The sequence below is a fragment of the Bacteroidota bacterium genome, assembly GCA_018831055.1.
Classification (GTDB): domain Bacteria; phylum Bacteroidota; class Bacteroidia; order Bacteroidales; family B18-G4; genus M55B132.
This window is the reverse complement of the sequence record JAHJRE010000193.1, coordinates 1-57,671: the sequence shown is the minus strand read 5'-3', so window position 1 is coordinate 57,671 and position 57,671 is coordinate 1. Positions and strand designations below refer to the sequence as shown.

Genomic DNA, 57,671 nt, shown 5'->3' with positions numbered 1-57,671 from the left:
GCTTCTCCATTCCCATGTTTTTGTATGTCTGATAAAGCAATTCATTTTCCTGATCCAGGAAATGACCAATCTTTTCAAGCATGGTAATGGTATCCGATGTATCAACCGGATATTGCCCGAGATCAATTAACTTGTCAAACAACTCATCAACATTGGTAAGATTAAAATTACCGGCCAGGACAAGTGTTTTTGTCATCCAATTGTTGAAACGGATAAAAGGATGAAGGTTCTCAGGATTATTCTTGCCAAAGGTTCCATAGCGCAGGTGCCCCAGCAACAATTCCCCTGTAAATTCCATGTTATATTTCAACCAGTTAACATCCTGTAATAATTTAGTATTACGGTCGGCCAGATCAGATATCTTATCATATACCGCGGTAAAAACCTCTCTCAATGGCGCCGGGGCATTTGATCTTTCCCTGTCGATATATTTATGTCCCGGTTCAAGATCCAACTTGATACAAGCTATGCCCGCACCGTCCTGACCACGGTTATGTTGCTTCTGCAACATCAGGTGCAGCTTGTTCAGACCGTAAAACGCAGTTCCGTATTTGGCAACATAGAACTCAAGTGGCTTCAACAATCGGATCAGGGCAATTCCGCACTCGTGCTTGATGGGTTCGCTCATTTATGTATATGATGATGATACAGGTTGGCAAAAATAAGCATTAATTCCATTTCGTAATCAAAAACAATCTGTTGCAGAGATGGCCTGTTTGGCAAAAATGAGTATTTTAGAAATTCTAAATCATATCAAAATATTACTCTATGAAATCACACCTGGTTATAGTTTTGCTTGTTTGTTTTCAGGCACTTATGGTCATTCCTGCTTTATCCCAGGATGAATGGATCGATGAATGTACCACGATCACGGCAGGGAAAAAAGCTACCATCGATGGATCTGTTATTACCTCCCACACCGACGACAGCCACCGGACTCGTTCCTGGATGAATATCGTCGGTCCAGCTATCCACCCGGAAGGCGCCATGCAAACCATGTACAAAAGAACCAATTGCGATACCACAGCTATGCCTTCCTATTCACATGTCCCCATAGGGGAAATACCACAGCCGTTGCAAACTTATGGGTATATCAATACAGCTTATCCCTGTATGAATGAATATCAACTTGCCATAGGCGAATCGACCTTCGGAGGCAGGGAATGTCTTCAATCAAATCAGGGATTGATCGATTGCCAGCGACTTTGCCAGCTTATGCTGGAAAGATGCAAAACCGCCCGGGAGGCAATAACCCTTGCAGGTGAACTTACCCGTCGATATGGTTGGAACGATGCCGGTGAATGCCTCACCATTGCCGACAAAGAAGAAGTCTGGCACTTTGAAATCGTTGGTCCCGGAAAAGGGAAAACTGGATCAATCTGGGTTGCTCAAAGAGTACCCGATGAACATATTTCTGTAAATGCAAACGCTTCCACCATTAAACATATTGATATTAAAGATTCCGATAACTTTCTTGCATCGGACAATATTTTCAGGATGGCACTGGATTCTGGATGGTGTGAATCAAAAGAAGATTTTCAGTTTTGCTACGCATATGCACCCGAAAGCCGCACTTCCCTGGCTGCCAGACGCCGTGAATGGAGGGTTTTCGATCTCCTGGCCCCTTCAATGAAACTGGACCCTAACGCTGAAAACTACCCATTTAGCGTTAAACCCGATAAACCGGTCTCTTTAGACGATCTTGTCAGAGTGTTTAAAGACTACTATGAAGGCACACCCTTTAATTTTGTTAAAGACATATCTGTTACCGATAATGAAGGTAAAACCATTATTAGTCCTTTGGCAAATCCCTTCATGCCCTATGATATGAATAAGGTTTTCAGGATTAATGGCGGATGGGGCTGGCGAGGAGAAAGAACCATCGCCCGCTGGTATACCATGTATGCAACAATCATCCAGTGTCGCAATTGGTTGCCGGATCCCATTGGAGGTGTAGTCTGGCTGGCTATGGACAATGTGGCAACTTCTGTTTATATCCCTGTATATTGTGGTGTGACCGACCTTCCTAAACCATACAAAACACCTGGACGTACCCACGGTTTCAACAAGGAATCTGCATGGTGGGCTTTTAACCGTCTTGGAACCCTCACAGCTCAACGATGGGGAGATATGCGAAAGGATGTTGAACCTGTCTGGAACGCTTTTCAACAGGAACTATTTGAAAACCAGGAAGGATTTGAAAACTTTGTTTTGAAAACCTATCGGGATGACCCTGCTAAAGCCAGGGCCATTCTTACAGAATACACTTCTTTCTGGGGAAACAAGGCCGTAGGTAAAGCCTGGGATCTGGGAGATCTCCTGTGGACAAAATACGATGAACTTTTCTGATAATTTATCCTGAAATTTTAACCAATATGCTGAAAACTAAGAAAATCCCGCATACATATGTGATAATATTCTATATCATTATTGTTGCTGCTATTATGACCTGGTTTATACCGGGCGGGAAATACGTTGAAGAAACCACCCTCAGGGGTGGAGTGGAACAAAAAGAAATGGTTTTCCATTACACTGATAATCATCCGCAAACCTGGGAAATCTTTGCGGCTCTGTTTAAAGGTTTTGTGAGACAATCGGGCATAATTGTTTTTATCCTGATGATCGGAGGTGCTTTTTGGATAATGAATGCAAGCAAAGCCATCGACGTTGGTATTTTTTCATTTCTCAAGTTTACAGGTAAACTCGAAAAAAATCGTTTCCTGAAAAAGATCGGTGTTAACAATATTGTAATGACCCTGATTATGCTCATGTTCAGTGCTTTTGGAGCTATATTCGGCATGAGTGAGGAAACCATAGCCTTTATCATCATATTGGTGCCTTTGGCTATTTCCATGGGATATGATTCTATAACCGGTGTAGGATTAGTGTTCGTTGCGGCCGGCCTGGGTTTTGCCGGAGCCATACTGAATCCCTTTACCATTGGAATCGCCCAGGGTATTGCTGAACTGCCTTTGTTTTCAGGAATTGAATATCGCTTTGTTTGTTGGGTCGTTATCAACATCATAGGGATAACCTTTATCCTGCGGTATGCAGCGAAAGTGAAAAAACACCCGGAATCTTCTCCTGTTTATGAAGAAGACAGCTACTGGAGACATAAGGACAATGAAGGCAATTCTGAAATTAAATACCATACACCTCTTTCCGGATGGATAATTTTTATCCTGATCGAAATTGTACTGATCATATTCTCCATTATATACCCAATAACGGAAATGAAGGTGGGTAATTCTTCTGCACATTTCCCTATGATCCCATTGTCAGCTGTGCTTTTCGCAATTACCGGATTTTTAACTCTCAGGAAATCTGTCCATTTTTTTGTCCTTTCATTGCTGTTGTATACAATATACTTCCTGATTGTAGGGGTAATGGGATATGGTTGGTACATTATGGAAATCGCCACCTTATTTTTTGCGATGGGAATATTATCGGGAATTGCAATGAACTATAATCCCGATAAGATTACAGTCTTATTTATGGAAGGTGTAAAGGATATTCTTTCAGCGGCTGTTATCGTTGGACTGGCGGGTGGTATTATCGTCATCCTGGAAGATGGCCAGGTTATTGACACGATTCTTTATGGCTTGTCGAAATCAATGAACAATCTGGGGAGTGTAGCTTCGGTTGGAATCATGTATGTGATTCAAACCCTGATAAACATCATCATTCCATCAGGCTCAGCTAAGGCCGCACTTACCATGCCAATCATGGCACCGTTTTCCGACCTGATCGGAATATCAAGACAGGCCACCGTAATGGCCTTCCAGTTCGGTGATGGTTTTACAAATCTCATTACACCAACCTCCGGTGTATTGATGGGGGTACTCGGAGTTGCAAAGATACCCTATGAGAAGTGGGTAAAATGGATTACTCCTCTGATAATCGTATTAATTCTATTGGGATTCATACTGTTACTCCCAACAGTATTAATGAACTTAAATGGATTTTAAATATCCGGGTTAGCAAAATCACAATTTTTGCCTATCTCCAAAACAGACATCCATGAAGCGGGCTTTCTTTACCAGAGGATGATCCTGTGGAACTAAACTTAAACGATCGCGAACTTCTGACAATGGGACAGGCTCAATGGAATTATACCTTTTTGCCACCATTACCCCAAACTGCCCATTGGCAATCAATTCCACAGCTTTGGCTCCATAGCGGGTGGCCAGCACCCTGTCCATGGGTGATGGGCTTCCACCTCGCTGTATGTAACCCAGAATGGTCTGCCTGGTTTCTAAACCTGTCTTCTCTTTGATCATCCCGGAAATATAGGAAGCTGCCGATTCACCCTTTTTGGTTTTAATACCCTCGGCTACAACAACAATTGAATATGGTTTCTTATTTCTTACTCTTCGTTTCAAATAAGACGATATAATATCTTCCTCATATTCAATCTCCGGGATAAGAATCACATCTCCCCCACCCGCTACTCCGGAATATAAAGCAAGCCACCCGGCATTATGCCCCATTACCTCTATAACCATAGTGCGTTTGTGGGAGTTGGCCGTGGTATGCAAACGGTCGATCGCATCTGTCGCAATGAGTAGGGCACTGTCAAAACCGAAGGTTACATCCGTCCCCCAAACATCATTATCGATGGTTTTAGGGATACCTATAATATTCAAACCCTCTTCTGCAAGATAAGATGCTGTCCGCATCGTACCATTACCCCCGATGCAAACAAGCGCATCCAGCTTCATTTCCTGGTAATGCTTTTTAATCAATTTAGGCTTATCCACCTTTTGATGGCCATTCTGGCCCGATTTAAAAGGCTTTTCCCTGGATGTACCCAGTATGGTCCCTCCTAAAGTGAGTATTCCGGAAAGTTCTGATTCGTTTAGCTCCCGATATTCCTGATTGATTAAACCAAGAAAACCTGAAGAGATTCCAATTACCTTCATCCCATATTCGACAATGGCTGTTTTCCCGACACCCCGGATGGATGCATTAATGCCAGGACAATCACCGCCAGCGGTAAGTATGCCTATACGCATACCTTGTGTTTTTTTTGCCATTGGATTTTTCTGATTGTTTAATACAAAATAACGACAAAACGTAAGGAAGTGATAGTTAAAATCTTATCACTTTTCAACAGGTATATGAACATTCTTATACTTTAAGGATCTCACCTTCGGATCTGGCAATCACGACTGCACCACAGGTGTCGCTCCAAACATTAGTAGTGGTTCTGAACATGTCCAGAATGCGGTCGACAGAAAGAATCAAACCCACACCTTCAAGAGGCAGGCCAACAGCAGTGAGAATAACGGTGATCATAACCAGCCCTGCCATGGGAATGCCGGCAGCCCCAATAGACGCTAACAAGGCTGTGATGACCACAATCATCTGTTCCCCAAAACTCAATTCTATCCCGTATGCCTGGGCTATAAACATCGCTGCAACGCATTCATACAATGCAGTGCCGTCCATGTTAATCGTGGCGCCCAACGGAAGTGTGAATGAAGATATCTTATTTGAAACTCCGTCGTTGTCTTCTACAGCCTGCATAGTCAGAGGTAGCGTTGCACTGGACGAGGAAGTCGAAAAGGCAGTTAATAAGGGCGTAGTTACGGCCCGGAAATGCCGGGCGGGGTTTATCCTGCCTATCAACCGGCAGATAAGAGGTAAAGTGATTCCGGAATGAATTAGTAATCCGGCAAGCACGGTAATCATGTATATTCCCATTGTTTGAGCAAGCGAAAGGATATCTTCGGTCTCAGCTACCTGTTTGGCAACAATGCCCAATACACCCAAGGGAGCAAATCGAATGATGAACATTGTAATTTTCATCATCACTTCAAAAAGACTGTTAAATAAATCGGTAAGAAACACCCTCGACTTTTCAGCGGTTTTAGTAATGAAAAACCCGAAAATTACCGCGAAAAAAATAACAGATAACATCCTGTTCTCTACGAAAGCCTGAAAAATATTACTTGGAATAATATTAATCAACGTATCACCAAACGATTCTTTAAGTACATCAAGACCATCAACCTGCTTACTAAATCCCAGATCAGCACCGATTCCTGGCTGAATGAGATTTACCAGAATCAATCCTGTCAATATAGCCACCGTGCTTGTCAGAAGATAATAACCTATGGTTTTAAATCCCAACCTTCCCAGGTTTTCCGCGCTGCCTATATTGGTAACCCCGGAGATTATTGAACTCAGGATAAGTGGAATAATGATCATTTTTAAAGCCCTGAGGAAAATATCACCCATCCATTCGACCCATATAACCCATCCTGGTAAAAACAAACCCAGAATGATTCCCAATAGGAGTGCAAGGAGTATCTGCCAGTGAAGTGGAAATTTTCGCATATCCTTAAGTTTGGCTAAAATTACAAAAAAAGGCAGACCGGGTCGGATTCATTATTTATTAGGCCGAGGATTTTCGTACCTTTGTAATAATCTAATTGTAAATACAATCCGTGAAATGAAAAAACTGACAATTCTCCTTCTGGCCCTTTTTGCATACACCCTAAATGCACAACATACAAATATTCTTATTGATGATGAGGGTAGTTTCATGCCTCCTGAAGAGCCTTCTATAATAATCAACCCTGCCAACACAAACCACATATATGCAGGAGCAAATATTGACAATGTATATCACTCGGTTGACGGAGGTATAACATGGAACAAGACAAATCCTGTTTCTTCCTACGGTGTATGGGGAGACCCTTGCCTTATTGTTGATACTGCTGGCAGCTATTATTTTCTGCATCTCTCAAATCCCGGTTCTGGAGGGAGCTGGATAGACAGAATAGTATGCCAGAAAGCAGACTCTTTAGGAGGATCATGGAATAATGGCAGCTATATGGGATTGAACGGAACTAAGGCCCAGGACAAAGAATGGGCAGTTGTGGATGTAACCAACAATAACATCTATGTCACATGGACCCAATTCGATGACTATGGAAGTAGTAATCCGGATGATAAAAGTGATATTCACTTCTCAAAGTCGATTGACGGTGGCCTTTCCTGGTCTGATGCCAAAAGGATAAACCAAGTTTCGGGTGATTGTATTGATAGTGACAATACTGTTGAAGGAGCCGTTCCGGTAGTTGGCCCGAATGGTGAAATATACGTTTCCTGGGCAGGCCCTGAAGGATTGGTTTTCGACCGTTCCCAGGATCAGGGTGAAACCTGGCTTGATGATGACATCTTTGTCAGTGATTTTCCCGGTGGATGGGATTACAGCATTCCGGGAATATACAGGGCTAACGGTCTTCCTGTTACCAAATGTGACCTTAGCGGTGGAGAACACCATGGAACCATATATATTAACTGGTCAGATCAACGCAATGGGAATGATGATACCGATGTTTGGCTCGTTAAATCAAACGATGGTGGAAATACATGGTCAGAACCAATACGTGTCAATGACGACCCGCCAGGTAAACATCAATTCTTTACCTGGATGGATGTGGACCAGACCAATGGAAATCTTTGGTTTGTATTCTATGACAGAAGAAATTATGATGATGCAAATACCGACGTTTACATGGCTGTTTCACGCGATGGAGGGGAATCATTCATTAATTTCAAAGTGAGCGAATCACCCTTTCTCCCTTTCAGCTCAATATTCTTCGGTGATTATACGAACGTTTCCGCATATGATAATGTGATCCGTCCGATCTGGGCCAGGCTGCAAAATGGTCAGCTCAGTGTGTGGACAGCCCTTGTTGATCCTCACATTGTTTCCGTAAAGGAACAATCCGCTTCGGTTGATCTTCACCTGGATCAGAATTATCCCAATCCATTCCGGGAATCCACTTTTATCTCTTATAAAATTAAATACAGGACGGAAGTTAGCCTTAGTGTTATTGATATATTCGGAAGAACGATTACCCGGCTCGTTGACAGAGAAGTCATACCTGCCGGTAAATATATCAAATCATTCAATCCCAGCGATTTCAATCTAAGCCCAGGTGTGTATTATTTCGAATTATCCGGTAATGAACGAAGCATCCAAAGAAAAATGATCCTTGTGGAATAATTACCCGATATTAATCGCTTACATTTATATGTAAGTATAAGAAATTATTTTTATACCTATCCATTTTTTTCTACTTTTGTCACCGGCTTAATCGCCTTCAAACATGAATCCTGAATTTGCCAAAATTATCGAGAAAATCAGGGCACACCCTTTTAAAGGGGGAATAGGGCATTTGACAATCACGGAACTAGCAAAGGAAATAAACGTGCCGGAAGTGGAAATCCGGAAATTTGTCAACACTGAATCCGAACTTGTAGAAAAGGTGCTTGAATTTGAACGGGATTCCTTTAAAGTGATTTTTGAAGTTCATAATTTTGAAGGCGTCAATGCCATTGATATCCTGTTGACAGTAAGTAAGGAAATTGCACTTAAATTTTTAAATATCAGCCCGGCGTTAACTTTCGACCTTAAGACATATTATCCGGATATTTATTTGGAGCATTTTAAACAAAGACAAGACTTCATATTCAATAAAATACGGATTAACCTGGAAAAGGGAATCCGACAGGGAATGTACAGGGACGACCTAAGCATTGAGCTTATTTCAAGGCTCTATCTGGCAAGGTTAATCGATTTGCACAATCCGAATTTCTTCCCACCAGAGAAGTTTTCGTTCGAAGTGTTGTTTAATGTTATGTTTGAATCATTAATCAGAAGCATAGCTAAACCCGAAGGACTGGCGTACTTTGAAATGAAACGTAAGGAATTTAAACTATAAAATATCCTTAACTGTAAACTTTTATATTTTGGTAGTTTATGACAAAACAAATGCTGATAGCAGGGATAATGACAATTTTATGCTCCCTCGCCATCAAAATAACATTCTCACAGGAAGTATTCCGCTTCAGTATCCAGGAAGCAAGGCAATATACTTTCGAAAATAATTATGACCTGATCAACGCCGGTAAAGATATCGAAGTGGCCAGGCAAACTGTTAATGAATATCTTTCCGCAGGATTCCCCCAATTGAATGCCAATATTGCATACAATCATTTCCTGGCTCGTCCTACTTTCATTATCCCTGAAGGTTCATTCGGGCCGGATTCACCGGAACAAAAGATCCAGTTTGGCACAAAATACACAGCCTATGGTGAAGTCATCCTGAACCAGCTTATTTTCGATGGCCGTTACATCCTGGGAGTCCAGGCATCGAAAAAACTGGTGGAAAAATCACAGGAAGAATACAGGAAAAAAGAAATTGACATTCATAAAGAAGTAAGTATGGCTTACATAACCGTTTTGGTTTCTGAAGCTAACAACGAAATCCTGGATACAACCCTGGTAGAAATGAGAAAAATGCTCTACGAAACCAACGAAACTTATAAAGTGGGCTTCCTGGAAGATATTGATGTTGAACAGCTTGAACTAATTGTAGCTGATTTGGAAGCTGCTGTAATCACTTCTGAAACCCAAACCGAATTAGCATACAGTTATCTGAAATTTATTTTGGGCCTTAAGCTCAGCGATTCGTTAGTTTTGACCAACAGCCTTGATGACATTCTCAGTGAAACTAATTATACTGCTCTGATTAATGAAGCTTTCAATTATAATGAAAATATTGACTACCGGATTCTAAAAACCCAGCAGGAACTTGCCATTATGAGATTAAAAGCAGTCCGGTCAGAATATTTACCGACTATGAATGCATTTTTAACATATCAATCACAGGCACAGCGTAACAAATGGGATTTTTTCGATAGCGAAGGCATATGGTTTCCGACTTCAATCCTTGGCGTTGAACTTAATATCCCTATTTGGAGCTCAGGATACCGGTCATCAAGAGTTCAGCAGGAAAAACTGAATCTCGAAAAAGTACAGACTTTGGATGATCAATTGAAAACAGGTCTTACCATTAAAGCCAGACAAGCAAAATCCGATTTTAACAATGCGTACCTGGTTTTTCAAAATAAATCCAAAAGCTTATCTATTGCAGAAAAGATCTATAAAAAGACCGTGCTGAAATATAAGGAAGGACTGGCAACAAGTCTGGATCTGTTACAAACCCATAATCAGTTCCTTACTTCAGAATCAGAGCTTATGATCAGTATTCTTGATCTATCAGAAACCAAACTGGATCTTGAGAAGTTACTTACCAGAAATTAATATAATTCAACATAGAGTACCTGAAATATTTAACAATACTGTAAATGAAAAAATTGATTTTTATACTGGTTGTCGCAATCCTTGCTTCATGTCAATCTGGGGACCAGACCGAAAAAATCCGTGGAAAAATAAAAGAAAAAAAGAACCAGGTTAGCCAAATTAATCATGAAATCGCGCTTCTGGAAAAAGAACTGATCGAATTAACCGGTTCTGATACCACCCAGAATATTCTTGTGAGAACTGATACGCTAAAACCACGGGAATTTAAACATTTCTTTGAAGCTTCAGGTAGTGTTGAATCCATCAATGAAGCTTTTATAAGTCCGGAAATCAGCGGGCAAATTAGGGAAATCTTTGTTAAGGAAGGTGACAGGGTAAGCAAAGGGCAGTATTTGGTGAAGCTGAATACCAGTGTTACGGATAATACCATTGAAGAATTTAAAACATCCCTGGAGCTTGCCGAAACAGTTTTTGAAAAACAAAAGCAACTTTGGGAAAAACAAATTGGCTCAGAAATACAGTACCTTGAGGCAAAAAACCAGAAAGAATCATTGGAAACCAGACTCAAAACCCTGGAAGCCCAATTGGAAATGGCCAGTATTAAATCTCCCATTGATGGTATCGTTGATGAAATCTTCCAGAAAGAAGGAGAACTGGCTATCCCCGGTGTACAGATTATGCAACTGGTAAACCTCTCTGAGCTTTACATCAATGCTGATATTGCCGAGAATTACCTTCCCGTCATCCGGAAAGGGGACACTGTGTCTGTTAGCTTCCCATCCTATCCAGATATTCAACTCAAAGTGCCTATTCACCGAATCGGTAATGTAATCAATCCCACAAACCGGACCTTCAACATACAATTAAAAATTAGCAATATTGACAGTCAGCTTAAACCAAACATACTTTCTATAATTAAAATTAACGATTATTCAACGGAACAAGCCATGCTTATCCCTTCTATCCTGATGAAACAGGACAGAAAAGGCTCCTACATTTACAAGGTAACTTCCGGTTCTGATAAGCTGATTGCAAAAAAAGTATATGTTGAGCCCGGCGTTTCTTATCAGGATCAAACTGAAGTTAATAATGGACTTAATACCGGTGATATCATTATCACTGAAGGATATAATTTAGTTTCTGACGGATCCGAAATCAGAATTAAATAATGGAAAAGAACGAGACAAAAAAAGTAATCCGGGAATTTGGGCTCACAACGTGGGCACTAAATAATAAAAATACGGTTTACCTGCTGATAGTTATTCTACTGGTATTTGGCCTGTATTCTTACAGGTCTCTTCCAAAGGAATTGTTTCCCGATATAGTACTGCCAACCATCATGGTGCAGACTATTTATCCGGGAAATCCACCCATAGATATTGAAAACCTCATTACCCGCCCCCTGGAAAAGGAGATTGAATCCATTAAAGGTATTAATGAACTTCGTTCTACTTCCTCCCAGGATATTTCTGCCATTTTTGTCGAATTTAACACCGATGTGGACGTCGATCAGGCTCTGCAGGATGTTAAAGATGCCGTTGATAAAGCTAAAAGTGAATTACCCAACGACCTTCTCGACGATCCAATGGTAATGGATATCGATTTTTCTGAGTTCCCTATCATAAATGTTAATCTTTCAGGAGATTTTAGTTTAAACGAACTTAAAAAATATGCAGAATATCTGGAAGATGAGATAGAAAGGATTTATGAGATCAGCAAAGTGGAAATTATCGGTCTGAACGAACGCGAAATGCAGATCAAAGTTGATCCCTATAAACTTGCCGCCGTTGAACTTAGCTTTAATGATATCGAAAACGCTATTGCCGCTGAAAATATCTCAATGTCCGGTGGTGAATTATTACTTGGCGACAATCGGCGTTCAATCAGGATTATTGGAGAATTTACCAGCCCAAATGAGATTTCGAATATCATTGTTAAAAACGAAAACAATCGCATTGTATATCTCAAGGATGTGGCTGAGATTACATTTGGATTTGAAGAAACCAAAAGCTATACGCGCCTTGACAGAAATCCGGTGGTTACCTTGCAGGTAATTAAAAAAGGAGGGGAAAATCTTTTGGCAGCCACCGACCAAGTGTTCCAGGTTCTGGCTGATGCCAGGTCAGTAAGAGCGATTCCCGAAGACCTTAATATTTCCATAACTCAGGATCAATCAGATATAGTAAGGAAGCAGCTAAGTAATCTTGAGAATAGCATGGTTATGGGGGTAATCTTTGTTATCCTTGTTTTGTATTACTTCCTGGGAACACGGAACGCACTTTTTGTAGGGTTTGCAATCCCAACGTCTATGTTCTTGTCTTTCATGGTGTTGGGCTTTATGCAAACCCGTATTAATATGATCGTTCTCTTCTCGCTTATCCTTGCTCTTGGAATGCTGGTAGATAATGCCATTGTTGTTGTTGAAAATATATACCGCTTCATTGACCGGGGATATTCAAAGATGCAGGCCGCCAGACAAGCTGTGGGAGAAATCGCAATGCCTATAATATCATCAACTGCAACCACTCTCGCCGCATTTTTCCCGCTATTATTCTGGGACAGCATGGTGGGTGAATTCATGAAGTACCTGCCTACAACCCTGATCATCGTCTTAACATCCTCGCTTTTTGTTGCCCTTGTGATAATTCCTGTCATTTCGTCCACATTTATAAAACGCAGCGAGCAGGAATCGCCCATGAATAAAAAAAGATCCCTCCTGTTTGCATTGGTTATGCTGGTAATTTCTGCACTGCTTTACCTGGGAAAGATGAATGTTGGAGGTGCATTATTCCTGATTTTTGGCATTATTGGTATCTTAAATATTTTTCTGTTTTATCCCTCTTCTCAATGGTTCCAAAGTGTTTTCCTGGTTAAGTTAGAGAACTGGTACGATAGGTTATTGCGATTTGCCATACGGAAAAACAATGCCTTTTATTTCCTTGCAGGAATAATATTGCTTTTAATAGTTACCGTTGGATTCTATTTCGGCACCAATCCCCGAATGACCTTCTTCCCTGATAGCGATCCTTCATATATTAATATCCTCGCAGAAGGCCCTATCGGGATGGATATCGAAGCCTCCAATGAATTTATGAAAGATATCGAAAATAAGGTTTTCAATGTGTTGGAACCTTATAAGCCCATTGTTAAAGATGTTCTTGTTACAGTAGGAAGTGGGGCCCGTTCGGAAGATGAAGTCTTTGATATGTCTGAAAAACTAAACAGGGGGCTGGTTACCATTAATTTCGTTGATTTTGATAAAAGGGGAAACCTGAACAGCAACGATGCATTAATTGATCTTTCAGATGCTTTGGTTGGTAAATACCCGGGTATCCAGATATCCATTGCCAAACAATCTGAAGGACCACCTGCCGGTAAAGCAGTGAACATTGAAGTAAGCGGAAGGGATTTTCAGAAATTACTGTATCTGACAGACACACTGCAATCTATCATAGAAACAGCAAAAATAGAAGGTATTGAAGGCCTCAAAATTGATCTTGATGTCGGAAAACCTGAAATCCAACTTAGTATAGACCGTGACAAAGCGAGGAGATTCGGACTTTCTACCGGGCAAATTGCTTCAACCATCCGTACTGCATTATTCGGAAAGGAAATATCAGACTATAAAATTGGCGAAGATGAATACCCAATTCAACTTCGTTTACAAGATAATTTCCGTTACGATATTCCTGCCCTTCTGAATCAAAAAATTACTTTCCGAGATCAGGCAAACGGGAAGATCGTCCAGGTCCCTGTTTCTGCAGTAGCCGATATTTCATACAGTACTACTTATGGAGAAGTGAAAAGGAAAGATATGGAAAGAGTGGTTACTATTTACTCCAATGTGATTGAAGGTTATAATGCTACGGAAATAAATAACCAGATAAAAGCCATTCTTATGGACTTCCCTATGCCTTATGGTTATCAGTATAAATTTACCGGCGAACAGGAAGAAATGGCTGAGTCTCTCGCCTTCCTTGAAAGAGCTCTGCTTATTGCCTTATCACTGATCCTGATGATCCTGGTCACACAATTCAATTCAATTGTGAAACCAATCATTATTCTTGCCAGTGTGCTTTTCAGTACTATTGGCGTTTTCGGTGGATTAGGAACATTCAGAATGGATTTTATTGTAATCATGACAGGTATCGGAATTGTTTCCCTGGCTGGTGTGGTAGTGAACAATGCCATTGTACTGATTGATTATATAGATCTTCTAAAGAAAAGGAAAAGGAAAGAACTTGGTCTGGAAGATAATGCCATATTATCAATTAAAGATTCCACTGCCTGTGTGATAGAAGCAGGAAGGACCCGTCTGAGACCTGTTTTGTTGACAGCTATTACTACTATTCTTGGACTATTACCCCTGGCTATGGGATTAAATATTGACATCATTGGCTTCCTGAAAAGTTTTGACCCGAATATTTATTTTGGAGGCGATAATGCAGCCTACTGGGGACCAATTTCCTGGACAATTATTTTTGGACTTTCTTTTGCGACCTTCCTGACACTGATCATAGTACCGTCCATGTATCATATTGTTTATCTGGGAAAAGTGAAAATTAACAGGACTCTTACTAAAAAAAGGAAACCCTGATATGTAGAATCTTTTTCTGATTCCTGAATCCCCCGATCTAAAGGGGTTGATATCCTGCAAAAGGAATTTGATGATCAATTGTTTGATGTGCAACCATTCCGGAAAAATTGTTGTCTATGGATTGTGCTGAAGTTGCCTTTCTATCAATGGTTTGAAGCACAATTCGTTACAGCTTAAATCTGGCTTTATTCCCAGAAAAAATTAGCTATTGACGTAGTTATGGTTTTTTTCTTACCTTTACTGGTTAACTTTTTAAAGGTAAACGGATATCCAGCCAAAGATACTTCGGGTATAGGGCTGGCATTTTGTATATAACATAGGAAGCCATAACTGAATGCTGAACGAGGAACAAATCATAGAAGGCTGCTTGCAAAATGACTCCCATGCACAGGAGACACTTTACAGGCGTTTTGCGCCTAAGATGTTTGGAATATGCCTTCGTTTTACAAGAAATAAAATGGAGGCGGAAGATGTTCTTCAGGATGGCTTCATTAAAGTTTTTACTTACCTGAAGGATTTTAAAAACGAAGGTTCTTTGGAAGGTTGGATAAGGAGGACGATGATCAATACCGCCATTAATTATTACAAAAAGATGGTTAGAAAATTCAATGAAACCGACATTGAACAAGCTGATTATGTATTAATGGAAGATGAAACGGCTATTGACCGGCTTTCTAACATTGAATTGCTACAGTTGATCCAGGAATTGCCGGATGGATATCGAATGGTGTTCAACCTGGCCATTATTGAGGGTTATTCCCACAAAGAGATCGGCGATATGCTTAACATCTCGGAAAATACCTCCAAATCACAACTTTCAAGAGCACGGAATGCATTGCAAATGAAGATTAAAAAAACCAAAAACCCGTGAGTAGAGATTCCAGACATATGGATGAGGTCTTCCGTGAAAGATTCAGGTCGTTTGAAGCACAACCGCCGGAACAGGTTTGGGAAAGGATTAAAGCTAATATCCCCAATAACTCTTCCGGCACGTTATTCAGCAACCCGGTCTCACTGGCTACCCTGGCCGCCCTCTTCCTGATCGCACTAATTGTCGGTCTGTATGTCATTAAACAAGACAATGGGATTACTTACAACAAATCCAGCGCTTCCAGCTTTACCAAAGCCAAACCTGATACCCAAAGCAATACACCTGAAAGCGTTACAAATTCTTCCGCCGGACTGGATGTGAACATTACAACTATAATCCCTCAGGAAATCGATAACACCGGTCCGACTACATCATTCGGTAAAACATTTCAGGATGAACCTGAACAAAATTATCGGGAAACCATCAATCCTCTTACCCTCAATGTCATTGACGGATCATCCCTAAATATTCCACATTCATCCTCTCAACCCATATTGGATAACAACAACAGTTTTGTATATAAAGTAAAGTATACATCGCTCAACGAGAAAATAACCTATAAGTTTAAACCGGAATTACTGCTGGGAATTTATTTTAATCCCGAAGTTATGTTTTACCCGGACGATAATATCCCCAACCAAAGCGCTTATCATTTCGATCTGACCGCCACTCTGCAATATACAGACTTCTTCATCGAATCGGGTGTTGGACTTAATCTTTCACGGGATGAAGGAGGATATACGTATAATTATCAGGAGTATTTAGGAACCTATGATGATGTTTATGAGGTTACTTTTGATACCACTGAAAACGGCGTTGTTCCTGTTTATCACACCAGCCCGGTTGACGTATACGATTCGGTCAAAGAATCTTATCATTCATCCAAAAACCGGTATACATACCTGGAAATTCCTGTTCTGTTCGGATTCAGGAAAAATATCGGAAAACTTTCCTGGTTTGTTAAAGCAGGTCCGGCATTTTCTTTCCTTGTCCATAAGAACATGCCAGAAGCTGCATTCAGGGAAAGAGATCTTATGCTGGGTATCAGCGAAAATAAGCAACCGGAAAGAGTCAACAGTAATGTCCAGTTGCTCTTAAGTGCTGGAATTAATTACAGATTCCACGAAAACTTTAGTTTATCATGCGAACCTATGTTCCGATATTACATTACATCTGCCTATAAAAGCGATTATATAAAATCAAAACATACATATACTGCCGGATTACGGGTAGGCTTGTTGTATAACTTTTAATTTTCAGGGGTATGCTTAGTTTTTACCTTAATAAAATAATTCATAGCAGCGATCCGGGACAATGCCCCGGATTGAGGAAGCTGGCCGGAAACTTCCTGCTGCTGGGAATGTTGGTTCTTTTGCCATTAATAGCATTCCCCCAGATTAACGGCTCAGAATATGGTTATTTGTATATCTCCGGCCAGGTGACCAATGAAACCAGTGGAGCCCCCGTTTCCAACCATACCCTCTGGATTGAATCCGACCTCAGCTATAACCCGTCATTTTCTTATTCCAAATCTCTTGTCACCAACGAATACGGGTTCTATTACGATACCATTCAAACTACTTGCGATCAGGGATCTCTTGTATTCATTACCTACGACATCGATAGCGTTCAATATAAGAACCAGGCATACTTCAGATTCTACTGGGAAGCAACAGCACATATCGTCGCTGAAGACCTAAAGATTTACGATCCTGCTACCAATAATGATTTTCAGGCAAATTTTGTCGCAGTTAAGGATTCTGCCGGTACCCTTTTGTATATTTTTACCGATAATTCTGTTGGCGAAAACATTCGCACCTGGGAATGGGATTTCGGTGATAACAGCCCTGTATCACATGAACAAAATCCTCAACATTCCTATGCCGAACCCGGTGTTTACAATGTATCACTTACCATCAGCAACAAAATTACACACGACGACTTTTACGATGTCAGCACCATAACCAAAGATGTTCTTGTGGTTGAGCGGGATTATTATCATCTTGGTGGGCATGCCAAAATAGGAGGATTCCCCATCGACATTGGTTCGGCATACCTTTATAAATTTGATAGCGCAGATAATCTAATACCCCTCGATACAGCTATTATCGATACTTTAGGTTATTATTTCTTTGCCCAGATTCTTGAGGGGAAATATATTACACGGGTTCAGATTCAAGGTCAATCGGTTTATTATGACAATTATCTGCCCACTTATTACGGGGATAAGCTTAACTGGGAATCTGCAGAGGTGATCAACCTTTTCAGTACTAACTGGGAATGTGATATCAACCTCATTCGCAGAACGGATCTGAATAACGGAGATGGGTTAATCCAAGGGAATATTGCTTATGGTAGTGGTGAAAATCCTGAGTTTACCCCAGCCGAAGGGATTTCTATCATGTTGCTTGACCCGGATGATATTTGTACCCATTATATACAGTCCGACCTGAATGGATCTTTTGCCTTTAATGCCCTGCCTATGGGAACTTATAAAGTTCATGCAGAAATCCCCGGAAAACACACCATACCGGCCATCGTAACTCTGGATGCCAACAATACGAACTTCAATGAACTGATTCTAATCATTTTATCAAATCAAATTACTTTTGATATAAACGAAACAGGTTCGTTATTTATAAAAGAAGCAGGCGATATTTTCCCAAATCCCTGCACTTCTCATGCGAGAATCTATCTGGAAGGAACAGCAAACTCTTCCTGCCAGGCAATGATCCTGAATCAAACAGGGCAACAGGTGTTTAGTGAAAATATCCATCTGTCTGCAGGCAGCAACCAGATTTTATTTAATACTACCGGGTTGCCGGTGGGTTTGTATCAGGTTGTGCTGATATCGGAAGATAATGCTATCATCACACAAAAGCTTATTAAAACAAACTATTGATAACTAATCAATTTACAATATTACAAAGCATCCCAACCTTTAGAGGGATGCTTTTTTCGTTTTGCTTTACAGGCAACCGTGAAACGAATTAATTGTCTTGAACAAAGTTACAGGCAGATGGAGTCCGAGCAGAATATACTGGATGAATGCAGGAAAGGTAACAGGGAAGCATTCCGGGAACTATACCGGAGGCATTCATCTGTAATGCTTGGCGTTTGTGCCCGCTACTCGGATAACCTTGCCGATGCTGAAGACATCCTGCAAGAGGGATTTATCAAGGTTTTTAAAAAAATCGGAACCTTTCGTGGTAAAGGTTCTTTTGAAGGATGGATGAAACGAATCATGATCAATACTGCTATTAATCATTATCACTCTAACCTGAAACATCATTACCATTTGAACATTGATGACCTGTATGAAGATGTTCCGTCTGATAATGAACAAATAAGCACCGAAACACCAATCCCGAAGGATGTCATCATGAAACACATCCAGGAAATGCCGGAAGGATACCGCTTTGTTTTTAATATGTTCGTTTTCGAAGGATTCTCGCATGCGGATATTGCGAAAAATCTAGGGATATCCGTTAACACGTCAAAAACACAGCTGTTTAAAGCAAGGCTTTTCCTGCAAAAAAAACTGAAACCTTATTTGCAGCAAAATGAAATAAGACCATGAAAAATCAATTGCACAATATTGATAAAATCATCCTGAAAAACATGGAAGATCATTCGATTGAGCCTTCCGAAAAAGTCTGGGCCGGTCTGGAGGAAAATTTCCTCAATAACTGGTTCCGGAAAGGAGGATTTTGGTCAAAAAACAGGATTCTTCTCATTTTCATGGGAGTCACCCTGATTTCCCTTACTGCGGTTCTTACTTTTCACACACCTTCTGAAAATATCCCGGCAATTGCCTCTCAGGATGTTGAGCAGATCAATCAAGCATCTGCCGGATCTCACATTGAACGAAACCCGGATTTGACTATTCAGGAAAGACAAGCAACTGTAAACCCTGCTAATGCGGAAATGCAGAATACAGTTGCTGCCTCAGCAAAAGTAAATGCTGACAATACAATTATGATTTCCGATGAATTTGGATCACAACCTGCAAGGCTTTCTGAAAACAATACTATTCAAAGAGTTTTTCCCTTTACAATGCAACCCTATGGTTTAACCTATCTATTAACAGATTTTAAGAATATAAACCTGCCTCCTGCATCATTTACCAACCGACCGGCTCCTATACCCCAAGTACCGGATTATTACCGTATATCCCAATGGTTTACAGGTGTTAATATAACTCCCGGGATTACCTTTTATCCTGAAAACAATGGTAACCGCAATCAATACCTGCTGGAACTAAATGCCGGTTATTCCCGCAATTCCTGGTTCATTCAAAGTGGTGCCGGATTGGGATACTATTCCGAATACGGAAATACAAGCATCGATTACCGCAGTTACGATAGTGTCGGTTATTTTTATGATGTGAGTTCTTTTCAGATTCATCCTGAATATCCTGATTCGATAATATTCAACCTTAAAATGACCGGGATCTATGACTCAATAGAGCATACGGTAATCAAGCAAACACGTAACCAATACCTGTATCTGCAAATTCCACTAAGCATAGGTTTAAAAATTTGGGAAAGAAACCGGGTTTCGTTTTCTGTCCGCGGAGGAGTCATCTTTTCCTGGTTGGTCTATAAAAACGAACCCACAGTAAAGTTTATACCGGATGACGCAACACTCATTAAAAGTAATTTGCTGTACCCGGGAAGAAATATTACAAACTGGCAATGGACTGCAGGATTAGGAATGCGATACGAGATTAACAACAATCTTCAGTTTTCCATTGAACCTGTTTTTAGCCAATATTTCGGAAGCTTCTATAAAACAGGTAAAGGTTATAATACTAAAATGCCCTATTCCATAGGATTACGAACAGGAATATACCTTAATTACTAGACTATGAACACACTACAAATAAAACTGATATTGATCTTTTTTTTACTAGGCATACAGGTCCTTTTGGGCAACAGCAACTTTGCAGTTTTACAGGGTCAGGTTTTGAACGGAGAAACAAGTTCTCCCATGCAAAACCAGGCTATGACCATTTCAGTCGACAGTATGCTTAATGATACTCATATTTATGAACTAATTGTTTATACTGACAGTAATGGGTTTTTCTGTGATACATTGTTCTTTCCTGGAAGCAATCTTCAGGGAACCATCCGGGTTTTTACATTAGATCCTTGTCTTAACACGATTGTAAATAAATCAGCATTGTATAAACCTGATATCCAACTTTACCAGTTTGATTTTATCCTTTGTGACTCCCTTGAAGACTGCCATGCAGGTTTTACTTATTACCCCGACACGACTTCAGGGATCAGTAATAAAATTCACTTTCAGGATATCTCACAGGGCAATCCCGATCATTGGTCATGGGATTTCGGTGACGGACAAACATCGGTGCTGCAAAACCCTGTTCACGTTTACCAGCAGCCGGGAAGTTATGAAACATGTCTTACTATCCACAACAGCATTGTAAACTGTACTGATATTTTTTGCCAGACAGTTACTACGCCTGTGTATCTTCTCTTGGGAGGGTTTGCCTATTCAGGAATTCAGCCGATAAATAATCCGGTACCGGAAGGTGATACGGGTATAGCTGTACTATACAGAAAGATAAACCAATCACTGATTCCTGTTGATACTAATTATTTTTCCGATTGGGGATATTATTGGTTTACAAACGTTTCACCAGGAACCTACGCTATTCAAGTGTCATTAACCAGGAACTCCACGCATTACTTTGATTTCCTGCCTACATACTTTCCTAACAGCATATTATGGGAATCCGCCGGACTTATAACTATGAATGACACACATTCATACAGTCTGGATACCTATCTGGTAACTCCGGATCCAAACTTTGCAGGCCCCGGAGCAATCAGCGGAACCGTTCAACATATTACAGGACCTCCACCGGATAATAATATGGAATTCAAGAGTGTTACAGTCATCCTGTTTAATTCAGCCAATGAGCCTATCGATTATATCCAAACCGATGCATCCGGCTATTTCAGTTTCAGAAACCTTTCCCTGGGTTCATACAGGCTGAAAGCTGATCTCGCGGGAAAATACAATCAGTGGACCGATATAACCCTGTCAGATACACAACCTATTGCAGGAACCGTGGTCCTTAAAATATACGATGAAAATGTCTTTGGCACCGAGGACCTATCCCCTTACCGGCTTAGTGTGACAGTCTTTCCAAACCCTTTCCTGGATTACCTGAATATTATGATTGATAAGGTAAACAAAGGCTATATCTACATTTCACTTACAGACGTTCTGGGAAGGAACGTTTTAAATCAAAAATTCAATTGTATCGAAGACAATGTAAACATAATCGTAAAAACAGATCATTTAAAAAATGGTATGTATTTTCTGCATCTTAAAAATAGCAATGGAGAAACCGTTTACACAGGGAAATTACTTAAATGAAATATTTCAGGCAACCAATAAAAAATCTTCTGTCTGATAAAATAGGACACCAACTGTAAAAAAATTAACCGAACAAAAACCATTTAAGATGAAAAAATCAGCAATATTTCTGGATTCCGGATTATTTCTGATACTAACAGGATTTTTTCAAAACTCTTTAAGGGTATATGGAACGGTTACGGATATTCAAACCAAAATAATTGTTCCACAACATACAGTAAACATCCTTATTGACAGTCTTCAAACCCAAGGTATAATATGGTCATAAACAATCTACTGGGTCAGAGAGTCTTTGAAAGGACACACTACATGAACTACGGAGCCAACACTATCACAGTTCCTGTTTCATCCTTTGGTGCAGGCATCTACAATGTGCTTATCCTGGGAAATAACAAGAACATACTAAGCAAAAAACTATTAGTAAGGTAATCGTTACGACTCAACCTGATAATCAGAGTAACGGGGCTTCTCAATTTGAGGGCCCCGTTTTTATTATAATGGATTGTCGTCTGCAAACCATTCTGCGTAAGCAGTTGCCGTTTCCCGCAATTTCAGGCTATGAAGTATTATCCTGGGAGGGAGTAATAGCTTGATTCTGTTTGCTATATCCAGAATGATATTCTCACTGGTAGGTTGATAAGGCAGCACGATAACTTTTTCAAAAGAAGCTCTCAGGAAATCAATTTTCTCAGGTTCATACTTATCACTTATAAGCAGGGCATGATCAAGTTCATCTGTAATATTCCTTTTCACAAGATCTTTGAGATCCTTGTAATCCATGATCATGCCAAACTTCGGAGAAGCCGGATCACTGTTTGGTTCCCCAGCCAATGTAACAAAAAGCTCATAAGAATGGCCATGGATATTGCGGCAGGGTCCATCGTAATCCTTCAGAACATGAGCCATTTCAAAATTAAACTGTTTGGTAATCCTGATTTTTGCCATATTTAAACAGCTTTAATTGTATAAAATATTTCAAGCGCTACTAAAACGATAAGAAGAAAACCTCCTGAAAACTCCATCCATTGAGCCAATTTCAAATTGCCTCTCATTTTACCAAAGTACACCCCTGAAATCGATAATAAGAAAACGGTACCCGGGATCAAAGCAACAAGGGGAAATAACCCAACTCCTATTATAGGTAAAGCAAGTCCGGCGATTAGTCCGTTTAATCCGGCAGCAAATGAAACAGCCAGTAACACCCCCCTCATACCGGTGTCAAATAATGTGGGATCTTCCTTTCTTATCCTGGAAAAGTAAATGGTTTTTAATCCTAGCAAAAACAAGATCACCAGGCCTGGAACCTGTTTAAACCCTTCCAGCCATGAATGCATAGAGTAACTGATCAGCCATCCAAGTGTAAACAAACCTGTCATGAAAACCGTTAATGACAAAGATGATCTGATGGCCTCCTTATAAGACTGACACCTGAAAAAGCCCATTTTCATCGCTACCGAAAAGCATAATAACGTCAAGGAAGCAGTAATAAGAATAATCCTGAGGGCAAGCATGGTAATTTCTTATTGAGTGTTAATCAAACCGGTAATCTTTTCCAGCCAAAAGGCATCGATTTCATTGAATGCATCAAGGCTCTTGCTGTCGACATCCAGGACTCCGCTTATAACTCCGGATTTATTTCTCAAAGGAACCACAATTTCCGAATTCGACCTTGAGTCGCAGGCAATATGTCCTGGAAATTGATGAACATCCGGTACAATAATGGTTTCACCTCGATTTATTCCAGCCCAGCATACACCACTATGTTTTTTAAGTTTAATGCATGCGACGGGCCCCTGATAGGGACCTACTATAAGTTCCCCTTCTGTAAGCAGATAGAATCCCGTCCAGAAATAATAATCGAACTTATGATGAAGCACCGCCGCTATGGTGGCCATAATGGCTACCGGCCATGATTGATCCTTGATCAATGCATTTATCTGTTGAAAAATCCTTTCATAACGGCTATTTCTCTTATTGCTGTCTAATGTCATTTTCGAGTATGTATTGCAAAATACAAAGGTAAGCTAATTGCCAAAATCACCGTTATTATAACAATACCATAACCAACACCAAGATGATCTGCCAGGAGACCTATTACCGGAGCAATAATAGCAGCCAGGATAGATTGCAAAAGGCTATCGGTAGAAATGGCAGAGGCCATAATACGCTTATCAACAGCTTCACTGATAAAGGCGACTCCAATGGGTTTTCTCAGATTTTCAATCATATAAATCACCACAAATAACACAATTGAAACCAGAAAAAAACCCATATTAAAAAATATCCCACTCAATATACCGGCAAAGAACCCAATAATCAGGGTCAAATTCAAAGGTATGGCCAGGTTATCGAACCATGTTGAAACCCGGCCAGAGATCCTTGATGCAAATGAACTTAAAAGGAAAATTATAAAAAATACGAATCCCACCAAAAGGGATGAGCGTTGTTCAATCGTCAGTGTAAGCAACAAAGGAACGGAGATAGCATATGTTTTCACAAGGGGTTGCAGGTAGTCCTTAACAGCTTTATAATACCCACTAAAAACAGAAAGGTTAAAAACAGCTTTTAGCACTGTCGCTTTAACCAGGGAGTTTCTATAATGCCTGAATAATTTTTGGAATTCTTTCTTTACTAATCGCTTATTAAACTTTTGAATATCACCATCTAAAATCCTGGGGTATGTTATTACCAGAATGAGATCCAAAATATAAGGTATTATCGAAAAAAGAAAAATATACCTGAAGCTGCCTGTATAGAATACGATAAAGCCACCTGTAATGGCAGAAAGTGCCGAACCCATTTGTGACCAAGATCTGGTATTCCCATAATAATGTACCTTATCCTGCAACCAGCCTTTAAATGAAAGGTATTCTATGACCATTGCCTTATGATTGCCTGTCCTGAAAGCATCTCCCAGCGAATAAAAAACAATAGCAACAACAAAAGCCTCAAAAAAACCGGACAGGAAAAAAACGAAAAAGGACAGTATATAAAAAACAAATGCAAGCAGCATGGTTTTCCTGCGTCCGAATGAATCGGCAATGATGCCGGTAGGAATTTCAAAAATATATATAGTGATCTCCCTGAGGGAATATAAAAGGCCTATCTCAAAAAAACTCAATCCTTTTTCCAGGAAGAATAAAACAAGAAACGCTTCAAAAAACCTTAGGTTTTTAAAGAATCCATAAAGACAAAACTTATAATACTGGATATCCTTTCTGAATATCGTTTGCATTTATGCAAAAATACGAATCATTTGATCCGCTCAAGTTCCACCGTAAAATGTCTCATGATGGGTGCCTCTCTGACAATGCGTAATCCGTGTTTAATACTATCCCTCCGGTCAAAAACATTTTTAAGGGCAACAGCAACATAGTCCATATGATTGTTGGTATAAACCCTTCTGGGTATTGTAAGCCTCATGAGTTCAAGAGCCGGAAAACGGTTTTCCCTGGTAATAGGGTCACGATCAGCCAGCAATGCACCGATTTCAACACCACGGACCCCTCCTTCCAGGTACAGTTCAATGGCAAGCGTTTGGGCAATAAATTCTTCTTTGGGAACATGAGGAAGGAACCTTTTGGCATCCACAAAGATTGCGTGACCTCCAAATGGATACTGTGTAGGTATGCCATACTCCTGTAGCTTCTGACCTAAAAACCCTACCTGACGGACCCGGGTATCCAGATATTCAAATTCCGTACCTTCATACAATCCCTGGGCAAGCGCATTCATATCCCTTCCCGACATACCCCCATAAGTGACAAAGCCTTCAAACATAATATTAAACACAGATGATTTCCTGTATAGCTCTTCATCGCGGAATCCGATAAACCCACCCATGTTTACAATGGCATCTTTCTTACTCGACATGGTCATACCGTCGGCATAGGAAAACATTTCTCTTACGATTTCACGAATTGACATATCGCAGTATGCCTTCTCCCTCATTTTTATGAAGTAGGCATTTTCTGCAAAACGGGCCGAGTCGAAAAACACCGGAACGCCATAGCGATCGGCAAGGGATTTTACGGCCCTCAGGTTTTCCATAGAAACAGGTTGCCCCCCGGCTGAATTACAGGTAATGGTAACTATGACCATCGGGATCCGTTCACGAGGGTTGCTCTTCAGAACACTCTCAAGCTTATCCAGGTCAACATTGCCTTTAAAAGGATGATCAAGAGTTGTGTCGTATGCTTCTTTTATGGTACAGTCAAGGGCACTGGCTTTTCTGAATTCAATATGCCCTTTGGTTGTGTCAAAATGAGCATTTCCAGGAACCAGGTCGCCTTCGTGGATCATGACTGAGAACAATACATTTTCGGCAGCCCTTCCCTGATGGGTTGGCAAAAAGTATTCAAATCCGAAAATATCTGAAATCGCATTCTTCATCTTATAAAAGGAAGAAGCCCCGGCATAACTTTCATCCCCGAGCATCATTTCCGACCACTGCCTGTCGCTCATGGCACCGGTGCCTGAATCGGTAAGTAAATCAATGAAAACCTGTTCGCTCTTTAAATTGAACAAATTATATTTGGCAGACTGTATCCATGTACGGCGCTCTTCAGGAGTGCTTTTCCGGATCGCTTCCACCATCTTCATCTTGTATGATTCTGCAAATGGTAATTCCATAAAAACAAAAAATAAATGTAATTAAATCAGGTTAAATGACCAGGTTACTTAGAATCAAAAATGAAGATACTCGTCGCGGTTCTTAATATTGAGGAACAACATCTTCCTGGATATACTGCAAGAAATCGAATTATTCATAACCCTGTCCGTAATGCGTCAAATTTATAAAAAAAACAACATTACCAAAAAAAATCATTAAATACTGCAAGGATAATCAGGAAATAATTCCTACAAATAAATGATTCCTATAAATTACTTAATTTGCAACCAATGTGATTTTTTTTTGACACTGTAATTGAATGAATCATTAAACACAGCGGATCGAAGGGTGGAACTTCATCGGGAATTAATTGATAAGAGCAGAAAGGGAAATCCTGGAGCCCAGTACCAGTTGTACCAGCTTTATTCCAAAGCCATGTACAATTTGTGCGTCAGGATGATGAACAACCGCGAGGAGGCAGAGGATATGCTTCAGGAATCTTTTTCCGATGCTTTCCGCAACCTTGACAGTTTCCGCTATGAATCCAGCTTCGGAAGCTGGTTGAAAAGGATCGTTATCAATAAATGCCTGAATGAAATAAACCGGCGTAAAGCCAACCTGAGCTTTTTTGAAGATATGAGTTATTTCGATCAGGAAGAAGAAGAACAACCCGATGATTATCAAACCAAACTGACGGTTGAAAATATTAAAAAAGCCATGGAAGAACTTCCCGACGGGGCTAAAATGATTTTCTCCCTTTATCTTCTGGAAGGATATGATCATCAGGAAATATCCGAAATCCTGAATATCAGCGTATCCAATTCCAAATCACAATATATGAGAGCTAAACGCAGAATTAAAGAAATTCTTAATAATCAGTAACATGAGCGACCAACTGGAAAATTTCATCAGACAAAACAGAGATCAATTCAATGATCTTGATCCGGATCCACGGATATGGAAGGGTGTTACCCTTCGGGATGAAACCCAAAACAATATCCGGTGGTTGAGCGTGGCCTTGAAAGTTGCTGCCGCAATAGTGATATTTATTGGCAGCTATTTTTTCCACGATTATATGAGCTACCGACAAAACAATAGTAATTATGCTATTTCAGAGCAATCGGAAGAACTAGAGATACTTACTGAAGCTGAAGCTTATTATACTGCTCAAATCCAGGCAACCGAATCACAGATTTTCCTGCTTGCCGGAAATAATCCCGAATTACAGAAAGATATTAAAGAAGAAATGGAAAATCTTGATAGCATTTACAAGCAATTAAAAGAAGACCTTAACGATAATGTATCCGCAGAAGAAGTGATTGAAGCTATGATCCAGAATTACAGGATGAAACTCATGATACTCGAGGAAGTGCTTCAACAATTGAAAAAATCCAATACCTACAGCGATGAAAAGAAAATCAGATTATAGAAAGATATTGGGGATAATGGCCATTGGAATCTTTTCAACATTTCTTACCATTGGCCAGACCTATGAAAAAAACAAGCATATCTCACGCTCGTTTGAGGTTACAGGTATGACTGAAATACAGATTAACAATAAATATGGAACCATCCATGTGATTCCCTGGGAAAAAGATTCCGTTCGATTCGAGATCGACCTGAAAGTAAAAGCAAACAAAGAATCCAAAGTGGACAAGATCTATGAATATATTGATTTTGAATTTACTTCCACATCATATTATGTAATTGCGCAAACAGTTTTTACCAATAAGCGAAACAGCTTCTGGACCGAATTATCCGATATCACCAACATGATCTTCAGTGGAGGAAATAAGGCGGAAATCGATTATATTGTTTATTTGCCCGACAAAAATCCTATCAAGATCAGCAATAAATTCGGAAACATATATTGTACCGATCATAACGGCAAAGCTGAAATAAATATATCCAACGGAGATATTAAAGCACATGATTTTACTGGAATAACCAACATTACCCTTGAATTTGGACGAGGCAATATTCACAGTATCCAATCCGGCACTTTGCAGGTGAATTACTCTGAAATCAATGTTGAGCAATCGGAAAATCTTAAAGTTTCAGGGAAATCAGCAACCATCAATATTGAAAGTATCAACGAATTACACCTTGAATCACGCAGAGATAAGGTAAATATTGGTAAAGCATCAAAGATTTTCGGCGAAACAAGCTTTAGCTATACCACAATTGATAAACTTGAAAGAAATATTACCCTCAAGACTGAATACGGGGAGATAAGAATAGAATCACTTGCCGAAGGATTCAGATTTGCAGGTATTAATTCAACATATACAGACATTTTTATGACTCTCCCTGCTAATATGGGATTAAATCTTGAAATCAGCCATGATGACAGGACAGATATAAGCATGCCTCCTACATTTGATAAAATTAAAACGGAAAGTAAAGATCCCGGATCCGGCACTTTAATCACTTATGGATCAATAGGAGAAATTCAACGAGATCCATCCCGTATTAATATAACAACTCAGTCGGGGCACCTTTCCTTTTCTCTGAAATAAGTTTTTTTAGAAAAAATGCGACCATCCTGAAAATCTTTTGTCACTAATTTCTGAAGACAAATTCCAAAGGCTTGATGAGAATTCATCATAAAGCCAGGTAGGTTTACTAAAATCTTATTAAGTATGAAAAATTCACTTTGGGTATTATTTGCTGCTTTTTCTGTTAGTTCTCTTATATCCTGCGACAAGGAAAAGCTGATCGAAGGCAATGGCAATCCAACCACAGAAACAAGGATCATTCAAAACTTTAACACCCTGATCCTGAAGATGGATTATAACGTTACCATAATTCAGGATTCACTTGAAATGGTTGAGGTTTATGCAGAATCAAACCTGATAAGGTACATTGACACTTATGTATCGGGGAAGGATCTGGTTATCCGCGAAAAGAACAGTTATAAAATTGATTATAATGTTCCGGTTGTAATTACAGTTCATACAACGCAGGTAGAATACATCGACCTGCTGGGTTCCGGGATGATAGAAACAGGAAATTTGAATACACCTCTGCTTGATATCGATATCCTGGGGTCAGGAACCATAGAAGCATATTGTAATACAGATAAGTTAAGCGTAAATATTTCCGGATCCGGTTATGCAAATATTGTTGGTTATTCCGATGAAGCATATTACAGAACATCGGGATCAGGACACATTCAGGCATATAATATGTTTGCTGAGAATTGTCACGCTAAAATTTCCGGTTCAGGAAACATATATTTATATGCTGTGAATTATCTTAATGTTTCCATATCCGGAAGCGGATCCGTTTTTTACAAAGGTAATCCTCTATTGGATTCGAGCATAACGGGTTCAGGAACCATTATTCATGTACCTTAAATATAGCAGATATGAGGAGTATACTTTTTATATGGATATTCATATTGGTTTGTTTAACAGGTTTTTCCCAGGAAGATAATATGTCGGTTGGAATGAGGCTGGGTGTAAGCACAGGGATTTGTTTTAACTACTTCGAAGGATATCATGGATTTGAAGGATTGCTTACCCGGAGAAACAAAGGGTTACAACTGACCGGTATTTATCTGGCACAAAAACCTCTGGAAAATAAATACAGACTTAACTTCTGGGTTTATTACGGAGCCGGATTGCATGTTGGGTATGTCCGCTGGAAACAAAGAATCGGGCCCTACCACCCTGCTTACGGATCCGGGAACGATTGATACTGGAAACATAATATGGTTTTGGGTGCCGATGGCAAATTCGGGATTGAGTATCGGTTTCTCAGCGTACCTGTGACTTTTGGCATCGATTATAAACCCTACTTTGAATTGTTCGGCCAACGGATGTTCAGGGTAAATCTTTGGGATTTCGGATTTTCAATAAAATATGTACTTAAATAATAGATTACAAAAATGAAAAAAATCACATTAATGTTGGCTATTTTATCCATAAGCCTGATGGGAATGGCTCAGGATAAAGAGAAGGACGAAATACAAACCCTTTTCGGCAACAAAAACGGAAAAATGTCCCACGGTGGTTATGGAGCACTCTCTTTCGGTTATACCCGGCTCGATAACAAAGATGCTATGCTGGCCGGTATCCGGGGAGGATGGATTATCGATCACCACGTAACCATTGGCCTCGCCGGTTATGGTATTGTAAACGACTTCGAATACAGCGATGAACCCTATCTGAACGGTGAGGAATATAACCTTGCCGGAGGCTACGGAGGTTTACTTATCGAACCTATTATTGCCCCGCATTATCCGGTTCATGTGACCTTCCCTGTTCTTATCGGAGCTGGAGGAGTTGCCTCTTACCGCAGTAATTGCTATTGCGATAATGATTGGGATGGTGATGATGATTACTGCTACGACTGCTGGGATAGCAGGTATGAAGACGGTGATGCATTCTTTATCGTGGAACCCGGCATCGAACTGGAACTGAACCTGGTCAAATTTATGAGGGTTTCCATTGGTGGTTCTTACCGCTGGACGTCCAACGTGGGAATAGAACACTACGATAAAGATCTTATGCATGGATTTTCAGGAAAGTTCTCCCTGAAATTCGGCAAGTTTTAAGTAACTCCTCTAATGTGTTCAATACCTGCTTTGGTATAGGGGGCTGCGGCCCCCTTTTTTATATCCCTATTTTAATTACTTTTACTGCGAAACATGAAACCGGTACTATTATGAATAGATTGTTCACTTTCGTGCTTATTCTTGTAATCCCCACATTCCTCTATTCCCAGCCGTTTAAATATAATTTCAGGGATAAGTCCCTGAGAGTGGATTACCTTCACTCCGGAAATTACGAAGAAGAAGAATATAAACTCATAGAGTTCATTGAAGAACCTTTCTGGGGCGGTTCCCATACTGTTTTGATCGATCCTTTTGACTATGGTAACTACAAAGTTGAAATGCGGAATCTTGCAAATAATGAATTATTATATTCAAGAGGTTATTCTACCCTTTTCAGGGAATGGCAATCAACCGATGAAGCAAAATCACTAAAAAAGTCGTTCTACGAATCCGTTTGTATGCCAATGCCCAGAGATGCTGTGAAGATCGAATTCTACAGCCGTAATGAAAGATTGGAGTGGGATAAAATGTTTTCCCTGCATTATAATCCCGATAAAACCGAAACCATCATCAGAAAAGATCATAAATACCGTAAATTTAATATCCATAAATCAGGTAAGCCATCCGAAAAGCTCGATATTGTTATCATCCCTGAAGGTTATACCCGTAAAGAACAAAAGAAATTCAAAGACGACTGCAAAAGGTTTGAAAATTTCATTCTGGATGCATCTCCCTATTTAGACCGAAAAGAAGATATTAACATCGTAGGCATATTAGCATGGTCTGAAGAATCCGGAACCGATATCCCAGGAGAGGAAATTTACAAAAATACCCTGGTCAATTCCAATTTCTATACCTTCGGTTCGGAACGCTACTTAACAACATATGATTTTAAATCTGTTAAAGATGTTGCTTCCAATGCTCCCTATGATCAAATCTTTATCCTGGTTAACCATGAAAAATACGGAGGAGGCGGAATTTATAATTTCTATTGCATTGCCACCAGTGATAACGAGAAATCGGATTTCCTTTTCCAGCACGAATTCGGACATGCTTTTGCCGGACTTGGAGATGAATATTATACATCAGATGTTGCGGTAGAAGATTTTTACCCTCTTGATAAAGAACCCTGGGAACCTAATATTACTACACTGGTTGATTTTGAAAGTAAATGGAAAACTATGATTAATGATACTATTCCAGTTCCAACTCCGGATAAGGAATTATACTACAACACGGTAGGTGTTTTTGAAGGTGGCGGCTATGTGGCAAAAGGAGTTTACAGACCTTACCATGACTGTACCATGAAGTCAACACTCTATGATGCATTCTGCCCCGTATGCCAAAAGGCTATACGAGATATGATAGATATTTATAATAAATAAATAGTATTTGTAATGTTGGAAAAATGATGCAGGAAACAGGTTACAGGTTGCAGGATGCAGGTTACAAGTTGCAAGATGCAGGTTACAAGTTGCAAGATGCAGGTTACAAGTTGCAGGAATCAAACCACACACTACACTCTTACCCTTGCCTCCTGAAACCTGCTCCCTGAAACCTGTACTCTGAAACCTGTACCCTGAAACCTGTACCCTGAAACTTCCTGCTCTACGTTTCCATCAATCATTATAAGTAATGGGGTATTTCTTTATTATCAATTCATTAAAATCATTTGTATCATTTGTTTTTGTCGATAAGTTTTTCCTATTTTTGCACTGTGAATGAATTAACAGTATTATGTAACTGATTTTCAAATATATATCAAAGGAGGAGTCATGTTAAGTAAATTATCGGAATTGCGGGAAATCGTTAAGAAATCTCCAAAGAAAAAGCTGGTGGTTGCCGCCGCTCAGGATGAACATTGTTTGGAAGCCGTAATGGCTGCCACAGAAATGAAAGTTATAGATCCTATTCTAATAGGGGATAAAATAATTATTGAAGACATTGCCAAACAAAAGAAAGTCAACCTTTCGAAAGCCACCATCATTGATGAGCCCAATCTTAACCAGGCGGTGGCAAAAGCGGTAAAGCTGGTTCACTTCGGTGAAGCTGACATCCTGATGAAAGGAAAAGTCGGAACCGCTACTTTGCTCAAAGGAGTTTTAAATAAAGAATGGGGACTGAGGAAAAGTGATATTCTATCCCATATTGCCCTGTTTGAAGTACCCGCCTATCACCACAAGCTTATCGCACTTACCGATGTAGCCATGAACATCGCTCCTGACCTCAATGCAAAGGTTCAGATTATCAACAACGCCATAGAGTTTTTAAACAAACTTGGAATTGCAGAGCCAAAAATTGCTGTATTGGGTGCTGTGGAACTCGTCAACGAAATGATGCCTGCCACTATGGATGCTGCTTTGCTTTCGAAAATGGCCGACCGTGGTCAGATTCCGAATTGCCTGATCGACGGCCCGCTTGCCTTTGATAACGCTATCTCCGCCGAAAGCGCCAAGCATAAAGGAATCCGAAGCGCAGTTGCAGGGGATGCTGATCTGTTGCTTTTGCCTGATATCGAGGCGGGTAATGTACTTTACAAAGCATTTGTTTTCTTTGCCAATGCAAAGGTCGCTGCGTGTGTACTTGGAGCCACTGCACCTATCGTTTTAACTTCAAGGTCAGATTCTGAAGAATCCAAACTTGACAGCATCATCCTTGCTGCAGCTACTCAATAAGTCAGTGTCCTGATTTCTCCTTTTTTGATAATATTATGTATGGACTTATAAACTCATTCACATGATGGATTCTCAACTTATTATCACTATCAATCCAGGATCAACATCCACCAAAATTGCAGTCTTTGAAGAAGATAAACCCATCTTTGAAAAAAACATCAAACACAGCACATCTGAACTTGAATCCTTTCATCGTATAACAGATCAGTTTGATTTCAGAAAAGATATTATTACAAAGGAATTAAAAAAGGCCGGCATCAATTTCGAAAATGTAGTTGCCATTGTCGGAAGAGGAGGCCTGGTGCGTCCTATTGAATCTGGTGTTTATGCGGTTAACCGGTCCATGATCGATGATCTTAAGGAAAGTGCCCGTGGAGAACATGCAAGTAACCTTGGAGGATTAATTGCTTATGCCCTCCTGAAAGAATGTCCAGGTAGCAAAGCATATATTGCCAACCCCGTAGTAGTTGACGAACTGGATGAGATAGCCAGGATCAGCGGTCATCCTCTATTCCCCAGGAAATCCGTTTTCCATGCATTGAACCAGAAAGCCACAGCCAGAAGGCATGCCAAGGCCATAGGTAAAAAATATGAGGATATCAACCTGATCGTTGCCCATCTTGGCGGAGGAATCAGCGTTGGGGCTCATCGCAGGGGGCGGGTGATTGACGTAAACCAGGCAATTGGCGGGGAAGGCCCGTTCTCTCCCGAGCGGGCAGGAACACTCCCCGTAATTGATGTGGTTAAAGCCTGTTTCAGTGGGAAATATACCGAAGAAGAAATGACCAAAATGCTCATCGGCAAAGGAGGCCTGGCCGCTTACCTCGATACAAACAATGCCATGGAGGTAGAAGACAGAGTGAAAAAAGGTGATAAAAAAGCTACTCTTATCTATGAAGCCATGGCCTACCAGGTCGCTAAGATCATTGGAGAAATGTATACCGTTCTTAAAGGTGATGTGGATAACATCCTTATCACCGGAGGAATCGCTTATGATAAGTGGTTCGTGGAAAAAATCAGGGAAAGAGTTCATAAACTTGCCCCTTGCGCGATCTATCCCGGAGAAAATGAAATGGAAGCTCTGGCCATGAATGGACTACGGGCAATCAACGATCCTTCTATCGTCAAAGAATATTGATAGATTGAACTTCACTATTCATTCTAAAAAATACCGGCACAGATTAAAATCCTATCCAACCTTTTACCGGTAAACCTGGTCTGATAAACGTAAATGACCTGCAGCTTATTTAAATCTGATATAAGTTGCTGGAAAGGTTTTTTATATAGCTTTGCTTTCACATAAAAATAACCATTATTTAACCTGTGGTTAAATGGCCATTAAGATAACACAGTAAAAACTGTATACACCATGAAGCGCTTGTTTATCCTCCTGATTACTGTATTCCAGGTTGCAGCAATAATAGCCCAAACCGGTTGGAGAACCGGTGAAATGGAAATCCGGGTTTATTACAAAGATGTCGCTACTATCCATCAAATCGACGAATTGAATTTAAATGGTGATTTTTATCCTGATCATGCCATTTTATATGTTATCCCAAAAGAGCTGGATAGAATAGAAGAACTGGGATTGCCCTACTCCATCCTGAAAAAAGACCTGAATGCTTACTACAAAGATTTTTGGTCACGAAATCGAGATGCCTATCATTCCTATCAGGAAATCGTTGACCTTGCTGACAGTCTGGCCACACATTTCCCATCAATATGCAAGAAAATACTTTATGGAACCAGTCTGGAAGGAAGAGAGCTGGGTGCTCTTAAAATCAGTGACAACGTTGAGACTGATGAACCTGAAGCCGAAGTAATGTTCGATGGCGGGATCCACGGTGATGAAATCGGAGGCCCCGAAAATGTGATCCGTTTTGCCAGGCAGTTATGTACTGAATACGGTTCAGACCCCGACATTACTTTTCTGATCGACAACAGGGAGATCTGGTTGTATTACATGGTTAATCCCGACGGAAGAGAAAATATGTCGAGATATAATGCTAACGGTGTAGATTGTAACCGCGACTGGGGTTTTATGTGGGATGAGGAAGGCTATAGCTCAATGCCTTTCGGAGAAGTGGAAACTCGTGCCCTTAGAACATGCGTTTTCGAAAACCAGTTTGTTGTTCACACTACATATCATAGCGGCACTGAATACATATCCTGTCCATGGAGCTACCGTTACGAGGCTCCACCCGACGCTGACCATATTCTTCATTTAGCCGGTATTTATTCGTCAGAATCCGGATATGCCAATCTGGAATACGGACAAGGCAGCAGCGGTATGTATGTCATCAATGGGGCAACCAAGGATGGCAATTACGGAACCATGGGCTCAGTCAGCTGGTCGATGGAGATTTCCATGAGCAAACAGCCTCCCGCTTCACAGATCATGATGTACTATAATTACAACCTGCCTTCCATGCTGGCTATGATTGAGTATGCCGGATATGGAATTGAAGGTATCGTTACCAATGCCATTACCGGTGACCCTGTTCAGGCTATCATATTTGTTGATGATCTTTACCCTGTGTATACAGATTCCACTGCCGGGGATTATCATAAATACATTTTACCAGGAACCTATAACGTAAAAGTCATTGCAAGTGGCTATGAAACACAGGAAGTAAGCGATATTGTAATACAGGAGCTTTCCTCAACCATAGTCAATTTCCAACTTGTACCCCTCGATACACCCAGGCAATATGCCTACAACATTCCTGTTTGCGTCATCCCTGGTAACAACTATGACGATGAGGGGAACATTCCTGCAATCTTCGGAGAACCTGACAACATCTATTACTCCCTCGGCCGCAACGGTCACGTCATCATTGATATGCAAAAACCCTTACAGGATAAACCAGGAAACGATATTAAAGTATTTGAAGGGGATATTTCCCAGGAAGGTTATGACTTCTTTGCAGGACAAACCCTTGATGGCCCCTGGACACTTCTGGGTACCGGCGAGGGAACCACGGAATTCGATTTTTTTCCTGCAAGTGTGGCACAGGCAAGATATTTTAAAATCGTTGATGATGGTAACGGAGCCACTACAGGAAACGATGCCGGATTTGATCTGGATGCTGTAAGCGATTTGGATCATGTTTGGGGTGTTTTCATTGTTATGTTTTCCGCGGAAGTAGATGACTCGGGTGGCAACAGTAACGGCCGCATCGACCCGGAGGAAACTGTCGATTTGCTTATAACTATAGGTAATACAGGTAACGTAAACGCAAACAATGTAAGTGCCACTCTTTCAACCACCTCACAATACATCACTATTAACCAGGGAACTGCCTCCTATGGCACCCTTCAACAGGGACAATCTACTACCCAGCCCTTCAATGTCACTGCAGATGCTTCCACTCCAGCCGGAACCGTCGCAGAATTCACACTTTCCGTAGTCGCAAACAGCGGAATGTATTCCACTTCCTTCGATATGGAATTCGTGATCGGACAATTGCCTGTACTGGTCGCCGATCTCGACCAAAACCATAATTCAGGCCCAGTTATGGCGTCAATAATTCAAGGACTGGGCATACCCGTGGATCTGCTAACCTCCATCCCGTCAGATCCAGGCTTGTATAAATGCATTTTTATTTCACTCGGAACCTATTCAAACAATCATGAACTTACTGTATCCGAAGGACAAGCCCTTGCTAACTATCTGAATAACAATGGCAGACTTTACATGGAGGGTGGTGATACCTGGTCATATGATGACCAAACAGCTGTTCATCCTATGTTTGGTATAAATGGCATTCACGATGGCTATAATGATTTGGGATTGATCCTTGGTCAGGATGGCAGTTTCGCCGATGATATGGTTTTTTCATACACAGGTGATAATTTCTACATCGACAGGCTGGAGATAGCTTCCGGTGCAAATGATGCTTTCCAGTTGTTCAGGAACCAGGTCCCGACTTACTGCAACAGCATAGCCAATGATCCCGGAGGTTATAAAACAGTGGGATCTTCCTTTGAATTCGGAGGATTGCAGGATGGTCAGTCAACCAAGGAGGAACTGATGATTGAAATCCTGGAATTTTTTGGAGGTATACTCACAGGTACAGAAGAATATAACAAACAGGAATATCTTTCATCCATTATAACATATCCAAATCCTTTTCAGGGTAACGCAACCATTAGCTTTTTCCTGAAAGAAAAAACCCAGGTCACAACAGAAATCTTTAATCTTAACGGTCAGTTAATGGAGGTAATCTGCAACCAAATGATGGATGCAGGATATCATAGAATTAACTGGCATGCCGGCACCGGAACGGGAGAGGGTGTTTACTTCTACCGCATTACGGCCGGATCATCTGTTGAAAATGGTAAAATTATCTGTATACATTGATCTGACCATATTCCTGCTGATTTTTTCAGCCATGATCATTCCCCACCCGTTACAGGCTCAAACGGGCTGGAGAGATAAAGAAATGGAGGTAAAGGTTCCGTTGCAGGATCCTAAGGATGCTGCTTTCCTTGCTTCCATGCGTTTTCAGGGTGATATTTACCGGGAATACGCTATCCTGTACCTGATCCCTGAAGAATTAGCCATTTTACAGGAAAAAGGGCTCCCCTTTGAAATTACTATTCCGGATCTGAATCAACATTACAGAGGATTCTGGGAGACCAGGGCTGAATATCATTCCTATGAGGAAGTTATCGCACTGATGGACAGCCTGGCTATGAACTTTCCTTCCATATGCAAAAAGGAGGTTTTCGGGATCAGCGTAGAAGGCAGGGAATTATCTGCTCTGAAGATAAGCGATAGTGTACAATTTGACCAGGCTGAACCAGAGATAGGTTTTGATGGTAGCATCCATGGTGATGAAATCGGAGGAGCAGAAAACCTGGTAAGATTTGCCAGAATGCTTTGCCTGAAATACGGAAATGATCCTTATATCACTGACATGGTCGACAACCGGGAGATCTGGATCTATTGCCTTGTCAATCCCGACGGCAGGGAAAACATGACAAGATACAATGCCAACGGTATCGATCTTAACCGCGACTGGGGCTATATGTGGGATGCCTGGGGTTATAGTCCCTCTGCTTACTCCCAGCAGGAGACAAAAGCACTGCGCTCATTCATGCTTGATAATCACTTCAATATTCACATAAGCTATCACAGTGGTACGGAAGCATATCTGTATCCCTGGTATTACAGATCCAATCCCTGTGCTGAAGATGATGAGAACGAATTCCTGGGAAACCTTTACTCAAGCAGCTCAGGTTATGATGATCTCGAGTATTTCCCAGGATACCAGTTATACCCGACCAACGGAGGTTCAGTAGAAACCAGCTATGGAGTTATGGGCAATTACGGGGTTGCCATGGAGATTTCTTATATAAAACAACCTCCGGTTTCCCAGATCATGTATTATTACAACATCAACGAACCTTCTATGCTTGCCCTGACCGAATACTCCGCATACGGTATCAGAGGCTTTGTAAGAGATGCAACCAACGGAAAACCTTTGCAGGCTGCTGTTTTCATTGACGACTTTTTCCCGGTATACTCCGATTCTCTCGTTGGCGATTTTCAGAAATTTGTCCTGAGCGGAACCTATTCTGCAACTGCTGTTGCTGACGGTTACCAGAAAATGACCATCGAAAACATCGTTGTAAATGACCAGGATTATACCCAAATAAATTTCCTGATGACCCCGGCAGATACCCCTGACCGGTATGCTTACAGGGTAATCAGTTGCCAGATCCCAGGTAACAATTTCCTGGATGAAGGAAACACCCCGGCCGTTATCGGAAGCCCCGACCAGGTGTTTTACTCCCTCGGGAAAAGCGGATGGATTGTCATTGAAATGTCCAAAGCCATCCTGGATCTTTCAGGGAATGATATTATCGTGTATGAGGGAGATAACTCTCCGGAAGGCTATGACATTTACGCAGGAAATACCATGGATGGACCCTGGATTCAAATAGGCTCCGGAATAGGTACCCAGGAATTCGACCTGAGTGTAACCGGACTAAACCAGGCCAGATATTTTAAAATCAAAGATGACGGCGATGGACCCTCCTCCGGTATGGATGCAGGATTTGATCTTGATGCTATTAAAAATCCTTTTCAAAACTGGGGGGTATACCTTTTGCTGACGGATTCATGGATTGATGATAGTGCCGGCAATGGGAACGGCCGCATTGACCCTGGCGAAAATGTTCTATTGAAAGTCATCATCGAAAATTTTGGTAATATGGATGCCATGACCACAACAGGAACACTGACAACAACAAATCCATATCTTACCATTACTCAAAATACTTATCATTTCGGGAATATACTTCAGGGAGAATCTGCTGAAGGTTCTTTTGAACTTTATGCCGATTTTTCCTCACCGGCCGGGGAAACAGCAGAATTCAACCTTAACCTTTCCTCCAACAATGGATTGTATACCTTTGATTTTCCGCTGCAGTATTTTATAGGTCAGTTACCTGTATTCGTGGCTGATCTGGATGGAAACACAAACTCCGGCCCAATGATGATCACCAGTATGGAAGAACTTGGAATAAACCCGGTTTATGCTACCACTCTTCCTGAAAATCCCGGATTATATAAATGCATCTTCGTTTGCCTTGGGATGATGGGAAATAATCATGTTCTCACCACCACAGAAGGAACCCTTTTATCAGATTATCTTAGTGCAGGAGGTAGACTTTACCTGGAGGGTGGCGATACCTGGTTTAACGACCCATCTACCACCGTCCACTCTATGTTCGGGATTACCGGTATTCACAACGGATATAACGACCCCGGGTTAATCATTGGCCAGGAAGGCGGGTTTGCAAGCAACATGATCTTTCAATATAATGGGGATGAAACCAGCGTAGACCGGCTTTCCTTATCCGGCGATAATGCCTTTGAACTTTTCAGGAACCAGGTACCACTATATTGCAACAGCATTGCCAACGACGAAGGATATTATAAAACCGTTGGGTCTTCATTTGAATTTGGGGGACTCATCGATGGACAATCCACTAAAACCTTGCTGATGGAAGCTATCCTGGAGTTTTTTGGAGGGATACTTACCGGAAACCCTGACCAGAAAACTCTTACTGATAATTTCCTGATTTATCCCAATCCCGCAAATGAGTCAATTATCCTGGAAACAAAAAATAATGATCCCTGTAACCTGGATTTCATCCTGTACAATATTTCAGGAAACTGTGTATTGAAGGAAAAAATCACTTTACCAGGTTTTGGAACGCAAAAAACCACCATTGAACTGAAAAATAATGCTGGTTATTTACATCCAGGTATTTATCTTTACAAACTCATAAATAAAGATATGTCAATATCCGGAAAACTAATTGTAAACTAAATACAAAGTATTAATCAAACTTCACCCAATGACGAAACACTTACATCTTGCCCTGGGCCTCCTGATTATGATACAATGGTCAGGTAGCAGAGCACAGCAAATTTCTTATTCCGACTCCTGGGCAGCACAGGGGATGGAAGCCGTTTACACTTCACCTGAATTGCTTACCCTTACCTTTTCATTACAGGAATTTTCGATGAATGATGTTGAAGTAGGGAAAGAAATGTTGAAAAGCATTTCTATGCCGGGCAGCCTCCTTCCAAATAACGAAGGGGCTCCTGATCTTCCAGGATCAGGTCATTTCATTGCCATTCCCAATGGATCAAACCCTTCTCTGCGCATAGTAAGCATGAGAAAGGAAGTATACCAGGGAGTTAATATTGCCCCGGCCCCCCGTATTCCGCTGGATACGGATAAAAATCCCCTGCATTATTCAAAGGATCAGGCAATCTACACAAAAAATGCTTTTTATCCTGAAGAACCTTTTGTCCTCAGTGAACCAACCATTATAAGGGGAGTGGAAACAGCCACCCTTGGGATAACGCCTTTTCAATACAACCCGGTAACCAAAGAGCTGATTGTTTACCGCGACCTCATTATTGATATCAGTTTCAATGGCGGTAACGGTGTTTATGGTGACGAACGTTTGCGCAGCCGATGGTTCGACCCCATTTTGCAGGATGTCCTGGTAAATTATGAAGCACTGCCTGAAATGGATTATTCCTCCAACTCAAATCCGCAAGGCCGTGATACAGGGTGCGAATACCTGATTATCTCCCCGGATGACCCGGTTTTCCTGTCATGGGCTGACTCTCTGCGCCGGTTCAGGAATATGCAGGGTATCTTCACCAACATAGTAACAACCACGGAAATTGGAGGTAACAGCGCTAATCTTGTTGAAGCTTACATCAACAACGCATACAATACATGGGATATTCCGCCTGTCGCCATCCTTATCCTTGCCGACTATGGTACTTCCTCTACAGGCATCATGTCTCCCATTTGGAATTCTTATTGTGCATCTGACCATATCTACGGTGATGTAAACGGAAATGGCATGGCCGATATCATTATGGCCAGGATTACTGCGCAAAACGACACGCATTTGAGCCATATGATCGGAAAAAATCTCACGCATGAGAGAACTCCGCCCATGGATCCTGACTTTTATGATCATCCCATCACTGCCCTTGGATGGCAAACGGAACGCTGGTTCCAGATTTGTTCCGAATCTGTGGGAGGATATTTCAAGCATGTACAGGGAAAAAATCCCGTCAGGATCAATGAGGTTTACGACGGAAATCCGTCGGTAGACCCTTGGTCCACTGCCACCAATACCGGAACTATCATGAATGTTTTCGGACCTAACGGACTTGGATACATCCCTGCTTCTCCTTCCGACCTCGGCGACTGGTGGGGTGGTAATGCTACTATGATTAACAATGCCATTAATGATGGAGCATTCATACTGCAACACCGTGACCATGGTGGAGAAACCGGTTGGGGAGAGCCTTCATACCACAACAGCGACATAAACGGACTTACCAATACCGAATATTGTTTCGTTTTTTCTGTTAACTGCCTTACAGGAAAATACAACTGGGGAAATGAATGCTTCACTGAAAAGTTCCACCGTTCCGAATTTGGTGCTTTGGGACTGATCGCGGCTTCAGAAGTATCTTATTCTTTCGTTAACGACACTTACGTTTGGGGGCTATATGATCATTTGTGGCCCGACTTTTTGCCCGACTTTACCCCCACTCCTGATCACAGAGGCTTATTTCCTGCCTTCGGGAACGTTGCAGGAAAATACTTCCTGATGCAATCGGGTTGGCCTTACAATACAGGAAATAAGGAAGTAACGTACAATCTTTTCCACCATCATGGCGATGCATTCCTGACCTTGTATTCGGAAGTTCCTCAGAACCTGACAGTTTTACACAACAGCGTTCTTGTCGGAGGTATCAATTATTTTGAGGTTACGGCAGATTCAGGAGCAGTTATCGGTCTTTCCATAAACGGAGAATTCCTGGCAACTGCCACTGCAACAGGACTACCGGTTATCATTCCCATAGAACCTCAGGTGCCGGAAACCATATTGGATGTGGTGATTACAAAAACCAATTACCTTCGCTATCACAGTGAAGTCCCCGTCATTTCACCGGATATTCCCTATGTTATCTTCCAGGATTATCAGATCAATGATATTCATGGGAACAACAATAATGTCCTGGATTATATTGACTCTGTCCTGCTTACCATAACCGTTCAGAATGTAGGAAATATTGATGCCGAGAATGTGACTGCCATTTTACGGTCGCAGGATGCTTACATAAGTATTACCGACAGCACCGAATCATACGGAAATATTGCTGCACATGAATCGACTACTGTTCAGGATGCCTTTTCATTTGCGACTGATCCCGAAATACCGGATGGACATATGGTATATTTCACTTTGAAATCAACCGATGGCGACAGTGTTTGGTACAGCAGTTTTCTGATCAAAGCCCATGCCCCGGTATTGGTATTTGAAGAATATATTATCCAGGATGCTGAAGGTAATGGCAATAACAGGCTCGATCCGGGTGAAACTGCCGACTTTTCACTTTCGATCATAAACAATGGAGGCGCTGAAGCTTACAATGTTATCGGAGACCTTTCATGTAATGACTCTTACGTGACCATTAACACCAACAACCTGAACTACGGGATTATTCAGGCCGGAGAGACCGTGACTGAAGAATTCAATGTTTCTGCCGATGCCTCGACACCGGGGGGATTTAATGCAATGTTTGAGTTTTCTGCCAATGCCGATTATAATATTTCCATGACGGATTCATTTGATATCATCATCGGTCAATATGCAGCTCTTCTACTCGACCTGGATCCAAACCACAATAGCGGTCCGGATATTCTTGAAGTCTTTGGTAACATGGACCTGATCGCACATTACTCAACCACTTTCCCGGAAGACCTTGGAATCTACAAATCGGTATTCACCTTCCTGGGAATAATCTTTACCGGTCACCAGCTTAGTGAAACGGAAGCCGGAATCCTGGCTGATTACCTGGATAATGGCGGACGGCTTTATCTCGAAGGCCGCCGAACCTGGTACGATGATCCCCAAACCAGCCTGCATCCGATGTTCAACATTTCTTCAGTACATGATACCTGGTTCGAATTTGATACAATCTTTGGGATGCCGGGAACATTCACTGAAAACATGGTCTTTGATGTGAACGGTTCCTCAACCTATAACGATTATTACCTGGAACCCACCGGTGATGCCTTTACCATCATGGAAAGCCCTGTCCCAGGATACGCTTGTGCTGTTGCCTATGATGAAGGCACTTACAAGACCGTAGGAGCTTCCTTTGAAATGGGCTCGCTTGTCGATAGCGATTTCCCATCCACTAAACAGGAACTGGTTTATCAAATCCTCGATTTTTTTGGAAATATTGTTACCGGTGACAACGAATTACCGGCGATCCAAAATAATGGAGCAAACGCAATGGTATTCCCTAATCCGGTTAAGGATGTCCTGGGTATCGAAGTGTTCACTAATTCCGACTCAAGGCTAAGTATAGACCTGTACGGATTGGATGGGCAGCACCTCCTCACTCTTATGGAGAAAAATGTACTTGCCGGAACACATAATTTTATTTTCAATCTCTCTGAAAATGGAAATATTCCTGCAGGTATGTATCTGTGTAAAATACGAAATGATAATTCAGTGATAACACGGAAAATAATTGTATTACAATAATATAACTTGTTTGTTATCCGACAATTAATTATTTTTGTACCATGAATTTTATGTTAATAATTGATCACCTATCATCAAATTTAAGAGAAGTTATGAAACCTATGAAAAACAGATTTTTTACTACACTTGCTCTCTTCCTTGCTATTCTGTTTTCCGCCGGTATTCAGGCAGAAAACCACAAATACAACGATAGCTGGGGAAATCAGGGATTTAACCTGGCACAATCCAGGACTACAGATGTTTCCGTAATCTTTTCCGTTCAGGAATTCAGTCTGAACATCATGGAAATTAACGGTGAAAGCATGCACGTCCTCAACATGCCACAGGTATACCTTCCCAATGAAGCAGGAGCTCCCAATCTTCCGGGAAATGGCCGTTATATTGCCATTCCACAGGGAGCCACGCCGGTTCTGAACATTGTCAGTGTCAGAACAGAGACTTTCCGCAACATCAACCTCGCACCGGCTCCGGTAATCCCATTGGAGACCGAGGATAATCTGGTCTATGAAAAGGATCCCGTTATTTATAGTACTAACGCCTTCTATCCGGCTCAGCCTATTATGCTTTCGGAACCGGCTTCCATAAGAGGTGTTGATGTTACCATGCTGGGTATCACACCCTACCAATATAATCCGGTAACCAAAGAACTTGTTGTTTACAGGGATATTGAAGTAAGTATTTCTTTCGAGGGAGGTAATGGGCAGTTTGGCGATGAAAGGCTCAGAAGCCGTTTTTGGGACCCAATTCTTGAAGATGCTTTACTGAATCATGATGCTCTTCCTGAAATTGATTATTCAAAAAGACTGCTGAATGGCAACCGTGACGACGATGAATGTGAATATATCATCATTTCTCCCGACGGAGCTGATTTCCAGCAATGGGCTGACTCATTGAAAACCTTCCGTACAAACCAGGGTATCCTTACCAAAGTTTTTACCATTTCTGAAGTAGGAGGAAATACTACCACTGCTATTGAAGCTTTCATTAACAATGCTTACAACAACTGGTCCATTCCGCCGGCAGCCTGCTTGTTGCTGGGTGACTACGGAACCAATGGCAGCGTGAATATCATTGCTCCCATCTATGATAATTATTGTGCTTCCGATAACATTTATGCAGACGTAAACGGGGACCATATGCCCGATGTCGTTTTTGCCCGTATTACCGCAAACAACTATGACCAGCTTGAGGTTATGGTTACCAAAGCACTGGATTATGAAAGAAACCCACCGGTAAACCAGCATTATTATGATACACCGATCACTGCCTGCGGATGGCAGACCGAGCGTTGGTTCCAGATCTGCGCCGAATCCGTTGGCGGATTCTGGAAAAATGTTCTTGGAAAAGATGTTGAGAGGATCAATGAGATCTATTCCGGAAGCCCGGGAACAACCTGGTCAACAGCCCAGAATACTCAAACCGTAGTAGACTATTTCGGACCCAACGGACTCGGATACATCCCTGCTACCCCGAATATGCTTGGCGGATGGAGCGGCGGTAATGCCACTGCTATCAATAACACCATCAATGCAGGTTCATTCATGATGATGCACCGTGACCATGGTATGGAAACAGGATGGGGAGAGCCTTCCTATACCAACTCCAACATCAACAGCCTTGATAACGAAGACCTTATCTGGGTATTTTCCATTAACTGTCTTACCGGTAAATACAATTGGTCTAATGAATGTTTTGCCGAAAAATTCCACCGTCATACAAAGAACGGCCAAAACGCAGGAGCCCTGGGCGTAACCGCTGCATCGGAAACTTCTTATTCCTTTGTTAATGACACCTATGTATGGGGAATGATCGACAATATGTGGACAAACTTCATGCCCGATTATGGCACCACTCCTGCTTCCAGGGACGTACGCCCCGCATTCGGAAATGCAGCCGGTAAATACTTCCTGAAACAATCAACCTGGCCCTATAACACAGGAAACAAGGAAGTTACATATCATCTCTTCCACCACCATGGTGATGCCTTTACACAGGTTTATTACAATATGCCGCAGAATAACGTCGTGCAGCATGATCCTTCATTTGCACCCGGAAGCACCAGCATTATAGTGTCTGCACTTCCCGGTTCTCTCATTGGTGTAACCCGCAACGGAGCACTGATCGGTACTGCTACCGCTGCTCTTGGACAGGTTGTGATTCCTCTCAGTGTTACCCTGCAAATTGGTAACGAAGTGCTTATCACGGTTACCAAACAGAACTATTTCCGCTATGAAGCTCTCGTACCGGTTGAAGACGTTCTAATGGCCAACTTCACTGCAGATACAACCCAAACATGTCAGGGCGGTGCTATTAATTTTACCGACCTCACTAATGGAGACGCAACTTCATGGTTGTGGACCTTTGAAGGTGGCGAACCGGCAACTTCTACCGAGCAGAATCCTACCGGTATCGTGTTCAGCAATCCCGGAGCTTTCGATGTAACCCTCGAAGTATCCAACCAATATTCAACCGATACGAAAACCATCCCCGACTTTATCAATGTTTTCGAAATCGTTGAACCTTCTGTTGATATTGAAGCCAGCATCACTGAGATCTGTGCCGGATCAGAAGTTATGTTCACAGCAACCTGCGTGAACGAAGGCAGCAGCCCGGTATTGCATTGGTTTATCAACGGAAATCAGATAGCCGAAGACAACGATACAATATATCTGACTACATTGGCAAACAATGATGTCGTGACCTGTGAACTGCTGTCATCAGAACCTTGCGCTACCGTTAATCCGGTTATGTCTGACGAAATCACGATCACCGTTCATGAATACGTTGATGTTGATGTCAGCGTTGAAACAGAAACTACAACAGTATGCCAGGGTCATGAAATAACTTTCGTTGCAATCCCGGTTAACCCGGGAACAACCCCTGTTTACACCTGGTATATCAATGGTTATGTTGTTGGAGAAAACACTCAGGAATTCACAACTACCGATTTGGCCGATCAGGATGTGGTTACCTGTGAACTAAGTTCATCGGAATACTGCACCAATAATAATCCGGCTATGTCGAACCAGATCGTGATGACAGTTAATCCTTCCCAGGTCGCTTCCGTGAGCATCTCAGGAAACAGCGAAATTTGTGAAGGTGACGAGGTTGAATTTACCGCAACCGCTGTTAATCCGGGAACAGAACCTATATATCAGTGGAAAGTTAATGGCGTTGAAGCCGGCGACAACAGCAGTACATTCACAACCACAACCCTTGCCAATGGCGATGAGGTAACTTGCGAATTGTATTCCAGCCTTGATTGCACAATGCCTTATCCGGCTGTTTCAGATAACATTACCATGAATGTAACCAGCTTGCCTGCTCAACCGGTACAACCTTCCGGACCCGCTCAGGTGGATGCATACCTTGAACCTGCTTCAACTTACGCTACCGAAGAGGTCAGTGGAGCTACCGGATATACCTGGAGTGTTGATCCTGCAAATGCCGTTACCAATATTGATATTGCCGGAACAGAAGCAACCCTCACCTGGGATCAGTCCTTCACCGGAACAGCAAATATCAATGTTTACTGCTCCAACGATTGCGGAAACGGACCGGTTTCCCAAAACATGAACGTTACCATTGAAAACACATTCGGAATCAGTGATAATCTGAATAATATCGGTATTCAGATCTATCCAAACCCGAATAACGGAAACTTTAATATTTACCTCTCAAGTAACAGTCCTGCTACCATTAATATCCGGGTACTTAATACCCTTGGAGAAGCTATGTTCGAAAAGAACAACGTGAATGTCAATGGTGAATTCAAGGAAAGGCTGAATCTGGACAACTATGCTGAAGGTATGTATTTCCTCATGATTGAGAATAATGGAAAGGCAATTCAAAAGCCGATCATTATCCAGAAATAATTACACCTTCTGAAAGGTGGTCATTAAAATAGACCTTCTTTTAATTGGTGAAAAAGCGCCCTCTTTCGGGCGCTTTTTTTATAACTATTTATAAATAATCTAAATAGTTTGAGGGACAACGTTTTCCAAAACCTAAGTGTCTATGATTAAGCCTAAAATCATACCTTGCACAACTTAATTATTAAAGCACTATTAAGCAATGAAATCATCTTTGTTCTTTTTGATTCTGCTCCTTTATGCAGGCAGCTTGTTTTCCGGTGAAATATCGAAAACCTACTACTTTAAAGATCCTGTGATTACTACTACAGGAGATTTTCAAACCCTTTGGTTTGAAGGCACTTTAATAACCGGTATCAACAGTGAACCGGCACTACCTTACCAATCCGTAATGTTAATGCTTCCACCCGGAGAAGAAGCCATTTCAATAGAATTGATAATGGGCGAAGAAACCCTCCTGGAAGGAGTTTACCGGATACTCCCTCAACAGCCTTCCCGGCCTGTATCTCAAGGAAATTCAGGAGTGTTCTCAAAAAACGAGGATGTTTATTCTATGGATGGAGTGTATCCCCAGGAAAGCCGGGGTAAGCTTACAACTTCCTTTCTCAATGGTCTTGGAATAGGAATGTGTACTTTCACACCGGTCAGGTATAACCCTGCAAAAGGCAGTATCAGCTATTTTCGTGAAATAACGGTTAAAATTAAAACGGCCCCAGGTAATAAAGCAGGGCAAGCTTTATTAAACAGTCCCAGGAAAGGATGGTCAGAAGCAAGGATCAACAGGTTGGTCTCTAATCCTGAAATGCTGAAGACATATCCTGTGCTTACAGAACGTACAGAAGGTTATTCACTGCTGATAGTCTCCCCGCAACAATACGAAAGCGAATTCGAAACCCTTCGGGATATTTATCAGATCAGAGGAATTAATAGTGAGTTTAAGGCTTTGGAAGATATCAATTCAAGCATAAGTGGATCCGATCTACAGGAAAAGATCAGAAATTATATTATCCAGGAATACCAGGCCAATGGTATAGAGTACGTTTTACTTGGCGGGGATTCCGAACTCGTCCCTTACCGGGGCTTTTACTGCCAGGTGCAGTCAAGTTCCATTTACGAAGATGATAACATCCCATCCGATCTATATTATTCAGCCCTTGATGGAACCTGGAATGATGATGGCGACAACCTTTGGGGCGAACCCGGCGAAGATGACCTCCTGCCGGATATTGCTGTTGCCAGGCTCCCTTTCAGCAATGCAACAGATCTTGACAAAATGCTGCACAAGACCATTTCCTACCAGGAAAACCCTGTTCTTGGTGAAATGGACAGGCCTCTTCTTGCCGGTGAGCACCTTTACAGCGATCCTCTGACCTGGGGTGCTGATTACCTGGATCTACTCATCGGTGAACACTCGGATAATGGGTACACTACTGTTGGTATACCGGAAGATGACGATTTCCTTGAACTTTACGACAGGAATGCTACCTGGTCAGCCGGTGAACTTATTTCCAGGATCAATGAAGGTCGCTCTTTCATTCATCATTCGGGGCATTCCAACGCCACTTATACCATGAGATTGTATATGTCGGATATCACCAATGCAAACTTCTCTATGGTAAACGGTATCGACCATAACTACACTTTGGTTTATACGCATGGTTGTATTTGCGGAGCATTCGACGAATCCGACTGTATCGCTGAGAAAATGCTGTACATCGACAATTTCGTGGTTGCCGGAGCATTCAACTCAAGATATGGTTGGTTTAACGAAGGTCAGACTGAAGGCCCTTCGGCACATCTTCACCGTGAATTCGTAGATGCCTTATACAATGAGAAAATCGACCGCATCGGAGCTACCCATATGGAATCAAAAATACAGACCTCACCCTGGGTCACTGCCCCGGGTCAGTGGGAAGAAGGGGCTCTGCGCTGGTGCTTCTACGATTGTAATATCCTGGGTGATCCTGCTTTGGCTGTTTGGACTGCAGAACCCATTTCGGTTTATGCAGCCTACCCAACAACCATTACCGTCGGTACTCCTTCCATTACCATAAATGTCTCTTCGGAAGGAATACCCCTTGAAAACTATAATTGCACATTTTTCAAGGACGATCAGTTTCATGGGATGGCTACTACCGATAATCTCGGTAATGCAACCATAGTCTTTGATCCACCCATTACTTCCGTTGGCGATGCGGAACTGATCATTTCAGGATATAATTGCCTCCCCACTATTTTCCCAACCACTTTTATTCCTGCTGGCGGCCCTTACATCGTTTATCAGAACCACCAGATTGACGAGATCACCGGGATATTCAATGGCCTTCCTGATTATGGCGATACAGGATTTCTGGAAGTAAGCATGGAAAATGTAGGTAGCGAAGATGCCGAAAATGTTGAAATTACAATTAGATCGACGGATAACCATCTCTTCCTGCAAGACAGTACCGAAACCTATGGAACCATTCCGGCAGGCTCTTCCCTTGTTATCCCGGAAGCATTTACTTTTACTGTATCTGATAGTGTTCCAGACCAGTATGCCGTGACTCTTGAAGTTATTGCCGGAGATGGGAGCAAAGAAATCTGGAATTCTTCTTTTGAAATGATACTCCTCGCACCTGAACTTACTATGGGAGATATCCTCGTGAATGATGCAACCGGCAATGCAAACGGCATCCTTGATCCCGGGGAAACCGCACAGATAATTATTGCTACAAGCAACACCGGCCATAGCCCGGGAGAAAACGCTTTCGGCGAGTTGTCGACCGAAGACGATGAAGTAACTATTACAAGCCCGGTTTATAATATCGGTCATTTCCCCTTTGATTCCACAGCATTGCTTTCTTTTACCGTGGTGGTGGATGATGATGTACTGATAGGTACTCCGGTGAGCTTCAGCTACGTTTGTCAGACAGGTTCATATTCTGTTAACCAGGATTTTGAAATGACAATTGGTCTTATCGTTGAAGATTTTGAAACCGGAGATTTTTCCACCTTTGACTGGCAACCGGGCGGTCATGTGCCCTGGGAGATCAGCACCGAAGATCCTTGGGAAGGAGATTTCTGTATGGTTTCAGGAGACATTGACGACAGTGAAATATCATTGATTTACGTTAATTTCGACGTTATTTCCGATGGAAATATTTCCTTCTACCGAAAAGTTTCATCGGAGGAAGATTACGATTACCTGCGTTTCCTGATAGACGGAGTTGTGAAGGGCGAATGGGCCGGAGAACATGACTGGGAAATGTTCACCTATCCTGTCAGTAGCGGTAACCACACGTTTTACTGGCAATACGCTAAAGATATCTTCGTAAGCAACGGTGATGACTGCGCATGGGTTGATTATATTGTTTTTCCACCGGTTTCGCCAACCACGGGAATCTCTGACGAAACCTATGAACAGGAAATTCATGTCAACGCTATGCCTAATCCTTTCAAAGAAAATCTGAAGATGACGGTAAAATGCGCACCGGGCTCCTCAATCCAGGTCAACCTGCTTGATATTTTCGGCAGAAAGGTAATGGCCATTTATGAAGGTAAAGTCAACCCAGCAGGTATCATGTCTTTTACAGTGGGAACATCCGGTATTCCTGGTGGAGTATACAACCTTCAGGTTATTTCAGGAACATCCGTCTCCGTGAAAAAGATCGTTCACAACCAGTAAAAAATTAAAACAGCCTTGCGGTTAAACATGTATTTTATTATATATTTGTTATTTACAAAATAAAACTACGGTTCAGAATATTAATTTAAACTCCTTTATCATGAGAAATGCTCTACTGAATTCGATAGCCGGCAAAATAGCAGCTATCGTGCCGGTCATTATTCTGCTCTTCGCTTTTCAAACAGCGATTTCCCAGGATATTACCTATTCCGATTCCTGGTCACAACCCGGAATCCGTCTTTCCAGTGAAACAACCAGTGGAATAGAATTGACATTTTCTATTGACAAATTATCTGTTTCCGACATAGACATCAATGGCGAAGCCATGAAACAGGTGGAAATTCCGGGAAACTTCCTTCCCAACGACGAAGGATATCCTGATTTGCCTGCCATGAGCCGTTTCATTGCAGTTCCGAATGGCGCCAGGGTGACTTATGAGATTACTGCCAGTCGTACAGAAGTCTTTAAAAACATTAATATTGCACCTGCACCGCGTATTCCTAAGATTACCGAAGACGGCCCCCTGTACTACAGAAAGAACGAAAAGATATATTCCCGCGATAGCTTCTATCCCCAGAATCCCGTAATGCTTTCAGAAACGGCTGAGATCCGTGGGGTTGATGCGGTAATCCTGGGTATTACCCCTTTTCAGTACAATCCGGTTACCCGTGAACTCATTGTTTATAGGGACCTGAAGGTAAATGTTAAGTTTGAAGGTGGAAACGGACAATTCGGTGAAAATCGTTACAGAAGTCTTTACTGGGAACCCATCCTTGCCGACATGCTGATCAATTACCGTTCACTTCCCGAACCTGATTACACCCGTCCGAATGCAGGAAGCCGTACCCCTGATTATGAATATATTATCATTACACCCGATGATCCCATCTTCATCAGCTGGGCAGATTCACTTAAACTCTTCAGAAACCGGCAGGGTATTCATACAGGCGTTTATACCACAACCGATGTTGGTGGAAATACAGTGGCCGCAATCGAAAGCTTTGTTGATGACGCTTTCCTGAACTGGGACTATCCACCGGCCGCCGTCCTCCTAATGGGTGATTACGGAACATCAGGAAGCACCATTATTTCTCCTATCTGGGATGGATACTGTGTTTCAGACAATATCTTTGCCGATGTTGCAGGAGTTGGTTTTACCGATATGCCTGATGTCGTTTTTGCCCGTATGACCGCACAAAACGAAGAACATCTGCACACTATGGTCACTAAGGTACTTGATTATGAAAGAAATCCTCCTACCGATCCCGATTTTTACAACCACCCCATTACCGCTTTGGGTTGGCAGACCGAACGCTGGTTCCAGATCTGTTCAGAAACCGTCGGAGGATATTTCAAACATGTACAAGGCAAAGATCCGGTTCGTATCAATGCTATATACCAGGGAACTCCAGGTACAATCTGGTCAACAGCGACGAACACCGACCAGGTAGTTAGTTATTTCGGACCCTCTGGACAGGGTTACATTCCACAGACACCGGCAGAACTTGGCGGATGGTCAGGCGGAACAGCCCAAATGGTAATCGATGCCATCAACGACGGGGCTTTCATGCTACAGCACAGAGACCATGGTGGAGAAACCGGCTGGGGTGAACCGGATTTCAGCAATACTCATATCAACAGCCTGGAAAATGAAGACCTTTGCTTTATTTTCTCTATTAACTGCTTAACCGGGAAATACAACTGGTACAATGAGTGTTTTACTGAGAAATTTCACCGTCATACAAAAAACGGACATAATGCAGGAGCTCTGGGGCTTATTGCTGCCTCTGAAGTATCTTACTCATTTGTAAATGACACTTATGTCTGGGGGCTTTTCGATAATATGTGGCCTGATTTCATGCCCGATGAACAAACTCCCCCTGCTCCCCGTGGATTATTACCGGCTTTCGGTAATGCAGGTGGTAAATATTTCCTGAGAGAATCCAATTGGCCTTACAATACAGGAAACAAGGAAGTTACCTACCATCTCTTCCACCATCATGGTGATGCATTTATGACACTATACTCAGAGGTACCCCAGTATCTCACAGTATCTCACGATAATGTGATGCTGGCCGGACTTGAGCAGTTTACCGTCACTGCAAATGATGGCGCTCTGATCGCACTCTCTGTTGACGGAGAAATTATCGGAACTGCATTAGGTACGGGCAGTCCGGTTGATATAACAATACTTCCGCAATACCCCCCCACAATGGTGGATATTGTTATCACCAAAACCAATTATTACCGCTATGAGGCTCAGATACAGGTTATTCCTCCCACCGGTCCTTACGTGGTAAAACACGATTTTGCCATCAATGATGCTTCCGGAAATAATAATGGTGTGGTTGATTATGGTGAATCAATCCTGCTCAGCTTAACCATGAAAAATGTTGGATCCGAGGCCGGTGAAGACGTTCAGGTTGCCATTAGCACATCGGATACCTATGTTACGCTAAACACAGCTTCTGCCGATTTCGGGACCATTCCGGCCAATGAAGTGATAACCGTTACTGACGGTTACGCGTTTGATGTTTCAGGCGCCATTCCCGACAACCATCAGATCACATTCGATATCGTTGCAGAAGACAACCTGGGTAATACCTGGAACAGTTCCATGAGTATGATGGCACATGCTCCTATGCTGGGATATCTTTCGGTTACTGTAGATGATTCCCAGGGTAATGGTAATGGTAAACTTGATCCGGGTGAAAATGCAAACCTCATCGTTTCGGTTGAAAACACCGGCTCAGCTGATGCTCTGCAAGTCTGGGGTGAACTGATCTCTTCCGATCCTTATGTGACCATCCATTCAGATCCTTTGGAATATGGGGATATCATGAGCGGAAGCGATGCCCAGCAAACATTCAGCATCACTACTGGCATGGCACCCGCAGGTTATAATGCCACTTTCGAAATTGACCTCACCGGTTATGCAGGATTACAGGGTAGTGGACAGTTCAGTCTCACAATTGGACAAATCCCTGTGCTTGTTCTTGACCTTGACGGAAACCAGAACTCCGGACCCTATATCAACCAGGCTATCCAGGATGTCGGATTGTCGGTTGAATATACTACCACGATGCCGGAAGACCTTGACTTATATGCTTCCATCTTTGTCTGCCTCGGTACTTACAGCACAAATCATATTCTATCCCCAACCGAAGGCCAGGCCCTGGCCGATTTCGTTCAGAATGGAGGAAGATTGTATATGGAAGGTGGAGATACCTGGTATTACGACGACGCAACCGCCGTTCATCCTTATTTTAAAATTAACGGTATTGGCGACGGTTCTAGCGACCTGGCTACCATAAACGGACAGGCAGGTACTTTCACGGAAGGGATGAGTTTTGCCTTTGGTGGTGATAATAACTGGATCGACCAGATCGGTGCCATATCCCCGGGATTCCTGATCTTTAAAAACAGCAGCCCCAGCTATGGTGTTGCAGTTGCCCACGATGGAGGAGCTTATAAAACCATTGGCTCATCCTTTGAATTCGGTGGATTGGCCGATAATGAATCCACTAAAGAGGAACTTATGGAAGAATACCTGACTTTCTTCGGGTTCCACGGAGTTCCCATCGCTCCTCCCTGTCCGGCAGGTCCGGCTGAGGCATGCCAGGGTAGCGCTAATTCACAATATACAACGCATAAAGTGGAAGGCGCAACCAATTACATCTGGGCCATTGATCCTTTGGATGCTGGTACTATTTCCGGATCCGATACAATAGCCAACGTTGAATGGGATGCTGAATTTAACGGTACAGCCTCCGTCACGGTCTGTGCTATGAATCAGTCAGGAATCGGTCCTCAATCAGAACCTATGAATGTTACCATCCATGAAATGCCTTCAGCCCTGATCAGCGGGACAGCAAATATATGCCCCGGCGATAGTACACAGATAACGCTGACACTTACCGGTGTCGCACCCTGGTATGTGATCATGAATGAAGGAACTATGAGCATGAATGTTCCTGCTTCACCCCATAGCATGTGGGTAAAACCTGGTGAAACAACGGATTATACAATCACAACCGTTAATGATGCCAACAATTGTACCAATACGGGAACAGGAAATGCACTTATAAGCCTGCTGCCATATCCGGGTACGCCCGATAATCCCAACGGAACTGCTTCCTTCGACAACTTCCTGGTAGATACTACTACCTACACAACCGGAAATACTGCCAATGCAGTATCACATGTGTGGTCTCTTAACCCATCCAATGCAGGTACACTCATCCAAAACAACACCTCCTGCTCGGTTGTCTGGGAAGATTCATTTACCGGAAATGCCCAGCTTAGTGTAATGGGATCCAACGATTGCGGTGAAGGGCCGGATGCCAGCATTGACATTGCCGTGGAAAACACATTCGGACTTAATGAAAACAGCACCGGACTGGGAATCAACATTTATCCCAATCCAACCAACGGGCAGTGTACAGTAGAGCTTTCTGCTGCCCGAAAAGGCGATGTAACCATTAAAGTCCTGAACGCCCTTGGTGTAGCCGTGTACAATGCTGAAAACCTGACATTCGACGGACAATATACCGGTACCATCGATCTCTCCGCAGAACCGGAAGGAATGTACTTCATCGTTATCGAAAACGATAAAGGTGCATATTTCCGTAAACTGATCATCCAAAAGTAAATTCAAATTATCCGAATATTAAATGCCTGCCCCTTTGGGCAGGCATTTTTTTTAAATTCCTGCCAGAATTTATTTGGATAGATTATAAATTGGTATTTGAACCTTATTTTATTGCCAGGAAGCCTGACAAATGATAAAAGTGAGCTTAATTTTGTATACATAACGGCACAATAAATTCCTTTACCATGAAAAAGTTAAACATCATCGCTACTTTTTTACTTCTTCTTATAACCGGATGGGGATACTCCCAGGGAACCTGGGTAGGATTCACAACCGATAACCCGGATATTCCGGAAATTAATGTCATCGAACAGAATGAAGCCTACATGGTCGTAGATGTTCGAATTCCCGGAATGTTTGTCAATAATGTAGAAAAAGAAGGATTGACCTTCCAGGAACTAAGGTTCCATGCCTGGCAAACAACACAGGAAATAGGAAAACCCGCCCTCCCTCTGGTTCATGAAATTATAGGGCTTCCTGATGAAAAGCTTGCCCGGGTCAGTTTGATCGAAT

Annotated in this window: 37 protein-coding genes (1 of these 37 running past the window's edge); 29 read left to right on the top strand and 8 right to left on the bottom strand. The window is 41.8% G+C overall.

The window, feature by feature from the left end; translation table 11 throughout:
- Positions 1-628, bottom strand: the start of a protein-coding gene (locus KKA81_12695; protein ID MBU2651786.1) for an amidophosphoribosyltransferase. Its footprint begins 1,274 nt before the window's first position; 628 of the gene's 1,902 nt are visible here — the first part of the coding sequence; its start codon is at positions 626-628; its stop codon lies beyond the left edge, outside the window.
- Between the two features lie 140 nt (positions 629-768).
- Here KKA81_12695 and KKA81_12690 point away from each other — a divergent pair, with 140 nt between their 5' ends.
- Both KKA81_12690 and KKA81_12685 read left to right on the top strand, forming a co-directional pair.
- On the top strand, positions 769-2,349 hold the full coding sequence (locus tag KKA81_12690) for a C69 family dipeptidase (protein ID MBU2651785.1): 1,581 nt from the start codon (positions 769-771) through the stop codon (positions 2,347-2,349).
- Between the two features lie 29 nt (positions 2,350-2,378).
- On the top strand, positions 2,379-3,968 hold the full coding sequence (locus tag KKA81_12685; protein ID MBU2651784.1) for an AbgT family transporter: 1,590 nt from the start codon (positions 2,379-2,381) through the stop codon (positions 3,966-3,968).
- An 18-nt stretch (positions 3,969-3,986) separates the two neighbouring features.
- Here KKA81_12685 and KKA81_12680 read toward each other — a convergent pair whose 3' ends face one another.
- Positions 3,987-5,015 (bottom strand): 6-phosphofructokinase, encoded by a 1,029-nt coding sequence (locus tag KKA81_12680; GenBank protein ID MBU2651783.1) that lies wholly within the window; start codon positions 5,013-5,015, stop codon positions 3,987-3,989.
- A gap of 115 nt (positions 5,016-5,130) precedes the next feature.
- Positions 5,131-6,342, bottom strand: a complete 1,212-nt coding sequence (locus KKA81_12675; protein MBU2651782.1) for a dicarboxylate/amino acid:cation symporter — start codon at positions 6,340-6,342, stop codon at positions 5,131-5,133.
- A 115-nt stretch (positions 6,343-6,457) separates the two neighbouring features.
- On the opposite strand from KKA81_12675, the gene KKA81_12670 reads away from it, so the two are divergent.
- The 11 genes from KKA81_12670 (at position 6,458) to KKA81_12620 (ending at position 22,005) form a co-directional block, all read left to right on the top strand.
- Positions 6,458-8,023, top strand: a complete 1,566-nt coding sequence (locus tag KKA81_12670; GenBank protein MBU2651781.1) for a T9SS type A sorting domain-containing protein — start codon at positions 6,458-6,460, stop codon at positions 8,021-8,023.
- A 103-nt stretch (positions 8,024-8,126) separates the two neighbouring features.
- Positions 8,127-8,741, top strand: coding sequence for a hypothetical protein (locus KKA81_12665; GenBank protein ID MBU2651780.1), 615 nt, complete (start codon positions 8,127-8,129; stop codon positions 8,739-8,741).
- 38 nt (positions 8,742-8,779) lie between these two features.
- Positions 8,780-10,126, top strand: coding sequence for a TolC family protein (locus tag KKA81_12660; protein ID MBU2651779.1), 1,347 nt, complete (start codon positions 8,780-8,782; stop codon positions 10,124-10,126).
- A 44-nt stretch (positions 10,127-10,170) separates the two neighbouring features.
- On the top strand, positions 10,171-11,295 hold the full coding sequence (locus KKA81_12655) for an efflux RND transporter periplasmic adaptor subunit (GenBank protein MBU2651778.1): 1,125 nt from the start codon (positions 10,171-10,173) through the stop codon (positions 11,293-11,295).
- Positions 11,295-14,723: an efflux RND transporter permease subunit gene (locus KKA81_12650; protein ID MBU2651777.1), complete on the top strand. Its 3,429-nt coding sequence runs from the start codon at positions 11,295-11,297 to the stop codon at positions 14,721-14,723. The genes KKA81_12655 and KKA81_12650 overlap by 1 nt, the downstream gene beginning before the upstream one ends.
- Before the next feature lie 334 nt (positions 14,724-15,057).
- Positions 15,058-15,594 (top strand): sigma-70 family RNA polymerase sigma factor, encoded by a 537-nt coding sequence (locus tag KKA81_12645; GenBank protein MBU2651776.1) that lies wholly within the window; start codon positions 15,058-15,060, stop codon positions 15,592-15,594.
- The gene (locus KKA81_12640; protein MBU2651775.1) at positions 15,591-16,847 is read left to right on the top strand and encodes a hypothetical protein; all 1,257 of its coding nucleotides are present in this window, start codon (positions 15,591-15,593) and stop codon (positions 16,845-16,847) included. The genes KKA81_12645 and KKA81_12640 overlap by 4 nt, the downstream gene beginning before the upstream one ends.
- 11 nt (positions 16,848-16,858) lie before the next feature.
- Positions 16,859-18,496, top strand: a complete 1,638-nt coding sequence (locus tag KKA81_12635) for a PKD domain-containing protein (protein ID MBU2651774.1) — start codon at positions 16,859-16,861, stop codon at positions 18,494-18,496.
- Positions 18,497-18,574: 78 nt separating this feature from the next.
- Entirely contained in the window at positions 18,575-19,174 is a 600-nt protein-coding gene (locus KKA81_12630) for a sigma-70 family RNA polymerase sigma factor (protein MBU2651773.1), read from the top strand.
- Positions 19,171-20,460, top strand: coding sequence for a hypothetical protein (locus KKA81_12625; protein ID MBU2651772.1), 1,290 nt, complete (start codon positions 19,171-19,173; stop codon positions 20,458-20,460). The genes KKA81_12630 and KKA81_12625 overlap by 4 nt, the downstream gene beginning before the upstream one ends.
- A gap of 3 nt (positions 20,461-20,463) precedes the next feature.
- Complete coding sequence (locus tag KKA81_12620; GenBank protein MBU2651771.1) at positions 20,464-22,005, top strand: carboxypeptidase regulatory-like domain-containing protein; 1,542 nt, start codon at positions 20,464-20,466, stop codon at positions 22,003-22,005.
- 492 nt (positions 22,006-22,497) lie between these two features.
- Here KKA81_12620 and KKA81_12615 read toward each other — a convergent pair whose 3' ends face one another.
- From KKA81_12615 to KKA81_12595, 5 genes are read right to left on the bottom strand one after another with little or no spacing between them, the layout of a single operon-like run.
- Positions 22,498-22,950, bottom strand: a complete 453-nt coding sequence (locus tag KKA81_12615; protein MBU2651770.1) for a 6-carboxytetrahydropterin synthase — start codon at positions 22,948-22,950, stop codon at positions 22,498-22,500.
- A gap of 2 nt (positions 22,951-22,952) precedes the next feature.
- Positions 22,953-23,516: a manganese efflux pump MntP family protein gene (locus KKA81_12610; protein ID MBU2651769.1), complete on the bottom strand. Its 564-nt coding sequence runs from the start codon at positions 23,514-23,516 to the stop codon at positions 22,953-22,955.
- 9 nt (positions 23,517-23,525) lie between these two features.
- Positions 23,526-23,996, bottom strand: coding sequence for a GAF domain-containing protein (locus KKA81_12605; protein ID MBU2651768.1), 471 nt, complete (start codon positions 23,994-23,996; stop codon positions 23,526-23,528).
- A complete protein-coding gene (locus tag KKA81_12600; GenBank protein MBU2651767.1) occupies positions 23,993-25,240 on the bottom strand; it encodes an MFS transporter in 1,248 nt (415 codons plus the stop codon). The genes KKA81_12605 and KKA81_12600 overlap by 4 nt, the downstream gene beginning before the upstream one ends.
- A 17-nt stretch (positions 25,241-25,257) precedes the next feature.
- Positions 25,258-26,637 (bottom strand): tryptophanase, encoded by a 1,380-nt coding sequence (locus KKA81_12595; protein MBU2651766.1) that lies wholly within the window; start codon positions 26,635-26,637, stop codon positions 25,258-25,260.
- Positions 26,638-26,965: 328 nt separating this feature from the next.
- Between KKA81_12595 and KKA81_12590 the strand changes: the two genes are divergently transcribed.
- From KKA81_12590 to KKA81_12515, 16 genes are all read left to right on the top strand, one after another.
- Entirely contained in the window at positions 26,966-27,499 is a 534-nt protein-coding gene (locus KKA81_12590; protein ID MBU2651765.1) for a sigma-70 family RNA polymerase sigma factor, read from the top strand.
- A 1-nt stretch (position 27,500) separates the two neighbouring features.
- Entirely contained in the window at positions 27,501-28,046 is a 546-nt protein-coding gene (locus KKA81_12585; protein MBU2651764.1) for a hypothetical protein, read from the top strand.
- Positions 28,024-29,136, top strand: a complete 1,113-nt coding sequence (locus KKA81_12580) for a hypothetical protein (protein MBU2651763.1) — start codon at positions 28,024-28,026, stop codon at positions 29,134-29,136. The genes KKA81_12585 and KKA81_12580 overlap by 23 nt, the downstream gene beginning before the upstream one ends.
- A gap of 123 nt (positions 29,137-29,259) precedes the next feature.
- Complete coding sequence (locus KKA81_12575; protein MBU2651762.1) at positions 29,260-29,976, top strand: DUF2807 domain-containing protein; 717 nt, start codon at positions 29,260-29,262, stop codon at positions 29,974-29,976.
- 11 nt (positions 29,977-29,987) lie between these two features.
- Complete coding sequence (locus tag KKA81_12570; GenBank protein ID MBU2651761.1) at positions 29,988-30,317, top strand: hypothetical protein; 330 nt, start codon at positions 29,988-29,990, stop codon at positions 30,315-30,317.
- Between the two features lie 192 nt (positions 30,318-30,509).
- Positions 30,510-31,178 (top strand): hypothetical protein, encoded by a 669-nt coding sequence (locus KKA81_12565; GenBank protein MBU2651760.1) that lies wholly within the window; start codon positions 30,510-30,512, stop codon positions 31,176-31,178.
- 110 nt (positions 31,179-31,288) lie between these two features.
- On the top strand, positions 31,289-32,563 hold the full coding sequence (locus KKA81_12560; protein MBU2651759.1) for an IgA Peptidase M64: 1,275 nt from the start codon (positions 31,289-31,291) through the stop codon (positions 32,561-32,563).
- A gap of 390 nt (positions 32,564-32,953) precedes the next feature.
- Positions 32,954-33,853 (top strand): bifunctional enoyl-CoA hydratase/phosphate acetyltransferase, encoded by a 900-nt coding sequence (locus tag KKA81_12555; protein MBU2651758.1) that lies wholly within the window; start codon positions 32,954-32,956, stop codon positions 33,851-33,853.
- 64 nt (positions 33,854-33,917) lie between these two features.
- Complete coding sequence (gene buk, locus KKA81_12550; protein ID MBU2651757.1) at positions 33,918-34,991, top strand: butyrate kinase; 1,074 nt, start codon at positions 33,918-33,920, stop codon at positions 34,989-34,991.
- Between the two features lie 231 nt (positions 34,992-35,222).
- On the top strand, positions 35,223-38,216 hold the full coding sequence (locus KKA81_12545) for a T9SS type A sorting domain-containing protein (protein MBU2651756.1): 2,994 nt from the start codon (positions 35,223-35,225) through the stop codon (positions 38,214-38,216).
- Positions 38,098-41,199: a T9SS type A sorting domain-containing protein gene (locus KKA81_12540; GenBank protein MBU2651755.1), complete on the top strand. Its 3,102-nt coding sequence runs from the start codon at positions 38,098-38,100 to the stop codon at positions 41,197-41,199. The genes KKA81_12545 and KKA81_12540 overlap by 119 nt, the downstream gene beginning before the upstream one ends.
- Before the next feature lie 28 nt (positions 41,200-41,227).
- Positions 41,228-44,968 carry a T9SS type A sorting domain-containing protein gene (locus tag KKA81_12535; protein ID MBU2651754.1) on the top strand — a complete coding sequence of 1,247 codons (3,741 nt, stop codon included), beginning with the start codon at positions 41,228-41,230 and terminating at the stop codon, positions 44,966-44,968.
- 101 nt (positions 44,969-45,069) lie between these two features.
- Complete coding sequence (locus tag KKA81_12530; GenBank protein MBU2651753.1) at positions 45,070-48,843, top strand: PKD domain-containing protein; 3,774 nt, start codon at positions 45,070-45,072, stop codon at positions 48,841-48,843.
- Between the two features lie 199 nt (positions 48,844-49,042).
- Positions 49,043-52,507, top strand: a complete 3,465-nt coding sequence (locus KKA81_12525) for a hypothetical protein (GenBank protein ID MBU2651752.1) — start codon at positions 49,043-49,045, stop codon at positions 52,505-52,507.
- Positions 52,508-52,607: 100 nt separating this feature from the next.
- The gene (locus KKA81_12520) at positions 52,608-57,158 is read left to right on the top strand and encodes a T9SS type A sorting domain-containing protein (GenBank protein MBU2651751.1); all 4,551 of its coding nucleotides are present in this window, start codon (positions 52,608-52,610) and stop codon (positions 57,156-57,158) included.
- Positions 57,159-57,343: 185 nt separating this feature from the next.
- On the top strand, positions 57,344-57,671 hold a 328-nt coding region (locus tag KKA81_12515; GenBank protein MBU2651750.1), incomplete at its 3' end, for a hypothetical protein.

Coding starts and splice junctions, on each gene's coding strand:
- KKA81_12585 (MBU2651764.1), top strand. CDS start 27,501: ATGAGCGACCAACTGGAAAATTTCATCAGACAAAACAGAGATCAATTC.
- KKA81_12570 (MBU2651761.1), top strand. CDS start 29,988: ATGAGGAGTATACTTTTTATATGGATATTCATATTGGTTTGTTTAACA.
- KKA81_12645 (MBU2651776.1), top strand. CDS start 15,058: ATGCTGAACGAGGAACAAATCATAGAAGGCTGCTTGCAAAATGACTCC.
- KKA81_12560 (MBU2651759.1), top strand. CDS start 31,289: ATGAATAGATTGTTCACTTTCGTGCTTATTCTTGTAATCCCCACATTC.
- KKA81_12680 (MBU2651783.1), bottom strand. CDS start 5,015: ATGCGTATAGGCATACTTACCGCTGGCGGTGATTGTCCTGGCATTAAT.
- KKA81_12540 (MBU2651755.1), top strand. CDS start 38,098: ATGCAGGATATCATAGAATTAACTGGCATGCCGGCACCGGAACGGGAG.
- KKA81_12575 (MBU2651762.1), top strand. CDS start 29,260: ATGAAAAATTCACTTTGGGTATTATTTGCTGCTTTTTCTGTTAGTTCT.
- KKA81_12660 (MBU2651779.1), top strand. CDS start 8,780: ATGACAAAACAAATGCTGATAGCAGGGATAATGACAATTTTATGCTCC.
- KKA81_12620 (MBU2651771.1), top strand. CDS start 20,464: ATGAACACACTACAAATAAAACTGATATTGATCTTTTTTTTACTAGGC.
- KKA81_12600 (MBU2651767.1), bottom strand. CDS start 25,240: ATGCAAACGATATTCAGAAAGGATATCCAGTATTATAAGTTTTGTCTT.
- KKA81_12610 (MBU2651769.1), bottom strand. CDS start 23,516: ATGCTTGCCCTCAGGATTATTCTTATTACTGCTTCCTTGACGTTATTA.
- KKA81_12580 (MBU2651763.1), top strand. CDS start 28,024: ATGAAAAGAAAATCAGATTATAGAAAGATATTGGGGATAATGGCCATT.
- KKA81_12635 (MBU2651774.1), top strand. CDS start 16,859: ATGCTTAGTTTTTACCTTAATAAAATAATTCATAGCAGCGATCCGGGA.
- KKA81_12525 (MBU2651752.1), top strand. CDS start 49,043: ATGAAATCATCTTTGTTCTTTTTGATTCTGCTCCTTTATGCAGGCAGC.
- KKA81_12670 (MBU2651781.1), top strand. CDS start 6,458: ATGAAAAAACTGACAATTCTCCTTCTGGCCCTTTTTGCATACACCCTA.
- KKA81_12625 (MBU2651772.1), top strand. CDS start 19,171: ATGAAAAATCAATTGCACAATATTGATAAAATCATCCTGAAAAACATG.
- KKA81_12555 (MBU2651758.1), top strand. CDS start 32,954: ATGTTAAGTAAATTATCGGAATTGCGGGAAATCGTTAAGAAATCTCCA.
- KKA81_12565 (MBU2651760.1), top strand. CDS start 30,510: ATGAAAAAAATCACATTAATGTTGGCTATTTTATCCATAAGCCTGATG.
- KKA81_12535 (MBU2651754.1), top strand. CDS start 41,228: ATGACGAAACACTTACATCTTGCCCTGGGCCTCCTGATTATGATACAA.
- KKA81_12655 (MBU2651778.1), top strand. CDS start 10,171: ATGAAAAAATTGATTTTTATACTGGTTGTCGCAATCCTTGCTTCATGT.
- KKA81_12520 (MBU2651751.1), top strand. CDS start 52,608: ATGAGAAATGCTCTACTGAATTCGATAGCCGGCAAAATAGCAGCTATC.
- KKA81_12675 (MBU2651782.1), bottom strand. CDS start 6,342: ATGCGAAAATTTCCACTTCACTGGCAGATACTCCTTGCACTCCTATTG.
- buk (MBU2651757.1), top strand. CDS start 33,918: ATGGATTCTCAACTTATTATCACTATCAATCCAGGATCAACATCCACC.
- KKA81_12615 (MBU2651770.1), bottom strand. CDS start 22,950: ATGGCAAAAATCAGGATTACCAAACAGTTTAATTTTGAAATGGCTCAT.
- KKA81_12595 (MBU2651766.1), bottom strand. CDS start 26,637: ATGGAATTACCATTTGCAGAATCATACAAGATGAAGATGGTGGAAGCG.
- KKA81_12530 (MBU2651753.1), top strand. CDS start 45,070: ATGAAAAACAGATTTTTTACTACACTTGCTCTCTTCCTTGCTATTCTG.
- KKA81_12690 (MBU2651785.1), top strand. CDS start 769: ATGAAATCACACCTGGTTATAGTTTTGCTTGTTTGTTTTCAGGCACTT.
- KKA81_12650 (MBU2651777.1), top strand. CDS start 11,295: ATGGAAAAGAACGAGACAAAAAAAGTAATCCGGGAATTTGGGCTCACA.
- KKA81_12605 (MBU2651768.1), bottom strand. CDS start 23,996: ATGACATTAGACAGCAATAAGAGAAATAGCCGTTATGAAAGGATTTTT.
- KKA81_12545 (MBU2651756.1), top strand. CDS start 35,223: ATGAAGCGCTTGTTTATCCTCCTGATTACTGTATTCCAGGTTGCAGCA.
- KKA81_12665 (MBU2651780.1), top strand. CDS start 8,127: ATGAATCCTGAATTTGCCAAAATTATCGAGAAAATCAGGGCACACCCT.